Genomic DNA, 57,474 nt, shown 5'->3' on the forward strand with positions numbered 1-57,474 from the left:
CGGCGGGGTCGACGTCCCAGCCGGCGACGGGGCGGCCCGCGGCGACGAGCGCGGCGGCCAGGGACCCGCCCAGCTGGCCGAGCCCGACCACGCCCACCGGCGGCGCGGGCATGGCCGGCACGGGGAAACGGGGGGTCGGCCCGGTACCGGGTCCAGCGGCATCGGCCATGATCAGAGGTTATGGCCTCCGCCTCCGCCGTCCCCGCCGCCGTCCCCCCTCTGCCATGACGCCGCGCTCGTTCCTCCTCACCCCGGAGCTCGCCGACTACGTCCGCGCCTCCTCGGAACCGGCCGACCCCGTCGTCGCCGACCTCCTCGCCGAGACCGCGGCGCTGGCGGCGCGCGGCGAGGCGTCGCCGACCTACCAGATCGCGCCCGAGCAGGGCACGTTCATGCAGCTGCTCACCCGCGCCGTGGGGGCCCGCCGGGCGATCGAGATCGGGACGTTCACCGGCTACTCGGCGCTCTGCATCGCCCGCGGCCTGCCCGCCGACGGCTCGCTGCTCTGCCTGGACCGCGACGCCGGGTGGACGGGCATCGCCCGCCGCTACTGGGACCGCGCCGGTGTCGGGGACCGGATCGAGGTGCGGCTGGGCGAGGCGCTGCCGACGCTGCGGGAGCTGCCGGCCGGCCAGACCTTCGACCTGGCCTTCGTCGACGCCGACAAGAGCGGGTACGCCGACTACGTGGCGGAGCTGCACCCCCGGATGACCGACAACGGTGTGGTGCTGCTGGACAACACGCTGCGGGAGGGGCGCGTGCTCGATCCGCAGGACCGGGACGACGTCGCGCTCGCGGAGCTGAACGCCGCGCTGGCCGCCGATGCCCGGTGGGAGACGGTGCTGCTGCCGCTGGCCGACGGCCTGACCCTGCTGCGCAAGCGATGAGCGCCCCTGGGGTGCGGACCAGCTTCGCCGTCCGGGTCAGCCGGCCGGACGGGCGGTGGCGGGTGCAGCTGCTGGCGGAGGACGCCGGCGACGAGCTGCCGGTGCTCGAACGGGCGCTCGGCGAGCCCGGCGCCGACGGGTGGCCGCCGCCGTTCGTGGTGGTCGTGGACTCCCGGCTGTACTTCGTGGTGCTGCGGCACGGGCCGGGCGGCATGGTGCGGGCGCTGATCTCGGACGCGACCATGCTCGAGTGGGTGCTGGCCGCCGAGGTGGTGGAGCGGTACGGCATCGGGGTGGACAGCGACGGCGCGTTCGACGACGACGAGTCCGGCTGGCCCGGAGGTGACCTGGACGTGTTCGCCGACGACGGGCTGCCGCACGACGAGCTGCGGGCGATCGTGACCGCCGACGACCTGTGGGCGGACGAGATGGTGGAGCGGATCGCGCAGCGGCTGGGGTTCGCCGACGAGCTGGCCGCGGCGGTGGCCCCGTGACCGGCGGGCGGGTCTCGGCGGTGGTGTTCGACCTCGGCGGGGTGCTGACCGAGAGCCCTCTGACCGCGTTCACCGCCTACGAGCGCGAGGTCGGCCTGCCCGAGGGGTTGATCGTGCGGCTGAACTCGACCGATCCCGACACCAATGCGTGGGCGCGGTTCGAGCGCAACGAGCTGGACGTCGCGGGGTTCTCCGCCGCGTTCGAGGCCGAGGCGCTGGCCGCGGGGCACCGCGTCGAGGCGGCCCGGGTGCTGGCGGCGCTGCGCGGGGAGCTGCGGCCGGCCATGGTGGCGGCGGTGCGCCGGCTGCGCGGGGCGGGGCTGCCGCTGGCGCTGCTGTCGAACAACGTGGCGCCGATGGAGCGCACCGGCCCCCTGGGTGACCTGCTGGGGTTGTTCGACGCGATCGTCGAGTCGTCGGTGGAGGGCGTGCGCAAGCCCGAACCCGAGATCTACCGGCGGGCGCTGACCCGGCTCTCCGACTCCGTGGGCCGGACCATCGGGGCGACCGACTGCGCTTACCTGGACGACCTGGGCATCAACCTCAAGCCCGCCCGGGCGCTCGGCTTCTCGACCATCAAGGTCGTCGACCCGGCCGCGGCGCTGACCGAGCTGTCCGAGCTCGTCGGCTTCCCGCTGGACGGGTCGGCATGAGCCCGACGACTGCACGGATGAGGCCACCGGTGACGCAGTCGGCTCCTGCCCACAGGTGTGGGCAGGGGACGACTGCACGGATGAGGCCACCGGTGACGCAGTCGGCTCTTGCCCACAGGTGTGGGCAGGGGACGACTGTGCGCGGGGGGCGCCGGTGACCCCCGACACCGACGCGGCAATGGGCCGGGCGCTGGAGCTGGCCGCCGCCGCGCAGGAGTGGGGCGACACCCCGATCGGCGCCGTCGTCCTGGGGCCGGACGGCGCGGTGCTGGCCGAGGCCGCCAACGAGCGGGAGAAGCGCGGCGACCCCACCGCACACGCCGAGGTGCTGGCGCTCCGTGCGGCGGCCCGGGTGCACGGCGACGGCTGGCGGCTGACCGGCTGCACGCTCGTGGTCACCCTCGAGCCGTGCACGATGTGCGCCGGCGCGAGCGTGCTGGCGCGGGTGGACCGGGTGGTCTACGGCGCCGAGGACCCGAAGGCGGGGGCCGCCGGATCGCTGTGGGACGTCGTCCGGGACCGGCGGCTGAACCACCGGCCGGAGGTCACCGCGGGGATCCGGGCCGAGGAGTCCGCCACGCTGCTACGTGCGTTCTTCCGCGCGCAGCGGGGCCTGTAGTCTCTTCGGCGGTGGCGTGTCCGAGCGGCCGAAGGAGCACGCCTCGAAAGCGTGTGAGGGCAACCCCCTCCGTGGGTTCAAATCCCACCGCCACCGCCATGCAGGACGACGACGGCGGCGCCCGCCCGGGTTCCGGACCCCGGCGGGCGCCGCCGTCGTCGTCCCGGCTCACGGATCCAGTTCGCTGTCGAGGATCAGCCCGCCGTCGCGCACCTCGAGGGTGAACCGGCGCACCGCCGACTCCTCTGTGCCGTTCGGGTACTTCCAGGTGAGCCGGCCCAGGGCGGTGTTCTGCCCGTCGACCACCTGGACGTCGTCGAGGCTCACGTCCTCGAACTGGTTCCAGTAGTCGATGTAGTCCGCCTCGCTGATGTTGGCCCGCAGCGTCGAACCGGTGAGCGCGTAGGCGGCGCGGGGGTCCTCGATCACGAGCTCGTGGTAGCCGTCGAGGAAGTCCTCGATGTTGTCCGCCTCGAGCGGGTCCCCGTCGGGCTGGTCGCCGTTCCCGTTCCCGTCGTCGTTCCCGTTCCCGGGGGCGGGCGCCGGCTCCGGCTCGGTGGAGGGCTGGGCGGACGTCGAGGGCGTGGCCGCGGTGCTCGTCGCCGGGGTCTCGCCGGCCTGCGTGCCGCCGTCGTCGCCGAACGGGTCGACGAGCAGGAACGCGACCACCCCGGCGACCAGGACGGCGACGAGCCCGGCCGCCACCCGGGCACGGCGACGGCGCGCCGGCGCGGTTCGCGCCCCGCGCTCCGGCGCGGGCGAAGGCTCGGCCGAGGGCCGGGAGGAGGACCCGGACGACGCCCCGGCCGGCGGTGCCGGGGGTCGCACCGGAGGGGGCGGCGGCCCGGGAGCCGGGGCGGGGGAGCGCTGGGGAGCGGGCTCGGGAGCCGGGGCGGGAGAGGGCTCGGGAGCCGGCCCGGGAGTCGGGTCGATGCGGGTCGGCGGGGAGGCGGCGGCGGGAAGGACCGGGTCGGCGGCGAACGCGGCCGTCCGCTCCCGTCCCGGAGCGGAGGACCGCAGGTCGGTGCGGGCGAGCAGCACCGTCGTCGTGTCGCCGTCCCGCCCGGCGGCCAGCGCGGCCAGGCCGTCGCGCACCTCCGGCATGGCCGGCCGGGCGACGGGGTCGGTGGCCAGCATCTCCAGCAGCAGCCCGGTCAGCTCCGCGGCCCGGCGCGGTGGCGCGATCGACCCTCCGGCGACGCGGTGCAGCATGGCGAGGGCGTTGTCCTCCACGCCGAAGGGCGGCTGGCCCTCGACGCAGGTGTAGAGCGTGGCGCCGAGGGAGAAGACGTCGCTGGCCTCGGTCATGGGGTGCCCTTGGGCGACCTCGGGCGCCAGGAACGCGGGGGTGCCGGTGATCTGGCCGGTCTGGGTGAGCGTGACGTCGCCGCTGGCGTGCGAGATGCCGAAGTCGGTGATCTTCACCAGGCCCTCGACCCGCCCGCCCTCGCCGATCAGGATGTTGGCCGGCTTGACGTCGCGGTGCACGATGCCGGCCGCGTGGGTCGCGGCCAGCGCATCGGCCACCTGCGCCCCGATCTGGGCCACCTGGTCGGGTCGCAGCACGCCGTCCTGGGTGAGGACCCCCGCCAGGCTCCGCGAGGGCAGGTACTCCATCACCAGCCACGGCTGGCCGGACTCCAGCGCCACGTCGTAGACCGAGATCGCGTGCGGATGGCTCAGCCGCGCGGCGATCCGGCCCTCGCGCAGGGCCCGCTGGCGCTGCTGCTCGGTCTCCTCCGCGGAGATGCCGGGGGCCGTCAGCACCTGCTTGACGGCCACCTGCCGGCCGAGCTTCTCGTCCTGGGCCAGCCACACGGTGCCCATGCCGCCGCCGCCGAGCTGGGACTGCAGCCGGTAGCGCCCGGCGACGAGCCGGCCGGGGAGGGTTCCGGGTCGGGTCATGGGCGCTGCGGTCGGCGGGAGTGGCGCGGTCAGACCGCGGAGGGGACCCCGAACCGGCGCACGTACTCCTCCTGGGCGCCGGCCGGCAGGGCGTCGTAGAGCTCGCCGAGCTCGGCGTGCACCTCGGGGGAGAGGTCGTCGAAGATCTGCTTCCAGGTGGGCGGCTCGTCGTAGCTGCGGGTCAGCAGCAGCTCCCAGGCCTGCGACTGGCGGTCCCGCTTGCCGCGCTCGGCGAGGAACTCCGAGAGGTAGGCGTCCTTCGCGGCCGACTTCTCGGCGGCGGTGGCGCCCGCCGGCAGGTCGGCGGTGTCGTCGCCCTTGAGGACGCCGACGATGGCGTCGACCACTTCCGGCCGAACCTCACCCGGTGCGCTGCCCGTCTCGCTCATGTCGCTGCCTCCTCCCACTCGCCCGTGCGCGGGTCCTCGTCCCGCACCTCGGAGCCTTCCCTCGCGGCTGGACGACCAACCGCTGCGGGTGCAGGATGCCGCACCGCGGTCGCGTCGTCGCGCCGGGCGGTCCCCGGAGACGGCACGACGTCCCGGCCGCCGACCGTGCCGTCACCCTCCGGACGGCGCCCGGTAGCATCGCCGGTGCACTGGAGGATTCGCCTAGTGGCCTATGGCGCTCGCTTGGAAAGCGGGTTGGGGGCAACCCCTCGGGAGTTCGAATCTCCCATCCTCCGCAGGTAGAGCCCCGCGACGGCGGCGAGCACGAGCACGCCCCCGGCCAGCGCGCCGGGGGAGAGCCGTTCGCCCAGGAACGCCGTCGCCAGCGCGGTAGCGGTCAGCGGCTCGAGCAGCGTCACGATCCCGGCCACCGCGCCCGGGACGCTGCGCAGGCCGGTGAAGAACAGCCCGTAGGCCAGCGCGCTCGGCACCGCGCCCAGGTAGAGCAGCACGCCGAGGGCCACCGGCTCCGTGGTGAAGCGCAGCCCCGCCGCCAGGGCGACCGGCGTGAGCAGCAGGGCTCCGCCGGCGAAGCCGACCAGCGTCACCGGGACCCCGCCCGGCACGCCGCCGCCGGCCAGCGTGACGACGGCGTAGCCGAGCGCCGACCCGACGGCGAGCAGCGCCCCCAGCAGCACCGTCGTCCCGCTGTCGGCACCGGCGGAGATGCCCACCAGCAGGACGAGCCCGACCAGGGCGACGACGAGGGCCACGAGCGTCGCCCGCTCCGGCCGGCCGTGGCCGAGGACGGTGCCGCCGACCGCGATGAGCAGCGGGGCCAGCCCGAGGGCGACCAGGGTCGCGATGCTGACCCCCGCCGAGGCGACGGCCGCGAAGTAGGCCAGCTGGTAGGCGGCCAGACCGGCGGCGACGAGGACCAGCCGGACGGCGACCGGTCGGGACACCGCGGGGACGGTGCCGGCCCGCCGGCGGCGGGTGAGCGCGAACCCGGCGGTCAGCACCACGGCGCCGATGGCCATGCGGTGCCAGGCGATGTCGAGCGGCCCGAGGTCGGTGCGCTCGGCGACGACCGCGCCGCTGAGGCCGGCCGTGCCCCAGCACAGCGCGGCCAGGACGACGAGCAGGAAGCCGCGCGGGGAGGCGGCAGGGAGGACGGGGGCGGTGGCGGGGGAGGACATGACGCTCCGAGGAGGTGTGCCGGACGGGGACACGGGACCGGAGCGCGGCACGGCGACGCGGCAGGCCGGTGGCCTGCGGCGGAAGGGGTCAGCCCCCGGCGCTCCGGGTCAGGAGCGGGGAGGGGGCCTGCGCGTCATGGCCGGGAGCGTAGCGGGAGCCGGCGCCGGGGCGCCGCGGCATTCCTCTACAGTGGACGCCAGACCCCTCGTGTGGCGTCATCCTGTGAACCTCCCCAGGGCCGGAAGGCAGCAAGGATAAGCGGGCTCTGGCGGGTGCGCGGGGGGTCCCTTGCATGTCCGGACCGGCTCTCCCAGGCCCCTGCCAGGTGCGTGCGCTTCGATGCATGAACCGTCGAGCAGAGGAGCCGTCATGAGCCGCCGCGCCTGGGTCCTGCTCGCGATCCCCGTCGTCCTCGTGCTCGGCCTGGTGCTCGGACCGCTGGCCTATGCCGCCCTGCAGGACGACGCGCCGCCGGCCGCGACCGTGCAGGCGCAGCCGTCCGGCGCCGAGCTCTCCTCCGGGACCGACGGCAGCTGGACCGTCTCCGACGGCTCGACCGCCGGGTACCGCGTCGACGAGGTGCTCAACGGCGCCGACGTCACCGTGGCCGGGACGACGGGGCAGGTCAGCGGCTCGGTCGTCGTCGAGGGCGGGGCTCTCGAGTCCGCCGAGGTGGTCGTCGACGTGGCCAGCGTCCCCACCGACAGCGCGCGGCGCGACGCCTACTTCCGCGACAGCATCATGGACGTCGGCACGCACCCCACCGCCACCTTCACCGTGACCGGGCCGGTGCAGCTGCCCGAGCTGTCCGGGACGCCCGTGACCGTGCCGGTGACCGGCGAGCTGACGCTGGCCGGCGAGACCCGCGCGGTCCAGGTCGACCTCTCCGTCGTCCGGACCCCCGAAGGCGTGGACGTCTCCGGATCGATCCCGGTCGTCTTCACGGACTTCGCGATCGAGCCTCCGAACCTCGGATTCGTCCGGGTCGACGACCAGGGGACGGTGAGCTCCTGCTGCACCTGACGACGTGACGGCGGCTCACCAGGTCGCGGCGGCGAGGTCGACCAGGGCGAGCAGGCCGGTGACCCCGGCGTCCGGGGGGCTGCCGGGGATCTCCTCCACCGACAGCACCCAGTAGCCGGCACCCGCGCTGTCCGGCACGCGCAGCGTCCAGACGGTCGCGGTGCCGGCGGGGCAGAGGGTCAACGGCGTGACGTCGACCGTGCTCGGCATGGCCTGCACGTGGCAGCCGTCCAGACTCACGGAGCTGTTGACCTCGCGGACCATGTTTTCCTCGGTCTGGCCGGGGAGCAGGGACAGCTCCAGTGCCAGCCCGGGCGGTGACCACCGGCAGCCGTCGACGAGCCCGCTCCCGTCCGCGCCGCGGACGTCGGTGCCGAGCGCGGCGCTCAGGAATCCGTCGGCGGAGGGACAGCTGCGGTCGGCGCCGATGCGCAGCTCGAGCATCGGATCGCGGGCGGCCAGTGCGCCGGCGATCACCTGACTGCGCGCAGCCTGCCGCATCGCCTCGTCGCCGGCCAGGTGGTCGTCGGCCCCCTGGTCCGCGCCCTCGGCGGCGTCGCGGGCGTCCTCGGCCGCCGCGTGCGCGGCCTCGGCCTCGGCGGCCCGTGCGGCGTCCTCGTCCGAGGGCCCGGTCGTCGCCGGCGCCGTCCGGGCGACCTCTCCCGAGGACGGGCCGGCGAGGGCGCCGACCGCTGTGGGGACGCCGACGGCGGCCACGGCCACGGCCACCGCCGCGGAGGTGACCGTGATGCGCACCCGACGGGCGCGCCGGTACCGCCCGCGGGCGCCGTCGACGTGGCCCATGACGTCGACGGAGGGCGCCAGCTCGTCGGCCAGATCCGTCAGGCGCCGGCCGAGGACGGACGTCTCGTGGTCGCTCACGGGTTCCTCCTCGACAGGGGCGTGCGGTCGTCGGTGGCCAGGAGAGCGCGCAGGGCGGCGAGCCCCTTGGTGACGTGGTTGTTGACGGTGCTGCGCGAGCAGCCCATGGCCTCGGCGGTCTGGGCCTCGCTGAGGTCGTCGAAGTACCGGAGGACGACGGCGGCGCGGACCCGCGGTGACAGCGTGAGCAGGGCGGTCCGCATCTCGTCGGTCTCCGCGTGGGCGGCCTGCAGGTCGCCGTCCGCCCGGTCCGGGAGGGTCTCGATGACCTGCTCGCTGTTCATCAGCCGGCGGGCCCAGCTGAGGTGGGTGTTGATCATCAGCCGCCGCACGTAAGCCTGCGGATGATCGGCGCGGCGCACCTTCGACCACGAGCCGTAGGCCTTGGCCAGCGCCGTCTGGAGCAGGTCCTCGCCGCGGTGCCGGTCGCCGGTGACCAGGCAGGCGGTGCGCAGCAGCTGCGCGCCGTGACCGACGACGAAGTCGGTGAACTCGTCGTCCCGAGAATCGCTCACTGGCCCCTCCGCTGGTCGCCGACACCTGGTGGACGCCGTGGGGACGGCCGGCCGCCCCACACCGAGAGGTATCGGTCTCATCACGGGTCGTCGGCACCCGTGGGTAACCTCGCCGCGTGGCTCTGGCGCTCTACCGCAAGTACCGCCCGGCGACCTTCGCCGAGGTGGTCGGGCAGGAGCACGTCACCACCCCGCTGATGAACGCCGTGGACGGCGGGCGGATCAACCACGCCTACCTCTTCAGCGGCCCGCGCGGCTGCGGCAAGACGTCGTCGGCGCGGATCCTGGCCCGCTCGCTGAACTGCGCGCAGGGCCCGACCTCCACCCCGTGCGGCGTCTGCGAGTCCTGCATCGCCCTGGCGCCCGACGGCCCGGGCTCGCTGGACGTCATGGAGATCGACGCGGCCAGCCACGGTGGTGTCGACGACGCCCGTGACCTGCGGGAACGCGCCTTCTTCGCCCCGGTGAGCAGCCGCTACAAGGTCTACATCGTCGACGAGGCGCACATGGTCACCACGCAGGGCTTCAACGCCCTGCTCAAGGTGGTGGAGGAGCCGCCGGACTTCCTGGTCTTCGTCTTCGCGACCACCGAGCCGGAGAAGGTCCTGCCGACCATCCGCTCGCGCACCCACCACTACCCGTTCCGGCTGGTGCCCCCCACCACGCTGCGCGGCCTGCTGGAGAAGACCTGCGAGGCCGAGGGGGTGACCGTCGAGCCGACGGTCTACCCGCTGGTGGTGCGGGCCGGCGGCGGCTCGGTCCGCGACTCGCTGTCGATCCTCGACCAGCTGCTCGCCGGCGCCGGACCGGAGGGGGTCACCTACGCGAGCGCCGTCGGGCTGCTCGGCGTCACCGACGACGCGCTGCTGGACGAGACCATCGACGCACTGGCCGCCCACGACGCCCCGGCGGTGTTCCGCGCCGTCGACCGGGTGGTCGAGGCGGGCCACGACCCGCGCCGGTTCGCCACCGACCTGCTCGACCGGCTCCGCGACCTGATCGTGCTCGACGCCGTCCCGGACGCCGGGGGCAACGGCCTGCTCGACTGCCCGCCCGACCGGGTGGACCTGATGAGCTCCCAGGCCTCGGCGCTCGGCTCGGCGACCCTGTCGCGGATGGCCGACACCGTGCACGAGGGCCTCACCGAGATGCGCGGGACGACGGCGCCGCGGCTGCTGCTGGAGCTGGTCTGCGCCCGCATGCTGCTGCCGGCCACCGACGGCTCGGCCGCCGCGACGCTGCAGCGCCTGGAGCGGCTCGAGCGGCGGATGTCGATCGCCGGTGAGCACGCCGGGCGCCCCGAGGCCGGGCGCGAGGCGCCGGCCGGGCCGGCCCGGGAGGTGCCGCGGGCCGCCGCCCCGGCCCCTGCATCCGCCCCGGCCTCCGCCCCTGCCTCCGCGCCGGTGGCTGCCCCTGCCGCGCCTCCGGCCGCCGCCGCCCCCGCCGCGCCCCCGGCCTCCGCGCCCCCGGCCGCCGCCCCTGCCGCGCCGCCCGCCGCCGCGCCGGCGGGTGCGGGCGGGCGCAAGGAGTACGTCCGGCCCTCGCAGCGCGGCGAGGCCCCGCCGCCCGCGGCTCCCGCACCGGCCGCTCCCGCGGCGGCCGCCGACGACTGGCCCGAGACGGTCCGCCCGGGCTCGGGTCGCGCCACGGCACCCGGCACGCCGCCCGGCGCGGCGCGCGGCACGCCGTCCGCCGCGCAGCCGCCCGCCGGTCCGCCGGCCGGGCGACCCGCGCCGCGCACCGCGGCGGGGGAGCCCGACATCCCGTTGCCGCCGGAGCCCACCGACGACGAGGACTGGCCGCACCCGGCCAGCCCGTCCGCCGGCCGCGCCGCCGCGGCGCGCACCGAGGCCGCCGGCGGCGGGACGCCCCCGGCCGCCGGTCCGCCCCGCGCCGCCGCCGAGTCCTCGCCCGCCCCGCGCGGTGGGGAGCCGACGCCGGTGGTCTCGGCCACTCCCGAGCCGGCGGGGGACGGCGAGCTCACCACGACCGACGTCCGCCGGGTGTGGCCGGAGCTGCTCGCCGTCGTCAAGCGGCACAAGCGCACCACCGAGGCGCTGCTGAAGAACGCCCAGGTGCACCAGCTGGCCAACGGCGTGCTGACCCTCTCCACGTCGTCCCCGGCGCTGGCCCGCCGGATCGGCGACGACCTGAATAAGGACGTCATCCGGGAGGCGCTCAACGAGCTGCTCGGCGTCCGCTGGCGGGTCGACGCCGTCGTCGAGGGCGCGGCGGCCGCCTCGGGGCCGCCGGTGCCGCCCGAGCAGGCCCGCGAGGCGGCCCGGGCCGCCGAGGCCGCGGAGGCCAGCGAGCTCATGGCCGAGCGGGCCGCCGACGCCTCGGCGGCGGCCGACGGGGAGCCGCCGCCGGCCGTCGACCCCGAGCAGGCGGCGCTGTCGTTGCTCAAGGCCCAGCTCGGCGCCCGCCCGCTGGACGGCTGACCCGATGAGCGTCCGCGACCTCCCCGAGGACGAGCAGGCGATCGTCGAGGCCGTGGCCCGCTGGGTCGACCGCGAGGTGCGCCCGCACGCTGGGCGGCTGGAGCGGGCGGGGGAGTACCCCGCAGCGCTGATCGACCAGATGAAGGAGATGGGCGTCTTCGGCCTCGCCGTCCCGGCGCGGTGGAGCGACTCGGCCGTCTCCACCCGCTGCTTCGCGCTGGTCACCGCCGAGCTCGCCCGCGGCTGGATGAGCCTGGCCGGCGCGACGGGCGGGCACAGCGTCGTCGCCCGGCTGCTGGCCGCGTACGGCACGCCCGAGCAGCAGCAGCGCTGGCTGCCGCGGATGGCGACCGGGGAGGTGCGCGCCGCGATGGCGCTCACCGAGCCCAGCGGCGGGTCCGACCTGCAGGACATCCGCACCCGTGCCGTGCGCGACGGGGACGCCTACGTCGTCGACGGCAGCAAGACGTGGATCACCAACGCCCGCCACGCCGGCCTGATCGCCACGCTCGTGAAGACCGACCCGGCGGCGTCCCCGCGGCACCGGGGCATCAGCATCCTGCTCGTCGAGCCGGGCCAGGTGGAGGTCTCCCGCGACCTGCCCAAGCTGGGCTACCGCGGCGTCGAGTCCTGCGAGCTGTCCTTCGCCGGGGCCCGGGTGCCGGTCGGCGCGCTCCTCGGGGGCGAGGAGGGGCGCGGCTTCGCCCAGTTCATGACCGGCCTCGAGCTGGGCCGGGTGCAGGTCGCCGCCCGCGCCGTCGGCGTCGGGCAGGCCGCGCTGGACGACGCGCTGGCCTACGCCCAGCGGCGCGAGACGTTCGGCCGGCCGATCTGGGAGCACCAGTCGGTGGGCAACCTGCTGGCCGACATGGCCACCAAGGTGCACGCCGCCCGGCTGCTGGTCCTCGACGCCGCCGCCGGCATCGACGCGGGACGGCGCAGCGACCTGGAGGCCGGGATGGCCAAGCTGTACGCCTCCGAGGCGTGCATGCAGGTGGCCCTGGACTCGATGCGCATCCACGGCGCCGCCGGCTACTCCGCCGAGCTCGACGTCGAGCGCTACTTCCGCGACGCGCCGCTGATGATCGTCGGCGAGGGCACCAACGAGATCCAGCGCGGCGTGATCACCCGGCGGCTCGTCGAGCGCTCCCGGGAGCCCTGAGCCCGGCGTGCCGGTGCGCGTCGGACCGGCGGCCTACTCTCGACAGCATGTTCCCCGGTGGTCAGCAGCCCGACATGGCACAGCTCCTCCAGCAGGCCCAGCAGATGCAGCAGCAACTGGCCGCCGCCCAGGAGGAGCTGGCGCGCACCGAGGTCACCGGCACGGCCGGCGGCAACCTGGTCACGGCCACGATGACCGGCGGCGGTGACGTCACCGCGATCAGCATCGCCCCCGACGCCGTCGACCCCGACGACCTCGAGACCCTGCAGGACCTCGTCGTCGCCGCCCTGCACGACGCCAAGCGGGCCGTCGACGAGCTGGCGGCGCAGACGATGGGCCCGCTGGCCGGCGGCCTGGGTGGTCCCGGTGGCGGCCTGGGCCTCCCCGGTCTCTGAGCCCGCCGTCGGATCTGCGAGGACCACCCCGTGTACGAAGGCGCCGTCCAGGACCTGATCGACGAGCTGGGCCGGCTGCCCGGCGTCGGCCCCAAGAGCGCGCAGCGCATCGCCTTCCACCTGCTGTCGGCCGAGTCCGCCGACGTGAGCCGGCTGGTCGCCGCGCTGACCCGCGTGCAGGAGGAGGTCCGCTTCTGCGTGACCTGCTACAACGTCGCCGAGGCCGAGCAGTGCCGGATCTGCCGCGACCCGCGCCGCACCGACGACGTCCTCTGCGTCGTCGAGGAGCCCAAGGACGTGGTCGCGATCGAGCGCACCCGTGAGTTCCGGGGCCGCTACCACGTGCTCGGCGGGGCGATCAGCCCGATCGACGGCGTCGGCCCCGACGACCTGCGGGTCAAGGAGCTCATGACCCGGCTGATGAGCGGCGTCGTCACCGAGCTGATCATCGCGACCGACCCGAACCTCGAGGGCGAGGCGACGGCCGCCTACCTGGCCCGGCTGGTCTCGCCGATGGGTCTGGCGGTCTCGCGGCTGGCCAGCGGGCTGCCGGTCGGCGGTGACCTGGAGTACGCCGACGAGGTCACGCTGGGCCGCGCCTTCGAGGGCCGCCGCCGCATCGACGCGTAGGGCGCTTCATCACGAGATGGTGTCGATGACGTCGGCGGCCTCACCAGGGGCGACGGCGGCGTCCTAGGGTCCCGGTACGTCTGTGGAGCGATTCCCGTCCACGGCAGCCAAGCCCGGAGCTCGTCCGGCCCGCGAGGGCCGAGAAGGCAGGTTTTCCGCGATGACCCGTCGCCATACCCGAGCGGTGGCCGCATCCGCGTCCGCGCTCATCGCCGTGACCTTGTCCGCCTGCGCCTCCAGCGACCGCGACGACTCCGGTGGCGGCGACGCCGCCGAGGGGCAGTCCGGCGGCACGCTGGTCTTCGGCGCGGCCGGCGACCCCGCGATGTTCGACCCGGCCTTCGCCAGCGACGGCGAGACCTTCCGGGTCGCCCGCCAGATCCACGAGGGGCTGCTGACCAACGAGCCGGGCACCACCGAGCTCGTGCCGGCCCTGGCCGAGGACTGGGAGGTCAGCGAGGACGGGCTGGAGTACACCTTCAACCTGCGCGAGGACGTCCAGTTCCACGACGGGACGGCGTTCGACGCCGAGGCGGTGTGCTTCAACTTCGACCGCTGGCACAACTTCACCGGCCTGGCGCAGAGCCCCAGCGCCTCGTACTACTACCAGGCGGTCTTCGGCGGCTTCGCCGACAGCGACAACCCCGGCATCTACGAGGGCTGCGAGGCGACCGACGAGAACACGGCGGTCATCACCTTCAACCAGGTGACCAGCAAGATCCCCGCCGCCCTGTCGCTGCCGGCGTTCTCCATCCAGAGCCCGACGGCGCTGCAGGAGTACGACGCGGACAACCTGTCCGGCAGCGAGGACGCGATCACCTACACCGAGTACGCGCTCGAGCACCCGACCGGCACCGGCCCCTTCAAGTTCGACAGCTGGGACCGGGGCAACGGCGAGGTCACCATCGTCCGCAACGAGGACTACTGGGGCGAGCCGGCGCTGCTCGACGAGATCATCTTCCGCACCATCCCCGACGGGAACACCCGCCGGCAGGAGCTGCAGGCCGGCACCATCGACGGCTACGACTTCGTCTCGCCCGCCGACTACGACACCCTGGAGGGCGAGGGCGCGCAGGTCCTCGTCCGTGACCCGTTCAACATCCTGTACCTGGGCATCAACGGCGGGAACGTCCCCGGCACCAGCGCGAACCCGGCCCTGCAGGACATCCGGGTCCGTCAGGCGCTGGCCCACGCGATCGACCGGGAGACCATCGTCAACTCGCTGCTCCCCGAGGGCGCCGAGGTGGCGACGAACTTCATGCCGCCGACGGTCGACGGCTGGGCCGACGACGTGCAGACCTACGAGTACGACCCCGAGCGGGCCCGCCAGCTGCTCGAGGAGGCCGGCGCGCTGGGCACCACCCTGCGGTTCTACTACCCGACCGACGTCAGCCGGCCGTACCTGCCGGACCCGGCCGCGATGTACCAGGTGATCAGCGAGGACCTGCAGGAGGCCGGTTTCACCATCGAGCCGACCGCGCTCCAGTGGAACCCCGACTACCTGCAGGCGGTGCAGTCCGGGCAGGCCGACATCCACCTGCTCGGGTGGACCGGTGACTACAACGACGCCTACAACTTCATCGGCACGTTCTTCGCCGAGGACCAGAACAACCAGGCGTCCGCGGAGTTCGGCGCGTTCAGCGCCCCGGAGATCTTCGAGGCGCTGGCCGAGGCCGACGCCGCGCCGGACCCGGCCGACCGGACGGAGCTCTACCAGGAGGCCAACCGGCTGATCAAGGAGTTCCTGCCGGCCGTGCCGATCTCGCACTCGCCCCCGGCGCTCGTGGTCGCCGAGAACGTGCAGGGTCTCGAGCCCAGCCCGCTGACCGCCGAGGACTTCTCCTCGGTCTACCTGGAGGACTGAGCCGGTACCCCCCCGACCGCGCCGGCGGTGGCATGATGCCGCCGCCGGCGCGGTCGCCGGTCCGGGGTGGACAACCGTCCGGAAAGGCTGACCCGACCACGTGCTCCGCTTCATCGTCCAGCGGCTGCTCCAGCTGATCCCGATCCTGCTGGGCCTGTTCGTGCTGCTCTTCGCCTGGCTGCGGGCGCTGCCCGGCGGGCCGGCGCAGGCCGCGCTCGGCGAGCGGGCCACCCCGGAGGCCATCGCCCAGTACAACGAGCTGTTCGGTCTCGACGAGCCGCTCTACGTGCAGTACCTGCGCTTCCTCGGCCGGGCGGTCACGCTCGACTTCGGCAACTCCACCCAGTACGGCCGCCCGGTCACCGAGGTCTTCCTGGAACGGTTCCCGGGCACGATCGAGCTGACCCTCTTCGCGATGATCTTCGCGATCGGCGTCGGCATCCCGCTGGGCTACTTCGCCGCCCGCCGGCACGGCAGCGTCTTCGACTCCGCGTCCGTCGTCGGCTCGCTGCTCGGCGTCGCCATCCCGGTCTTCTTCCTCGCCTACCTGCTCCGGCTGCTGTTCGCCGTCGAGCTCGGCTGGCTGCCCGGCTCCGGCCGGCAGGACGTGCGCATCGACGCCACCCGGATCACCAACTTCTACGTGCTCGACGGGCTGCTGACCCGGGAGTGGGACGCGGCGTTCGACGCCTTCCTGCACCTGATCCTGCCGGCCATCGCGCTGGGCACCATCCCGCTGGCGATCATCGTGCGGATCACCCGGGCGTCGGTGCTCGACGTCGTCAACGAGGACTACGTGCGGACGGCGAACGCCAAGGGCCTGGCCATGGCGACCGTGCGGCGCCGGCACATCGTCCGCAACGCCCTGCTGCCGGTCTCCACGACGATCGGCCTGCAGACCGGCCTGCTCCTGTCCGGCGCGGTGCTCACCGAGACCGTCTTCGCCTTCGGCGGGGTGGGCCTGGCCCTCCGGGATGCGATCACCTACCGGGACTTCGCCGTCCTGCAGGGCTTCATCCTGCTGCTCGCCGTCGTGTACGTGCTGGTGAACCTGCTGGTCGACATCTCCTACGGCCTCCTCGACCCGAGAGTGAGGGTGCGGTGACCGCGGTGGGGGACGTCCGCCGGCGGCGGATCGACGAGCTGGCCGCGAAGGCGGGGGCGATCCCGGAGGGCGACGGCGGGCTCTCGCTCACCCGCAGCGCGATCCGCCGGCTGCGCCGCGACCCGGTCGCCATCATCGGCGCGGTCATCGTCGTGGTCTTCCTCGTGGTGGCCGCGTTCGCCCCGCTGCTGGCGCCGAAGGACCCGGTCACCCAGTACCTGCTGTCGGAGATACGGCCGGGCCTGATCCCGGGCCCGCAGGAGGGCTTCCCGCTCGGCGTCGACAACCTCGGGCGGGACCTGCTGTCCCGGCTGATCTACGGCTCCCGCCAGTCGCTGATGATCGGCGTGGTGTCCACCGTCCTCGGGCTGGTGGTCGGCATGACGCTGGGCGTGCTCGCCGGCGCCTTCGGCGGGTGGGTCGACACCGTCGTCATGCGGTTCGTCGACATCATCCTGTCGATCCCGGGCCTGCTGATGGCGATCACCGTGTCGGTGCTGCTCGGCCAGAACCAGTACTCGCTGATGATCGCCATCGCCGTCGTCCAGGTGCCGGTCTTCGCGCGGCTGCTGCGCGGGTCGATGCTGGCCCAGCGGGGCAGCGACTACGCCGTCGCCGCGCAGGCGCTGGGCGTGAAGAAGGGCCGCATCGTGTTCGGGCACGTGCTGCCCAACTCGCTGTCGCCGGTGATCGTCCAGGCGACCCTGTCGCTGGCGACGGCGATCATCGAGGCGGCCGCGCTGTCCTTCCTCGGTCTGGGCGACCCGGACATCGCCCGCCCGGAGTGGGGCGCGATGCTGGCCAACGCGCAGGACTTCCTGTCCGTCCGCCCGTGGCTGGCCATCTGGCCGGCGCTGTGCATCATCGTGGTGGCCCTCGGCTTCACGCTGCTCGGTGAGCGGCTGCGCGAGGCCCTCGACCCGAAGTTCCGGCGGTGAGCGCGCATGGGCGCAGTGCAGCGAAGGAGCCCGACGTGAGTGCCGCCGGACCGCTCTCCGGCGCGCCGGTCCTCGAGGTCGAGGAGCTCGCCGTCACCTTCTCCCGCAAGGGCGAGGCCCCCGTCCGCGCCGTCGACGGGGTGAGCTTCGACGTCGCGCCGGGGGAGACGATCGGGCTGGTCGGGGAGTCCGGCTGCGGCAAGTCGGTGACCTCGCTGGCGGTCATGGGCCTGCTGCCGAAGCGGGGCGTGTCGGTCACCGGGTCGGTCCGCTTCAACGGCCAGGAGCTGGTCGGCGCGGGGGACTCGATGCTCCGCCGGCTGCGCGGTGCCGACATGGCCATGGTGTTCCAGGACCCGCTGTCCTCCCTCAACCCGACCGTGCCGATCGGCACCCAGGTCACCGAGGTGCTGCTCGAGCACCGCGAGATGGACCGCAAGGAGGCCTCCCGCGAGGCCGTCGTGCTGCTGGACAAGGTGGGCATCCCCGACCCGGTCCGCCGGCTGAAGGAGTACCCGCACCAGCTGTCGGGCGGGATGCGGCAGCGCGCGCTGATCGCGATGTCGCTGGCCTGCTCCCCCCGGCTGCTGATCGCGGACGAGCCGACCACGGCCCTGGACGTGACGATCCAGGCCCAGATCCTCGAGCTGCTCAAGGAGCTCGTCGTCGACACCGGGACGGCGCTGGTGATGATCACCCACGACCTCGGCGTCGTCGCCGGGCTCTGCGACCGGGTGCACGTCATGTACGCGGGGAAGATCATCGAGTCCGCCGAACGGCACGAGCTCTTCGCCAGGCCGCGCCAGCCCTACACCGGGGGACTGCTGGCCTCGGTGCCCCGGCTGGACGCCAGCCGCGGCACGCCGCTGCGGCCCATCCGCGGCTCGGCCCGCGACGCCATCCCCTGGACGCAGGGCTGCGCCTTCGCCCCGCGCTGCGACAACGCCCAGGACGACTGCCTCACCGAGGTGTCGGGGGAGATCGTGCCGCTGGAGTACGACGGCCCCGGCCGGGAGCTGCGCTGCCGCCACCCGCTGGAGTACCCGCAGGCGCCGCCCGGTGCCACCGCCCTGGGAGCCGCCCGATGACCGCCGGAGCCGGGACGGAGGAGCCGCTGCTGCGGGTCCGGGGCCTGAAGGTGCACTTCCCGATCAAGCGCGGGATCGTCTTCGACCGGACCGTCGGGCACGTGCGGGCCGTCGACGGCGTCGACCTCGACATCGACCGGGGCTCGACCTACGGCCTGGTGGGCGAGTCCGGCTGCGGCAAGTCGACGCTCGGCCGGGCGATCCTGCGCCTGGAGGAGCCCACCGCCGGGGAGGTGGTCTTCGACGGCACCGACGTGGCCTCGCTCAAGGGGGAGCCGCTGCGGCAGATGCGCCAGCGCATGCAGATGGTCTTCCAGGACCCGCTGGGCAGCCTGGACCCGCGGCAGAACGTCGAGTCGCTGCTGTCCGAGCCGCTGCACGCGCACGGTCTGGGGGGCGGCAAGGCCGGGATCGCCGAGAAGGTCCGGACGCTGCTCGACGCGGTGGGCCTGCCGGCGGCCGCGCTGCGCCGGTACCCGCACGAGTTCTCCGGGGGGCAGCGCCAGCGGATCGGCATCGCCCGCGCCGTCGCCCTGGAACCGGACCTGCTGATCGCCGACGAGCCGGTCTCCGCGCTCGACGTCAGCGTCCAGGCCCAGGTGCTCAACCTGCTGGAGGAGCTGCAGGAGCGGCTCGGCCTCACCTACCTGGTCATCGCCCACGACCTGGCGGTGGTCCGCCACATCAGCGACGTCGTGGGGGTCATGTACCTGGGCTCGCTGGTGGAGCAGGCGCCGGCCGACGACCTCTACGAGCAGCCGCTGCACCCCTACACGCGGTCGCTGATGAGCGCCGTCCCCGTGCCGGACCCGGTCGTCGAGGAGACCCGGGAGCGGATCCTGCTGGCCGGTGACCTGCCGTCGCCGGCCGACCCGCCGAGCGGCTGCCGGTTCCACACCCGGTGCCCGTGGCGGCAGCCGACCCGCTGCGACGACGAGGTGCCGCTGCTCCGCGAGCTCGCGCCCGGGCGGCTGGTCAGCTGCCACTGGGCCGAGGAGATCCGCGACGGCGCCCTGCTGCCCAAGAGCGCCGAGGAGGTCGCGGCGTCGATGGGTGCCTCGGTGCGCGCGACCGGCTCCGGGCGGATCGAGACCGACGCGCTGGTGCAGGGCGTCGACCAGCCGATCGAGCGGCGCTGAGCCCACCCCGGGCATAGCCTCCTGTGCCTATGTCCGGGGCCGCGGGCGCACGGGCATAACCTCCTTTGCCCGCGTCCGGGGCCCGCGAGACGTAGGTAGAGCCTCCTGTGCCTGAGGGCTACTCGCGGACGACGACGTCGTCGCCCGCGCGCGCCGCCCGGCGGACGCGGAGCCGGGCGATCCGGCCCACCAGCTGCACGACCTGGGTGTAGAGCGGCGTCGGCCCGTGGTAGCCGAGGAAGCCGCGCGGCCCCTCGACCATCTCGCCGGTGCGCACGTCGTAGCGGCTCTGGTGCCACGGGCAGACCAGGCAGCCGTCGGCGTCGACGCTGCCCTCGGACAGGTCGGCCAGCTGGTGGCGGCACCGGCGGGAGACCGCGAAGTAGTCGTCCTCCCCGGCGTCCCCGCGGTTGCCCACCGCCCAGTCACCGGCGCGGCGGACCGTCCCGGGCGGCAGGTCGGAGGCTGGCAGGCGGTCGGGTCCGGGCACGGGGCTCCTCCTCGGTAGGGCGGGGACCTCCGCCCTACCCCGTGCGGCGGAACCGGACGCCTGGCCCGTCGGTAGGGTCCGGGGTCCGTACCGAGAACGTCCCAGGAGGTGCCGTGCGCCGGCTGTTGGTGGTCCTGGGTGTGTCCGCCCTGCTCGTGCTGAGCGGCGGAACCGCGCTCGCGGACCCGCCGTTCCGGCTCGGCGAGCAGGTCGTCGACCAGGTCGGGGCGCTCAGCGGCAACGAGGCGCAGGTCGACGAGGCGCTGGAGGAGCTGCGCGCGGAGGACGGCACGCAGCTGTTCGTCGTCTTCGTGAACAGCTTCGACGGCGCGTCCGGTGACGAGTGGGCGGAGGCGACCGCCCAGGAGTCGCAGCTGGGTGGGAACGACGCCCTGCTCGCCGTCGCCGTGGTCGACGGCGCCTACGGGTTCCAGCTGCCGTCGAACTCGGACCTGACCGACGCCGAGATCGCCCAGGCCGTGGAGCCGGCCTTCGGGGAGGGCGACTTCGCCGGCGGGGTGGCCGCGTTCGCGGACGTCCTCCGCACCGGCAGCGCGGCCGGCGGGAGCGGATCGGACGGCGGCTCCGGCGGCGGTGGGGCGCTGCTCGTGGTGGGCGGTATCGCCGTGGTCGGGGGCGGGATCTACCTGGTCAGCCGCTCCCGGCGCCGCGCGAAGGAGGGGCAGCCGCCGCCGGTGACCCGGATCGAGCAGGCCGACCCGTTCCCCGGGGAGTCCACCGAGCAGGTGCAGTACCGCGCCAGCCAGGCGCTGCTGGAGCTGGACGAGGCGATGAAGACCTCGCAACTGGACCTCGACTTCGCCCGCTCCCAGTACGGCGAGCAGGCGGTGACCGGCTTCGGGGCGGCGCTGGCGGCCTCCCGCGACGAGCTGTCCCGCGCGTTCACGCTGCGCCAGCAACTGGACGACGACGTCGCGGAGGACGAGCCGACCACCCGGCGGATGCTCGCCGAGATGCTCGCGCTCACCGACTCGGCCGGCGCCCGGCTGGACGAGCAGGCCGACGCGTTCGCGCAGCTGCGCGACCTCGAGCACACCGCGCCGCAGGTGCTCGACGCGCTGGAGCCGCGGATCGCCGAGCTGCATGCCCGCATCCCGCAGGAGGAGCAGCGGCTGGAGCAGCTGCGGCAGCGGTTCGCCGCCTCGGCGGTGGCGCCGGTCGCCGACAACGTCACCGAGGCGCGCGCCCGGCTGGCCGCCGCCGAGCAGGAGGTGCAGGAGGCGCGCACCGCCCTCGCCGGGCCGGAGCCGGGCACCGCGGTGGGCGACATCCGCGCGGCCGAGGACGCCGTCGCGCAGACCGGCACGCTGCTCGACGCGGTCGGCCGGCTGGCCGACGACCTCGATGCGGCCGGGAGCAGGGTGGCGGAGGTCCGGACCGAGACGGAGAAGGACCTGGCCGAGGCGCGGTCGCTGACCGCCTCGGGTGCCGGCAGCGGGCTGGCCCCGCAGATCGCCCGGGCGGAGTCCGCGCTCGCCTCGGCCGACGCGGCGCTGGCCGGGCCGCAGCCCGACCCGCTGGCCGCGCTGCGGCAGCTGGAGGAGGCCGACATCGCGCTGGAGCAGGCCCTCTCGGTGGCCCGCGACGCACAGACCCGGATCCGCCGCGCCGCCGCGGGTCTCGACCAGGCGCTGTCCACCGCCCGCTCGACGATCGCGGCGGCCGCCGACTTCATCGGCACCCGGCGCGGGGCCGTGGGCCCGGAGGCCCGCACCCGGCTGGCCGAGGCCCAGCGGCACCTCGACGTCGCCGTCGACATGGGCCGCGACGACCCGGTGACCGCCCTGCGGGAGGCGCACCAGGCCACCACGCTGGCCCAGGCGGCGCTGGACCGCGCGCAGGACGACGTGTCGAGCTGGTCCGGCGGCTACGGCGGAGGCCCCGGTGGCTTCGGCGGCGGCTACGGCCCAGGGGGCCCCGGGTACCGGCGGGGCGGCGTGGACCTCGGCAGCCTGGTCCTCGGCGGGATCCTGCTCGGCGGTGGCCGGGGCCACGGTCACGGCGGCTTCGGGGGCGGCTTCGGCGGCGGTGGCTTCGGCGGCGGTGGCTTCGGCGGGGGTGGTGGCTTCGGCGGGGGCGGGCGCTCGGGCGGCGGCAGCTTCGGTGGCGGCGGCAGGAGCGGCGGCGGCCGGTTCTGAGACCCCATGGCCTTCGGCCGCCTCGAACGATGAAAGTCGCCGACTTCCTTCACAGCCGCCGCCGCTCCCGGTTCAGCCCGCCCGGCCGAGGGTCTCCGCGGGGGCGTGCGCAGCGGTGACCGCGGTGCTGCGCTACCTGGACACCGTGCCCGGCCGCTGAGGCCGCGAGGTCTGGGAACTGTCGGACCCCGGTGGCACCGTGACCCTCCTCACAACCCTACGAGGAGGAGCGATGCCCACCCGAGACACCCCCTGGCCGAACGGCACGCCCTGCTGGATCGACATCGGCGTCCCCGACGTCGATGCGGCGAAGGCGTTCTACACGGCCCTGTTCGGCTGGGAGTACAGCGGCGGTGACCCCGCGTTCGGGGGCTACCTCAACGCCACGCTGGGCGGCCGGACGGTCGCCGGCCTGGCGCCGCAGCAGGACCCGGACGACCCGCCGCGGTGGACGACGTACTTCGCGACCGACGACGCGGCGGCGAGCAGCGCGCGCATCCGCGACGCTGGCGGAACCGTCCTGGTCGAGCCCATGGAGGTCGGGCCGATGGGATCGTTCGCGGTCGCGCTGGACCCGCAGGGCAACCCGTTCGGGCTCTGGCAGGCCGGTGGGCACACCGGCTACCAGCTGCACAACGAGCCCGGGGCGCTGGCGTGGAACGAGGCGATGGTCGACGATCCCGCTGCCGCCAGGGAGTTCTACACCGCCGTCTTCGGCTTCGTCTTCGACCAGATGGCGCCCGAGGACGGCGCCGGGTCCGACTACGCCACGTTCGGCACCGGGGGCAACCCGCTCGGCGGGCTCGGCGCCTCGGACCCGAGCATGCCGAAGGGCTGGCTGACCTGCTTCGCGGTGGCGTCCACCGACGAGACGGTGGCCGCCGTCGAGGCGCGGGGCGGGAAGGTGGTCACGCCGGCGGAGGACACCCCGTTCGGTCGCTTCGCGATCGTCGAGGACCCGTGGGGCGCGGCCTTCGAGGTGATGGCGGAACCGGCCGGCTGAGCCGGAGGGGCGGCGCGAGCGGGGCGCGCCGCCCGCTACCCGGGGAGCTGGCCGTAGGCGTGGTCGGGGCGGAAGCGGACGACCAGGCGCCGGTCGGCGACCATCGCGGCGCGGTAGTCGTCCCAGTCCTCGTGCTCGCCGTTGATGCCGCGGTAGTAGGTGACGAGCTCCTCGACCGTGGCGTCGTGCGGGTCCGCGGCGACCGGGGTGAGCTCGGCGGTGCCCTCGACGGCGACCCAGGTCCAGAAGTCGCGTGAGGCCACGTGCAGGGTGACCCGCGGGTCACGCTCGAGGTTGCGGGTCTTGGCGCGGTCGGCGGTCACCGACACCCGCACCACCCCCTCGTCGCCGTCGTAGGCGTAGCCCACGTTGGACAGCTGCGGCCGGCCGTCGCGCTTGACGGTGGCCAGCACGCCCCACCGGTTCTCGGCCAGGAACGCCAGCATCTGAGAATGGATGATCACGACGCAACGGTATCCATCGTGGATGCGAAGGCGTGCGCTTCCGCTCACTTCTTCTTGCGAGGTCGCTTCTCGGGGAAGCTTGGGCCGGGCCCGTACTTGACCGCCACGCCGCGCTGCTGCTCGGAGACGCGGACGAGGATCTCGCGGCCCACGAACTCTCGCAGGATGTCGCGAGCTTGGTATACATCCACATCGAAAACGCGCTGGACGGTGCTGTTGTTGATGGTCCCGTACTCGCGTACATGCTCGACAATCTTGCGATTGACGTCTGTTGTGGCTCGGCGGTGGTACTTGACGGCTGGTCCGAGAGCGGCGAGTGCCGCGCTACGCAACCGATAGGTCGGGTGCCTTCGGGCCACTGTGCCCGCCGTTGGTTCCAGCAACTCGGCGTCACCGGAACTAAGTCTGCGCAGCACCCCCTCCGTGCCCTGCAGGTCCCGTTGGATGACGTCGGCTGCTTGCGTGGCGGAGATGGTCTTCTGCTCGCACAGCATCCGCACGATCAGGAGCGTGTCCGTGTCTTCGCGCTCAGCATCTGGGAGCTCGGCAATGAACCGGGTGATGCGAGCGTTGGGAGGGCCACCTCGGAACGTCACTCGGGTTCCGAGGCCCGGGTGGTCTTCCTCGGTGACCTCTGGGACGGAGCGCCCGCTTCGAACCATCTCGCGGAACATCCGGTCGACGCCCTGGCCAAGTTCTTCGGCCAATCCGAGGATGCGAAAAGCTGTCGCTAGCGATGGGAAACGAGCGCGCGAACCGGCGGTCAAGATGTTCTGGGGCGTAATGCCTGAGACCAGCGGCCCAGGTGAAGTGACGGTGAGCACTTCGGGTGAGTGTTCGATCTGGACCGGGCGCTTCTCTCGGTAGTCGCCGTGGATGACGGCATTTGCGAGAGCCTCGCGGACGGCCACGCTCGGGTAATCCTCGACCTGCAACTGTTGTCCGCTGCTCGTGTTCACGGGCGTGATGCCATTCCTGGCGGCGACCGCATCGATCGTTTCGGCAAAACTCAGGATCAGCGGCGTCCCCCATCGCCTTACCGCACTCGCTTCACCGCCAGGCGTGGCGCGGTACTGGTAGACGATCACCTCAGCGTTGGCAGACGTGGCCGCGCGGCAGAGCAAGATCTCCCCAGCCCGTGTCAAGCGATTGCGTGTCCCGGTCACGATCTTGAGTGCCTTGGCGAGATCGAGGGTGTCAGCGTCGGCTAGCTTTCGCCGGGTCTCGTCGGGTGCTCCCCGTAGAAGGCTGCGTGCGCGCAGCAGAGCGTCGGGATCGATCTCGTCGATGCCTCGGTCCGTTGGCTGTACGGTCCAGTCGTTGCCGCGGCGCTCGTCGTCCAGTCGGCTCACGTCTGCCGGCCGCATGGGCAGACACTGATCGTTCCAGCGCCGAGTCACGAGCCCCTTCTTGGTCGAGTAGACGTCCAAGCCCTGCGGGACACGAATGACCAGCAGGCGGTGCCCTTCGAACGGCAGGTCTTCGACGTCCGTGACGAGGGCTGGCTCGGTCAAGGCGTGGATGCGGCTACGCAGATCCTCGATGTCCACCGTGGCGCCGACGAATGCGGCCGGCCCAGTTCCGCTATCCGTGATGCCCACGACGATGGTGCCACCGCCAGCGTTGGCGAAGCACACTGAAGCCTCGGCGAGGTCTTGCGCGGTTTCCTTGGTGTGCGGTTTCTCGGTCTTGAAGTCAAGGCTCTGGCCCTCGAGGCTCGAAGCTGACCTGCTGCCCTTCCAGATCAGGGAGAGCGTCTTGAGGAGGTCCTGCGTTGCCATGCCTTTGAGTCTCCTTTGGGGGAAGTGAAAGTCTGTCACAACTCCCAAAGGCGCGTCAAAGGAGCATCGGCCACCTTCGTCGTCAGCGCTCCCGACCCCGGGCCTTGAGCGGGACCGGCGGGAGCGGCGGTGCCTCCAGGCGCGCGCCGTCGTAGCCGAGCACCGCGCCGAACCGGTCGGACTCGGCGTTCCACTGGCCGGCGTAGTCGGCGATCTCCTCGCCGGACCGGCCGACGAAGTTCCACCACATGACCAGCCGCTCCTCGAACGGCTCGCCCCCGAGCAGCAGCAGCCGGCTCGCCTCGGCAGCCGTGAGCCGCAGCGAGCCGCGCCCGGTGCCGAGGTAGAGCATCGCGCCCCGCTCCAGCGGCGCGCCCTCCACGGTCACCGTCCCCGAGGAGGCCAGGAGCCCGTACTCGAAGTCCGGCTCCAGCGGCACCTCGACGTCGGCGCCGGCCGCCACGTCGAGGTCCACGCCGACGAGCGGGCTGAAGGCGGTTCCGGGCGAGGCGGCGCCGGCGAAGGAGCCCATCAGCACGGTGGCGGTGACGCCGTCCGACGTCCAGCCGGGCAGCGTGCCGTGGTGCTCGAAGGCGGGCGCGGTCTCGCGGTGCGCGTCGGGGAGCGCCACCCACAGCTGCGCGCCGTGCAGGTAGCGGGGATGGCTGACCGGTGACTGCTCGGCGTGCGAGATCCCGTGGCCGGCGGTCATCAGGGCAAGCTGCCCCGGGCCGAACCGGACGTCGCTGCCGAGGGAGTCCAGGTGGTGCACCTCGCCCGCCAGCAGCCACGAGACGGTCTGCAGCCCGGTGTGCGGGTGCGGGGCGACCTGCATGCCGGGGGAGTCGGCCACGTCGTCGGGGCCGTAGTGGTCGACGAACGCCCAGGCGCCGATCATCCGGCGGCCGAGGGTGGGCAGCAGCCGGCGGACCCGCGTGCTCTCGCCCAGCAGCACCTCCTTGCCGGGCAGCAGGTCCAGCGCCGGGCCGGCGGCGGTGGCCTCGAGGCCGCCCAGCTCGCGGGCGGCGGGACGGCGATCGAGGTTGCTCATGACTCCTCCTCCGGGGCCACGGCCTCCAGGGCCGAAAAGGCCACTTCGGCCCTACTGCGGGTGCTGGCCAGTCTCGCCCCGGACGTCCCCGTGCGGAACCGGCGCCCGCCGCCCGTACGCGGCGGGGATCGAGCCGAGGCGGCCGGCCTGGTGGTCGGTGAAGGCGTCGATGACCTCCTGGCGGGTGTTCATCACGAACGGCCCGTACATGGCGATCGGCTCGCGGATCGGGGCGCCGCCGAGGATCACGACGTCCAGCGCGGGCGTGCGCGACTCCTGGTGGACGGCGCCGTTCACCGTCACCGTGTCGCCGGGGCCGAGCACCGCGAGCTGCCCGGTGCGCACCGGGGCGCAGTCGATGCCGACCGAGCCCGCGCCGGAGAGCACGTACACCAGCGCGTTGAAGTCCGGCCGCCACGGCAGGTCCAGGGTGGCGCCGGGGGAGACCGTCGCGTGCACCATCGCCATCGGCGTGTACGTCGAGCCCGGGCCGGTCTGCCCGGCGACGTCCCCGGCGATGACCCGCAGGAAGGCGCCGGCGTCGGGGCTGGCCAGCAGGACCGACTCGTCGGCGCGCAGGTCCTGGTAGCGCGGCTCCACCCACTTCTGCGCGCGCGGCAGGTTCACCCACAGCTGCAGGCCGTGGAACAGACCCCCGCTGACGACCAGGTGCTCCGGCGGGCGCTCGATGTGCAGGACCCCGCCGCCGGCGGTCATCCACTGGGTGTCGCCGTTGCTGATCGTGCCGCCGCCGCCGTGGGAGTCGGCGTGCTCGAAGGTGCCGTCGATGATGTAGGTGACGGTCTCGAAACCGCGGTGCGGGTGCCACGAGGTGCCCTTGGGCTCGCCCGGCGCGTACTCGACCTCGCCCATCTGGTCCATGTGGAGGAACGGGTCGAGGTCGCGCAGGTCGACGCCGGCGAACGCGCGGCGCACCGGGAAGCCCTCGCCCTCGAAGCCGGACGGCGCGGTGGTGACCGAGCGGGTCCGGCGGCGGACCGTGCCCGGTGCCGGGAGCGGTACGCGGGCGAGCGTGGTGGTGTCCTCGACGGTCACGGCGGGCATGCCGGCCTCCTCGGTTGAGTGTTCAACTATTGTCGACCGTAACCCCTCCCGGCCGAGTTGTCTTCCCCCCTCGCGGCGGGGTCGGCGCGCCGGGCCGACGTGGGCACCCGGGTGCCCGAAACGCGCGGGACACACGTCGTCACTAGGTTCGACACCATGGCGGACCTCTTCGACGGCTACTCCCTGGGGGAGCAGTGGGACGAGATGTTCGGCGGGGTGGGGCAGCCACGGGCGGCCTACGCGGGGTTGTTCGCCTCGCTGCAGCCCATGGCCGGCGAAGAACTGGCCGCCCGCGCCGACGTCCTCTCCCAGACCTACCGCGACGCGGGGGTGACCTTCGCCCACGCCGGTGAGGAGCAACCCTTCCCGCTCGACATCGTGCCGCGGGTGATCGGCGCCGAGGAGTGGGCGGTGATCGAGCGCGGGGTCGCCCAGCGGGTGCACGCGCTGGAGGCCTTCCTCGCCGACGTCTACGGGGCCGGGCAGGTCTTCGCCGACCGGGTCGTCCCGCGCAGCGTGGTCACGACCAGCGCGCACTTCCACCGCCAGGCGCACGGGCTGGTGCCGCCGAACGGGGTCCGGGTGCACGTCAGCGGCATCGACCTGGTGCGCGACGAGGCCGGTGACTTCCGGGTGCTGGAGGACAACCTGCGCTCGCCGTCGGGCGTCAGCTACGTCATCACCAACCGCGCCGCGATGAGCCAGGTGCTGCCCGAGCTGTTCGCCGACCACCGCATCCAGCCGGTCGCGGACTACCCGTCGCAGCTGCTGGCCGCGCTGAAGGCGTCCGCGCCGTCCAACATCCCCGACCCGACCGTCGTCGTCCTCACGCCCGGCGTCTACAACTCCGCCTACTTCGAGCACGCCCTGCTGGCCCGCCAGATGGGCGTGGAGCTGGTGGAGGGTCGCGACCTCGTCTGCGCCGGCAACCAGGTCAGCATGCGGACGACGGACGGCCAGCAGCGGGTCGACGTCATCTACCGCCGGATCGACGACGAGTTCCTCGACCCGGTGCACTTCCGGCCCGACTCGGTGATCGGCTGCGCCGGCGTGCTGAACGCCGCGCGCGCCGGCCGGGTCACCATCGCCAACGCCGTCGGCAACGGGGTCGCCGACGACAAGCTGATCTACACCTGGGTGCCCGACCTGATCCGCTACTACCTGGGGGAGGAGCCGGTGCTCGACAACGCCGACACCTACCGGCTCGACGAGCGGGACACCGTGGAGTGGGTGCTGGAGTCCCTCGACCAGCTGGTGCTCAAGCCCGTCGACGGCTCCGGCGGGAAGGGCATCGTCATCGGCCCGCGGGCGGACGAGCAGACGCTCGGGGAGCTCGCGGTCAAGGTGCGGGCGCGGCCCCGCGACTGGATCGCCCAGAAGCCGATCGGGCTGTCCACCTGCCCGACGCTGATCGGCGGCCGCATCGCGCCCCGGCACGTCGACCTCCGGCCGTTCGCCATCAACGACGGCGACAAGGTGTGGGTGCTGCCCGGCGGGCTGACCCGCGTCGCGCTGCCCGAGGGAGAGCTGGTGGTCAACTCCAGCCAGGGCGGCGGGTCCAAGGACACCTGGGTGCTCAGCCCGCCGCGGCAGGCCGCCGAGCCCGAGCCCGAGCTCACCACCATCGAGTTCACCGCCGCCGACCTGCCCGAGGACCCGCCCCTGCAGGACCCGGGCCCGCTGAGCGATCCCGTGGTCGGCCAGGGCCAGCAGCAGCAACAAGGGGCGGTCGCGCCCCCCGGGAGGTCGCCGTGCTGAGCCGGATCGCCGAGTCGCTCTTCTGGATCGGCCGGTACGTCGAACGGGCCGATGACACCGCCCGCATCCTCGACGTGCACACCCAGCGCCTGGTCGAGGACCCGTGGATCGACGAGCGCCGCGCCTGCGCCAACCTGCTGGCGCTCATGGGCTCCCCGACGCCGGAGTCGGAGGCCGACACCGAGCGGGTGCTGGGCAGCCTCGCGTTCGACCGGGGCAGCCCCAGCTCGATCGTCGGCGCGCTCTCGGCGGCGCGGGAGAACGCCCGCGGCGCCCGCGAGGTGCTCAGCGCCGAGATCTGGGAGTCGCTGAACGTCACCCACAACGCCCTGCCCCAGCAGCGGACGATGGCCCGCCGCTACGGCCCGCACTCGCTGTTCCGGTTCGTCCGCGAGCGCTCGGCGATGGTGTTCGGGCTGGCCGACGCGACGATGAGCCGCGACGAGAGCTGGCTGTTCCTCATCCTGGGCCGCTCGCTGGAGCGGGTCGACATGACCTCGCGGATCATCTCCACCCGGGTGCTGGCCGGGGACGCCGCGCCGTCGTGGACCCTCGTGCTGCGCTCGACCGGCGCCTACGAGCCCTACCTGCGCACCTACCGGGGGATGGTGAACAGCAGCCGGGCCGCGGAGTTCCTGCTGCTGGACCGGCTGTTCCCGCGCTCGGTGTTCGCCGCTCTGGAGCAGGCCGAGGCGTGCCTGGCGGAGCTGGAGCGCTCGACGGTGCGCGACGCCGCCCGGATCGGCGTCGCCGGCGAGGCCCACCGGATCGTCGGCCGGGCCCGCACGATGCTGGAGTTCATGAGCCCACCGGAGCTGCTGGCCCAGCTGCCGGCGCGGCTGGAGGAGCTGCAGCGCACCTGCTCCGCGGCCAGCGCAGCGGTCACCCACCGCTTCTTCACCGAGCAGGCACCCCAGGTGTGGGTGCCGGAGGAGGCGGTATGAGCCCGGCCACCACCGTGCCGGCCCCGGCGGGCGCGAGCGACGGAGGTCACCGATGACCCAGGTCCAGGCGCAGACGTTCGAGGCGACGGCGGCGGCGCGACCGGCCGCGCACCGGTGGCGGCTGCAGGTCGTGCACCGCACCCGGTTCCACTACACCGGCCCGGTGCGCGCCAGCTACAACGAGGCGCGGCTGACCCCGGAGAGCAGCAACCGGCAGACGACGCTGCGTTCCAAGGTGGAGATCGAGCCGGCCGCCACCGCCTACGCCTACCGCGACTACTGGGGCTCCACGGTCACGGCGTTCGACCTGCACAGCCCGCACGGGGAGCTGGTGGTCACCGGGACCTCGATCGTGGAGGCCGGGCCCGACCTCGGCGGCCACGACCGGGTGGGCTGGAGCGGGCTGCGGGCCCGCGAGGTGCGGGAGCAGTTCGGGGAACTGCTCACCCCCACCGCGCTCACCGCCATGGACGACGACGTGGTGGCGCAGGCGCGGGCGGCCGTCGGGGACGCCCATCCGCACGAGGCCGGCCCGCTGATCTGCCGGTTCGTCCGCGCGCACATCGACTACCTGTCCGGTGCGACGAACGTGAAGACCAACGCCATGCAGGCCTGGAGCAAGGGCCAGGGCGTCTGCCAGGACATCTCGCACGTCACCGTCGGGCTGCTGCGCGCGCTCGGCCTGCCCGCCCGCTACGTCTCCGGCTACCTGCACCCCACGCCCGGCGCGGAGATCGGCGAGCCGGTGACCGGGGAGAGCCACGCCTGGGTGGAGTGGTGGGACGGTGGGTGGAACGCCTTCGACCCGACCAACTCCGTCGAGATCGGCACCCGGCACGTCACCCTCGGGCGGGGCCGGGACTACGGCGACGTCCCGCCGTTCAAGGGCCTGTTCTCCGGGTCGAGGAGCGAGGGGCACACCGTGACGGTGGAGGTCACCCGGCTGGCGTGACGAGCACCCCCGCCCGCGGCGGGACCCGGCAGGGGTCCCGGCGCGCCGCGGGACGGACCGTCGGGTCTCTGTGACACTGCGTCACGGTTCGCCGGTCGGCGGGCCGCGACGAGCGGAGCGTCATGCGACGGCAGTGGTCGGTCCTGGGGATGTCGGCGGCGCTGCTCGCGGCGGGATGCACGGCCGACGGGGAGACGGCCGCACCCTCGGGCGAGGGCTGGACGGTGCTGGTCTACTCCATCGCCGACACCGACCTCGAGCCCTTCCTGCTCGACGACCTGGCCGAGTTCGCCGAGGTCGGCTCCACCGAGAACCTGCAGATCGCGGCCATGGTGGACCGCGCCGCCGACTACAGCGCCGACCCCTTCCTGGGCCTGGACGACTGGGTGGGGGCGAAGTACCTGTCCATCGGCCAGGGCGAGGCCACCGAGCTGGCCGACCTCGGCGACGTCGACACCGGCGACCCGGCCGCGCTCGCCGACTTCATCGCGCAGGGCGTCGCCGACCACCCGGCGGAGAACTACGCGCTGGTCGTCTCCGACCACGGCGCCTCCTGGCCCGGCGTCGGCGGCGACGAGGGCTCCGGCCACAGCATCCTCACCCTCGACGAGCTGCGCGGCGGCATCGCGGACGGCCTGGCGGAGGCCGGCGTCGACCGGCTGGACCTGCTCGGCTTCGACGCCTGCCTCATGGCGACCTACGAGACGGCCAGCACCATGGCCCCGCTGGCCGACCGGCTGATCGCCTCCCAGGAGCTCGAGCCCGGGCACGGCTGGGACTACCGCGCGTTCTCCGTGCTCGCCGACGACCCGGCCACCGACGTCGACACCCTCGGGACCGCCATCGTCGACGGGTTCGCCGCCCAGGCCGCGGAGGAGGGCACCGGCGCGGACATCACGCTGTCGATGATCGACCTGCACGCCATGGCCGACGTCGACGCCGCGGTCGCGGACTTCAGCGCCGCGCTGAGCGGCCGCGCGGCCGCGGTCGCCCCGGTCGTGGGCCGGGAGCGCGCCCAGGTGCTCTCCTTCGGCCGCGACCCCGACCCGGAGGTCGACACCCACATGGCCGACCTCGGCCTGCTCGCCGCGGAGATCGGGGTCGGGGCCCTCGACGTCTCCGACCAGGCCGACGCGCTCATCCGGGCGATCGACGACGCGGTCGTCCACGACGTCGCCGGCCCGGCAGCCCGCGGGGCGAGCGGGCTGTCGATCTACTTCCCGCCGACGGCGGACCTGCTCAGCCCCGACTACGCCTCGGTGGCCAGCAGTCGCGCCTGGGGGGAGTTCCTCACCAGCTACTACGCGGCCGGTTCGGAGATCCCCGCCGAGCAGCAGCCGGCGTTCGTGACCGCCGACGGCGAGGCGGAGTACTTCTTCGACGACTACGGCCTGAACGTGCAGGCGGCCTTCGACGCAGCCGCCGCGGACAACGTCACCTGGGCGGGCATCAGCTACGGGGAGGTCGGCGAGGACGGCTCGGTGACCTTCTTCGGCGAGGAGCAGGCCGAGGTGTCCGCCGACGGCTCGGGGACGGTCCTGGGCAGCTTCGACCTCACCGTCATGAGCATCAGCGACGGCGTCGACTCCTCCTACGCCTACCTCACGCTGGCCTACGACGACGACGCCGAAGTGGCCACGATCGACGTCCCGCTGGCCTACTACGCGCCGGGGGAGAGCGAGGAGTACCGCGACGTCACGCTGACGATCACCTTCGACCCGGAGACCGGCGACGTCGTCAACGAGACCTACTACTCCGCCACGGAGGCCGGGACGTACGGGGAGCTCACCGCGGACCCGGACGGCATCATCGTGCCGAAGCTGCTGGTGGTCTCCGCCGACGGCACGCAGTCGTGGGAACCGGCCACCGACGTCGGCCTCTTCGCCGATCTGCCGAACCTGCAGTACGACTTCGAGCAGCTGGGCTCCGGCACCGAGCTGTACACCCAGCTGACCGTGGAGGACTTCGGCGGCAACACCGACTCGGTCTCGGTGGTCGTGGCGGTGCCGTAGCAGACGACCTGGGACACTGGGGGTGATGAGCGCACCCCTGAACCTGGTCAACTTCGAACGGGTGCACAAGGCCTTCGGCACGACGGTCGTCCTCGACGACGTCTCCCTGGGCGTCGCCGCCGGCGAGCGGATCGGCGTCGTCGGCCGCAACGGCGGCGGCAAGAGCACCCTGCTGTCGCTGCTCACCGGGACCGACGACCCCGACTCGGGGCGGGTCACCCGGCGCGGCGACCTGGCCATGGGCGTGCTGGACCAGTCCGGCACGCTGCCCCCCGGGACGACGGTGCGCGACGTCGTGCTGCCGCCGTCGATGTTCGCCGCCGAGCACGAGTGGGCCGGTGACCCCGCCGTCCGCTCGGTGCTGACCGGCCTCGAGCTCGACCGGCTGGGCCTGGACGCCCCGGTGGGCCCGATGTCCGGTGGCGAACGTCGCCGGGTCGCGCTGGCCGCCCAGCTGATCCGGCCGCTGGACCTGCTGGTCCTCGACGAGCCGACCAACCACCTCGACGTCGAGGGCGTGGCCTGGCTGGCCGAGTACGTGAAGGCCCGGCAGGGCGGGATGGTGGTCGTCACCCACGACCGGTGGTTCCTCGACGAGGTGTGCACCACGACGTGGGAGGTCGCCGACGGCAGCGTGCACGCCTACGAGGGCGGCTACTCGGCGTACACCCTGGCCCGGGCCGAGCGGGCGCGGATCTCGGCGGTCACCGAGGAGCGCCGGATGAACCTGGTGCGCAAGGAGCTGGCCTGGCTGCGCCGCGGCCCGCCGGCCCGCACCAGCAAGCCGAAGTTCCGCATCGAGGCCGCGCAGGCGCTGATCGCCGACGAGCCACCGGCCCGCGACTCGATGGCGCTGAAGGGCTTCGCGGCCCGGCGGCTGGGCAAGAGCGTCTACGACGTCGAGGACGTGGACTACGCGGTCCCGACCGACGAAGGCCCGCGCACGCTGTTCCGCGACCTCACCTGGCAGGTCGGCCCGGGCGACCGGATCGGCATCGTCGGGGTGAACGGCGCCGGCAAGACGTCGCTGCTGAAGCTCCTGGTCGGTGAGACGCAGCCGGACGCCGGCCGGGTCGTCGTCGGCCAGACGGTGGCGCCGGCCTACCTGTCGCAGCACGTCACCGAGCTGCCGCCGCGCGCCCGCGTGCTGGAGGCGGTGCAGGACGTCGCCCGCATCGCCCGGATCGGCAACCAGGAGATCTCGGCGTCGTCCCTGGCCGAGCGGTTCGGCTTCGCGGCCAACCGGCAGTGGACGCCGGTCGGTGACCTCTCCGGTGGCGAGCGGCGCCGGCTGCAGCTGCTGCGGCTGCTCATGGCCGAGCCGAACGTGCTCGTGCTCGACGAGCCGACCAACGACCTCGACATCGACACCCTGACCGCGCTGGAGGACCTGCTCGACAGCTTCCCCGGCACGGTGCTGGTGGTCAGCCACGATCGCTACTTCGTGGACCGGGTGTGCGACAAGGTGGTCGCGCTGCTCGGCGACGGCAGCCTGGCCGAGCTGCCCGGCGGGGTGGACGAGTACCTCCGCCGCCGGGCCGCCGGTGGCGCGCCGCTGACCACGGCGGCCGGGGACGGCGGTCCGCGCCCGGTGGGCGCCCCGTCGACGGCGGCCCCCGCCGTGTCGGCGGCCGAGGCGCGGGCGGCGAAGAAGGAGGCCAGCCGGCTGGAGCGGCGGATGCTCAAGCTGGACGCGGACGAGAAGAAGCTGCACGAGCAGCTGGCCGCGGCCGCCGCCGACTACGGGAAGGCCGCTGAGCTCGACGCCCAGCTCAAGGCCGTGCACGCGGAGAAGGAGGAGGTCGAGGAGGCCTGGCTGATCGCCTCCGAGACCGCCGAGGGCTGAGCCGCCGGACCGCAGGCACCTGCTCGACGCAGTCGGCCGCTGCCCACCGTGGTGGGCAAGGCGCCGCCGGGCCGCAGGGACCTGCTCGATGCAGTCGGCCGCTGCCCACCGTGGTGGGCAAGGCGCCGCCGGGCCGCAGGACCTGCTCGACGCAGTCGGCCGCTGCCCACCGTGGTGGGCAGGCGCCGCCGGGCCGCAGGGACCTGCTCGACGCAGTCGGCCGCTGCCCACCGTGGTGGGCAAGGGCCGACTGCGCACGGAGCGGGTCGAGGCAGGCGGGTCCGGGCGGCGGACGCGACCCGGCTCGCGGGTGGCCGACCGCGGCCGGCATCTTCCCTGGCACACGCCTGTGCTCTGCCCACGGGCGGTAGGCAGGGCACGCGTCTCCGCCGGGGTGCGGTCGGGTCGCCGCCTCGGCACGGTCGCGCCGGTCCCCTGGTCACGCCGGGCGGCCGCTGAGCTTCCCCCCGTATCCTGGGATCACCGCCGCCGGTGTCCTCCGACGTCTGTGGTCGTCCCCGAGCCCCATGAGACTCCCGGAGACCCGTGCTCGCCGTTCTGCTCCTCCACCTGGTGGCCGCCGTGCTGGCCCCGGTCCTCGTGCGGTGGTGGGGGCGTACCGCGTTCCTGGCGCTGGCCGTGGTGCCCGCCGCGGGCTTCGGCTGGGTCCTGAGCCGGCTGCGGACGGTCACCGCGGGCGGTGAGGTCACCGAGCGGATCCCCTGGGTGCCGGCGCTGGACCTGGAGGTGGCGCTGCGGCTGGACGCCCTGTCGCTCACCTTCGCGCTGCTGGTCACCGGTGTGGGTGCGCTGGTGCTGCTGTACTGCGCGCGGTACTTCGAGCCCGACGACGAGGGCAGCGCCCGGTTCGCCGGGAACCTCACCGCGTTCGCCGGCTCCATGCTCGGCCTGGTCCTCGCCGACGACCTGCTGCTGCTCTACGTCTTCTGGGAGCTGACGACCGTCTTCTCCTTCCTGCTCATCGGCGGGGCGGGGACCAAGCTCGCCGCCCGGCGCGCGGCCAGCCAGGCGCTGATCCTCACCACCGCCGGCGGGCTGGCCATGCTGGTCGGGCTGATCATGCTCGGGGAGACCAGCGGCAGCTACCTGCTGTCGGAGGTCATCGCGGACCCCGGCAGCGGTCCCCTCCTCGTCGCCGGGACGATGCTCGTCCTCGCGGGCGCGGTGACGAAGTCGGCGATGATCCCGTTCCACTTCTGGCTGCCCGCGGCCATGGAGGCGCCGACCCCGGTCAGCGCCTACCTGCACGCCGCGGCCATGGTGAAGGCCGGCATCTACCTGGTGGCCCGCCTCGCGCCCGGGTTCGCCGAGGTCCCCGGCTGGCGGCCGGTCGTCCTCGGGCTCGGGCTGGCCACGATGCTGGTCGGCGGCTACCGCGCGCTGCGGCAGAACGACCTCAAGCTGCTGCTGGCCTTCGGCACCGTCAGCCAGCTGGGCTTCCTCATGGTCCTGGTCGGCAGCGGCAGCCGGGAGCTGGCGGCCGCCGGGCTGGCGATGACGCTGGCGCACGCGCTGTTCAAGTCGACCCTCTTCCTCACCGTGGGGGTGGTCGACCACGCGACCGGGATGCGCGACCTGCGGAAGCTCTCCGGCCTCGGACGGCGGCTGCCCTCGCTCGCCGTGATCGGCACCCTGGCCGCCGCCTCGATGGCCGGGCTGCCGCCGCTGCTGGGCTTCGTCGGCAAGGAGGCGGCCTTCACCGCGCTCTGGGACGGCGGGCTGCCCGACCGCACCGCCGCCGCCGTCGTCCTGACCGGTCTGGTGCTCGGCTCGGTGCTCACCGCCGGCTACACCGCCCGGTTCCTGTGGGGAGCCTTCGCCCGCAAGCCCGGCTGCGCCGACAGCGACCTGGTCCACCCGCCGGGCGCGCTGTTCCTGGCCGCTCCCGCGACGCTCGCCCTGATCGGCCTGCTCGCCGGACCGTTCAGCCCGCTGCTGGAGCCCCTGGTCGCCGGCTACGCCGACACGATGCCGCTGCTGGCCCCCGAGGCGGAGAAGCTGGCGCTGTGGCACGGGCTGCAGCCGGCGCTGCTGCTGTCCGCGCTCACCCTCGCCGGCGGTGCCCTGCTCTTCGTCGTCCGGCGGGGGGTGTTCCGGACCCAGCGGCGGATGGCCGTCGGCGCCTCGGCGGACGAGGGGTACTGGAACACGTTGCAGGCCCTCGACCGCCTCGCCGTGCTGGTCACCGGCACCACCCAGCGGGGCTCGCTGCCGGCCTACCTCGGCACCATCCTCGTCGTCGTCCTGGCCCTGCCGGGGTCGGTGCTGCTGTTCCGGGCGCCGTGGCCCGGGGAGTGGCGGGCGTGGGACAGCCCGATCCAGGCGCTCGTCGGCGCGGTGGCGCTGATCGCGGCGGTCCTGGCGCTGCGGATCCGCCAGCGGCTGTCGGCGGTGCTGGTCGTCGGGGTCACCGGCTACGCCCTCGCGGTGCTCTTCGCCCTGCAGGGCGCGCCCGACCTGGCCCTCACCCAGTTCCTGGTCGAGACGCTGACGCTGGTGGTGTTCGTGCTGGTGCTGCGCAAGCTGCCCAAGGACATCACCGAGCGGCACCGGCCGCGGGAGCGCGCCGGACGGGGGGTCGTCGCCGTCGCCGTCGGGGCGCTGATGGCCGCGGCGGGCGCGGTGGCCATGAGCGCCCGCACCGCCACGCCGGTGTCGGTGGACTACCCCGACGCCGCCTACGACCTCGGCGGCGGCCAGAACGTGGTCAACGTGACGCTGGTCGACATCCGCGCCTGGGACACCCTCGGCGAGATCTCGCTGCTGGTCGTGGCCGCCACCGGCGTGGCCAGCCTGGTGTTCCTGCGCCGGCGCACCGGCAGCGTCGACCGGATCGACCCCGTCCAGCTGGCCCGGCAGCAGCGCACCTCGCGGCGGGCGCCCCGCGGGCAGTGGCTGGCCGCGTCCGCGGTGCTGGCGCCGGAGCGGCGGTCGGTGATCCTCGAGGTGGTCACCAGGATCCTGTTCCACACGATCCTGGTGTTCTCGATCTTCCTGCTGTTCAGCGGCCACAACGAGCCGGGCGGCGGCTTCGCCGGGGGGCTGGTCGCCGGTCTCGCCCTGGTGCTCCGCTACCTGGCCGGTGGCCGCTACGAGCTGGGCGAGGCCGCCCCGGTCGACCCGGGTTTGCTGCTGGGCGTGGGGCTGCTGTTCTCCGGCGGCACCGGGGTCGTCGGGCTGGTGCTCGGCGTCGAGGTGCTCCAGACGGCGATCCTGGAGACGACGCTGCCGGTGCTCGGCGACGTCAAGCTGGTCACCTCGCTGTTCTTCGACATCGGCGTCTACCTGATCGTGGTGGGGCTGGTCCTCGACATCCTCCGCAGCCTCGGCGCCGAGCTGGACCGCGAGGTCGACGAGGACGACCCGATCGACGCCGCACCGGGAGAGGTGATCGCCCGATGACCCCCACCGTCGTCCTGCCGGTGATCATCGGGGGCCTCTACGCCGCCGGTGTCTACCTGCTGCTCGACCGCAGCCTCACCCGCGTCCTGCTGGGCTTCCTGCTGCTCGGCAACGCGACCAACCTGCTGCTGCTGTCCGCCGGCGGCCCCGCCGGCCTGGCCCCGATCCTGGGGTACGCCGAGCCCGAGGAGATGAGCGACCCCCTGCCCCAGGCCCTGATCCTCACCGCGATCGTCATCACCTTCGGCATCGCGGCGTTCGTGCTGGCGATCATCTACCGGTCCTGGCGGCTGGTGCGCCAGGAGGTGATCGAGGTGGACGAGGAGGACCGCCGCGTCGCCGCCCGGTCGCAGACCGACGCCGACGACATCGACCCCGACGACCTCGCCCCCGAGGACCGGGCCGCCATGCACGCCGACACCTTCGCGGCGGACAACGGCGACGGCGACGGGGTGGACCCGGACCTGGACGTCGAGCGCCGGCTGGCGCGGCGGTACTCCGGTATCCCCTCCGACGACGTCGACCTGCCCCCGACCCGGCGGAGGAACCGGTGATCCGGGTCCTCACGCCGTTGCCGGTGCTGCTGCCGCTGCTCGGTGCGGCCGCGGCGCTGCTGGTCGGCGGCCGGCACCCACGGGTGCAGCGCGCGCTGAGCATCGTCGTGCTGGCCTCGGTGCTCGCCGTGGCCGTCGGACTGCTGCTGCTCGCCGACCGGGACGGCGCGGACGCCGTCCCGGTCGGCGGGTGGCCGGTGCCGCTGGGCATCGTGCTCGTCGTCGACCGGCTCTCGGCGCTGATGCTGGTCGTCGCCGCCACCGTGGCGCTCGGGGTGCTCGTGTTCGCGGTGGGCCAGGGCGCGGCCGACGGCGACGAGGAGACGCCGATCTCGATCTTCCACCCGACGTTCTTGGTGCTCATCGCCGGCGTGGCCAACGCCTTCCTGGCCGGCGACCTGTTCAACCTCTACGTGGGCTTCGAGATCCTGCTGACGGCCAGCTACGTGCTGCTGACGCTCGGCGGATCGGCGGCGCGCATCCGGGCCGGCATCACCTACATCATCGTGAGCCTGCTGAGCTCGTTGCTGTTCCTGGCCGCGATCGGCCTGGTGTACGGGGCCACCGGCACGGTGAACATGGCGCAGCTGGCCGTGCGGCTCGGCGAGCTGCCCGAGGGCACCCAGGTGCTGCTCCAGTCGATGCTGCTGATCGCGTTCTGCATCAAGGCGGCGGTCTTCCCGCTCTCGGCGTGGCTGCCCGACAGCTACCCGACCGCACCCGCCCCGGTCACCGCGGTGTTCGCCGGCCTGCTCACCAAGGTCGGGGTCTACGCGATCATCCGCACGCAGACGCTGCTGTTCCCCGGGGGTGCGCTGGACGAAGTGCTGATGTGGGCGGCGCTGGCCACCATGCTGATCGGCATCCTGGGCGCGGTCGCGCAGACCGACATCCGCCGGATCCTGTCCTTCACCCTGGTCAGCCACATCGGCTACATGGTGTTCGGCATCTCGCTCGCCTCCCAGGCGGGCCTGGCCGGGGCGCTCTTCTACGTGGTCCACCACATCGCCATCCAGACCACGCTGTTCCTCGTGGCCGGCCTCGTCGAGCGGCAGGGCGGGTCGACCGGCGTGGACCGCCTCGGCGGGCTGGCGACGGCGTCCCCGCTCCTGGCAGTCCTGTTCTTCGTGCCGGCGATGAACCTCGCCGGGATCCCGCCCTTCTCCGGGTTCATCGGGAAGCTGGGCCTGCTCGAGGCGGGCATCGCCGACGGCGGGTGGCTGCCGATCGTCCTGGTCGCCGGCGGCGCGGTGACCAGCCTGCTCACCCTGCTGGCGATCTCGCGGGTCTGGAGCCGCGCCTTCTGGCGGCCCCCGGCCCAGGCGCCGGCCGACGAGTCCTCCGACGCCGCGGCGGCCGATGCGGGGCCCGAGCTCGCCCCGGCCCCGGCGCCGGGTCCCGCGCACGAGCAGGAGCCGGTGGAGGAGAAGGAGCCGGTGCCCGCCGGGTCGCCGGCCGACGCCGCCGGGGTCCGCGCCGAGGCCCGGCGGGCTGCCTGGGAGCGGCACACCGCCGTCGCGACGGCCACCTCGCCGGTGACCGACGGGCTGGGCGGCGAGGCCGCGCGGGAAAGGCCGCTGCGGCCGCTGCCCCGGGTGATGGTGGGCTCCACCGCCGCGATGGTGGTGGTGACCGTCGGGCTGACCGCGCTGGCGGGGCCGCTCTACGGCGTGGCGGAGCGGGCGGCGGGGGACCTCCGGGACCGCACCCCCTACATCTCCTCGGTCTTCCTCGGGGAGGAAGTGCCGTGAGCGTCGACGCCGGCACCCCGGGGCCAGCGCACCGGCTCCGGCACCAGCTGCCGCTGCTGGTGTGGCTGGTGCTGGTCTGGAACCTGCTGTGGGGCACCTGGTCGTGGGCCAACCTGATCAGCGGCGTGCTCGTGGCACTGGCCGTGACGCTGCTGCTGCCGCTGCCGCCCGTGGTGGGCGGCGCCCGGGTGCGCCCGGTGGCGCTGGTCCGCTTCCTGGGCCACTTCGTGTACGACCTGATCAAGTCGGGTGCGCTGGTGGCGTGGCAGACCGTCCGGCCCCGGGGCATCGACCGGAGCGCGATCATCACGGTGCAGCTGCGCACCGACTCCGACCTGCTGCTGACCATCCTGGCCGAGTCGCTGACCCTCGTGCCCGGCTCGATGGTGATCGACCTGGACCGCGAGCGGCGCACCCTGGGCCTGCACATCCTGCACGTGGTCGACGAGGGCGACGTCGAGGCGCAGCGCGCCTCGGTCCTGGCGGAGGAGGAACGCGTGGTGCGGGCCTTCGGCTCACCGGACGAGATCGCCGCGCTCGACCTCGCGCCGGGCGAGCGCAGCCACGGCGCCGGGCGGAGGACGCCGTGACCGTCGTCTTCTGGCTCGCCTACGGGATGCTCGGCGTGGGGGCCCTGCTGACCCTCGTGCGCCTCGGGATGGGCCCGTCGCTGCTCGACCGGGTGGTGGCCACCGACACCCTGCTGGTCATCATCGCCGCCGGGCTCGCCGTCCACGCCGGCCTGCAGCGGGACCCGACGGTGGTCCCGGTGCTCGTGGTCGTCTCGCTGCTGGCCTTCGTCGGCTCGGTCTCGGTCGCCCGGTACATCGGCGGCATGCTGCTGCGGTCCGCCGGTGACGGCCAGGACGTCGGGCTGCCGGAGGCGGCCGAGGAGCGGGCCGCGCGGAGCCTGGAGGCCGACCGGTGAGCGTCATGGAGGCCCTGCCCGACGTGCTCGCGGTCGCGCTGCTGCTGCTCGGCACGCTGCTGTGCCTGACCGCAGGGCTGGGCCTGCTGCGCTTCCCCGACGTCCTGACCCGGATGCACGCCGGCACGAAGCCGCAGGTGCTCGGCGTCCTGCTGATCATGGTGGGGGCCGCGATCCGGCTCCAGGGCTGGTCGGCCACCTGGATGCTGCTGCTGGTCGCGGCCTTCCAGATGCTCACGGCCCCGGTCAGCGCGCACATGATCAGCCGGGTGGCCTACCGGCGCCGGCACGTGCGCCGGGACCGGCTGCTGGTCGACGAGCTGCACACCGGTGGCGAGATGCGGGACAGCGTCTACCGGGGCGACGAGCCGGCCGACGCCCCGCCGGAGGAACCGGGACGGGCGCTGGTCGAGAGCCGCCGCGAGGACCTCGACGGGCCGCCCGACGCCGGTGGCCGTCAGCCGAGCTGACCCAGCCAGAACGGCAGGCCCTGGTCGTCCCGGCAGAGGGCGCCGAGCCCGTAGGACTGGCGCTCGATCGCACCGGCCTCCCCGCCCGCGGTCCGGACGGCGGCGACGGCCACCTCGATGTCGTCGACGGCGTACATCGGCACGGTGCCCGGCTCGCTGCTGCCGCCGCCGATGCCGACCATGGGCGTCGGGCCCTCGACCTGCCAGCCGTCGGGCACCCGCCCCGGCACCGCGGTCCAGCCGAGGACGGCGCCGTAGAAGTCCAGCGCCCGCCGGCCGTCGGGCACGTTCAGCGTCAGGTAGACCGGGTCGCCCGGCTTCGGCGCGGGAGTGGCGGCCGCCGGGGCCGACTGCACCATCCAGCGGTGGCCGTAGGGGTCGATGAGCCGGCCGCCGCGGCCGTAGGGCTCGTCCGTGGCCGGGCGCTCGATCGTCGCCCCGGCGCTCTCGGCCCGGTCCATCACGGCGTCGACGTCGGGCACGGAGAGGTGCAGGGAGACCGGCGGCTTGCCGTCCCCCGGGCCCTGCAGCCCGTACTCGGGGTACTCGTCGGCGAGGTAGAGCGTCGCGCCGGCGATCTCCAGCTCGGCGTGGCCGACGCGGTCGCCGTCGAGGTAGGGGTCGCCGACGGGGTGCGCGCCGAACGCCTCGGCGTACCAGCTGATCGCGGCGCGGGCGTCGCGGACGACGAGGTAGGGGGTGATCGCGGACATGGCTGCTCTCCTCGGTTCGCGGGTGGGAGGCGGCTGCTGCCGGAGGAGTTCCCGGCGCAGCCGGTCGCGCAGGGCGGCGGCGAAGGCGGGGTCGGGGTCCACCGGGGTGGCCGGGCGGGCCAGGGACCGGAACGGCCGCTCGGGACCGCTCGTCGGGTCGGTCACGGGGCACCTCCCGGCTGCTCGGTGGACTCGTACTGACGGCGGAACGCGGTGCGGGCGCGGACGAGCAGCGCCTCGGTGGCGTGCAGGGTGCGGCCGAGGAGCGCGGCGACCCGGGGGACCGGGAGGTCGTCGAGGTAGCGGAGGGTCAGCGCGGCCCGGTGGGCGGGGGAGAGCTGGTCGAGGACCTGCTGCGCGCGCAGCGCGTCGAGCTGCTCGTCCCACGGGTCCTCGGCCGGCTCGGCTCCGCCCTCGAGCAGCCGCAGGCCGCGCTCCTCGCGTTCGAGCCGGCGCCAGTGGTCGACGAGCTTGTGCCGCGCGGTGCCGATCAGCCACGCGACCGTCGTCGGGCCGCCGCCGTCCGCCTCGGCCCGGACGGCGGCCAGGAAGGTCTCGGCGGTGAGATCCTCGGCCAGGGCGCGCCGGCCGCAGCGGGCGAGCAGGTAGCCGTAGACCTCGGGCAGCGCCCGGTCGTAGAGCGACAGCAGCCCGGGATCGGGCGGTGGTCCCACCGCGCGCGATCCCGGGCTGCTCATGTCCCTCCGTCGTCCGGGCGTCCGGTTCTCCGACGCCCCGACGACGCCTTTCTTACCGGTGCGCCCGGTTGACCGCCGACACCACGGCGCGCAGGGAGGCGCTGACGATGTTCGGGTCGACGCCGACGCCCCAGAGGACGCGGTCCCCGACGGCGCACTCGACGTAGGCGGCGGCCTTGGCGTCGCCTCCGGCGGACAGGGCGTGCTCCGCGTAGTCCAGGACGCGGACGTCGACGTCGAGGCTCTTCAGGGCGTCGACGAACGCGGCGATGGGGCCGTTGCCCCGGCCCTCGACGGTCACCGGGACGCCGTGGTCGACCAGCTCCACGGTCATCTCGTCGACGGTGTCGCCGTGCGCGGTGTGCCGGTGCCCGGAGAGGGAGAACCGGCCCCACGGGGCGTCGGCGTCGGGGAGGTACTCGTTGGAGAAGGCGGTCCACATCTGCTGGGCGGTCACCTCGCCGCCCTCGTCGTCGGTGTGCTGCTGGATGACCGCGCTGAACTCGATCTGCAGCCGGCGGGGCAGGTCGAGGTGGTTCTCGGTCTTCATGATGTAGGCGACGCCGCCCTTGCCGGACTGGCTGTTCACCCGGATGACGGCCTCGTAGCTGCGGCCGACGTCCTTGGGGTCGATCGGCAGGTACGGCACGGCCCACGTCTGCTGCTCGACCGGGATCCCGGCCGCCGCGGCGTCGGCCTCCAGCGCCTTGAAGCCCTTGTTGATGGCGTCCTGGTGCGAGCCGGAGAAGGCGGTGTAGACCAGGTCCCCGCCGTAGGGGTGCCGCTCGTGCACGCCCAGCTGGTTGCAGTACTCGACGGTGCGGCGGATCTCGTCGATGTCGGAGAAGTCGATCTGCGGGTCGATGCCCTGGCTGAACAGGTTCAGGCCGAGCGTCACCAGGTCGACGTTGCCGGTGCGCTCGCCGTTGCCGAACAGGCAGCCCTCGATGCGGTCGGCGCCGGCGCGGTAGCCCAGCTCGGCGGCGGCCACGGCGGTGCCGCGGTCGTTGTGCGGGTGCAGGGACAGGACGACGGAGTCGCGCCGGCCCAGGTTGCGGTGCATCCACTCGATCTGGTCGGCGTAGACGGTCGGCTCGGCCATCTCGACGGTGGCGGGCAGGTTGATGATCGTCGGCCGGTCCGGGGTGGGCTCCCAGACGTCGGTGACCGCGTTGCAGATCTCGACGGCGAAGTCGAGCTCGGTGCCGGTGAAGGACTCGGGGGAGTACTCGAAGAGGATCTCCGTGTCGTCCATCTGCTCGGCCAGCTTGCGCACCATCTCGGCGCCGTGGACGGCGATGTCGACGATGCCGGCGCGGTCGGAGCCGAAGACCACCCGCCGCTGCAGGGTGCTGGTGGAGTTGTAGAGGTGCACGATCGCCTGCCTGGCGCCGCGCAGCGACTCGAAGGTGCGCTCGATCAGCTCGTCGCGGGCCTGGGTCAGCACCTGGATGGTGACGTCGTCCGGTACCAGGTCGTCCTCGATCAGCTGGCGCACGAAGTCGAAGTCGGTCTGGCTGGCGGCCGGGAAGCCGACCTCGATCTCCTTGTACCCCATCCGGACCAGCAGCTCGAACATCCGCCGCTTGCGGTCGGGGGTCATGGGGTCGATCAGGGCCTGGTTGCCGTCCCGCAGGTCCACGGCGCACCAGCGCGGGGCGACGGTGGTGACCTTCTCCGGCCACGTGCGGTCGGCCAGCACCACGGGGGTGAAGGGGGTGTAGCGGTGGATCGGCATGCGCGACGGCTGCTGCGGATTGCGTGCATGGGGGTGCTGGGGGTTCGTGCTCACGGTCTCGGGCTCCTCTGGCGCGGGCTGGACTCAGCTCCGGTGGGGCGGTCAGCAGGCGCCGGGAACGCACTCGACCACGGCAGATCACCGCGGCGAGGGGGCCGACCTAGGAGAGGGCCTCGCCGCGGCTCATAAGCAGGAGGCTGCCGCGCACGCCGCCCACGGTAGCAGCGGATCAGGCCAGGTCGCAGGAGCACGGGCATTCGTCGGCGTGCACGGGCCGGCCGGACCGGTCGTCCAGCTCGTCGCACCGGGGTGGGCAGGTGCACGTCCACTCCGGCGAGGGTGCGATTTCCCCGGCTGCGAGCCGCCGACGGAGGTCCTCCTCGCGCCGCAGCCGGGCAGCGCGCTGCCGTGCTGCTCGGCGTTCCGCGGGTGAGTCTCCGGGCCGAGGCGCGTGGTGGTCGTCCGGGACGCCGTGCCGTGCGCGCCTGGTGTCGCGGAGGGAACGGTCGAGTTCGAAGGTGAACCACGGTTGCCGACGGCGAGGGCGGTGCTCCCAGCGGTCGGGCACCTCGTCGCTGTGCAGCGTGTCGAGGTGAGCGGGCAACTGCCGGTGTGCGGCATCCCGGGCGGCGTCCGAGGTCATCGGCGGGATCTCCCGGGCGTCCGCGTCGACGAGGGCGATCCGGAGGCCGGCCAGGGCCGCGGCCTCCGCCAGTCGACCCGCCGGAAGATCACGGGAACCGGCCTCGGCCGCGGCGAGCGTGGATTTGGGAATGCCCAGCCCCTCCGCGAGCTGGCGCTGCGAGAGGTCCGCGGTCCGCCGGATGCGGCGGAGATACCCGGACAGGTCGAAGGACACGGGGCCAGCGTGCGATCCGGTCGGCGGTCGGCGGAAGCGCTCATGTCCCTCTGTGGAGAGTCGGCTCTTGCCCACAGGGGTGGGCAGGAGCCGACCGTGCGGGGAGGTAGGCGCCGGGTCGCCGGCCGGCGGTGCTGATGTCCTGCTGTGGAGGGTCGGCTCTTGCCCACAGGGGTGGGCAGGAGCCGACCGTGCGGGGAGGTAGGCGCTGGAGACCGGTCGGCGGACGAACCGAGTCAGAACTCCTTGCGCAGCCTCAGGCGCAGCGGGCGGCCGTCGGGGTCGACCAGCAGCCGGTACACCGGGGTGGCCCACAGCCGGGTCAGCCGGCCGAGCTTCTCCGGCCGGTGCGGCCGCAGCCGCCCCGGGGGCCGGGCTCCCCGCCGTCCGCCGTCGTGCCACTCCTGCAGGGCGGCCGCCCGCGCCTCGACGGTGGCGACGAAGCGCTCCGGGTCGAGCAGCAGGTCGTCCTCGCTGCCGTCCTGCGGCAGGTCCAGGTGCTCGCGGGCGAGCTCCAGCCGCACGTCCCGCGCGAAGGTGCGCGCGCCGTCCCCCGACCCGGCCGGATCGCGGGGCTCCCGGGGGTCGCGGGTGGTGTCGAGGATAGCGGTGGACAGCTCGCTGTCGTGGGTCCAGGAGCGGCGGTTGAAGTTGTCGCTGCCGATGCTCGCCCACACGTCATCCACCACGCAGATCTTCGCGTGCACGTAGACCGGCGTCCCGGCGTGGTTCTCGACGTCGAACACGTGGACCCGGTCCTCGCCCCCCGCCCGGACGCAGAGGTCGATCGCCTGGCGGCGGCCCACGTACTGCGGCGTCGCGTTGAACGCGCCCTCCTGGTCCGGGATGCGAGGCACGACGACGACCAGGTGCAGCTCCGGGTTGTCCGTCAGCGCGTCGGCGAACAGCTGGGCGACCTCCGAGGACCAGAGGTACTGGTCCTCGAGGTAGATCAGCCGCCGGGCCTTCTTGACCGCCTTGCTGTACCCGCGGGCGATCGACCGCTCGCCCTCCGGCGCGAAGTCGTAGCGCGGCTGGATCTTGGGATAGGTCCGCAGTGTCTGCACCAGGTGCGGACCGCATTCCGGCGGTGCCGGCAGCTCGGGCGGCAGCGGCGAGGGGTCGAGCCGGGCCTGGCGGAACCGGTCGATGACGTAGGCGATCGGATTGCCCTGCACGGGACTGGTCGGGTCGTCCCAGCGCTCCCGGAACGCGGTGTCCAGCACGGCGACGGCCGGCCCGCGGATCTCGGCCTGGACGTCGTGCCACGGGGGCGTCGGCCCGTACGAGGACGCCATGTTCACCGCCTGGGGGTCACCGCCGTGCTCGGCGTCGTCCCGGCGGCTGTGGCACAGGTCGATCCCACCGGCGAACGCGACGTCCATGGACGGGTCGGCGGGGCAGCGGATCACCACGATCTTCTGGTGGTGGCTGCCCACCCGGCGCACGCGCTGGTCGAGCACCACGCGCCCGCCGTCCTCCTCGAGCTCGCGGTCCAGCGACCGGTTCTCCTCCTTGCTGTAGGAGAGCGCGTCGGTGTGCGAGCGCCACACCAGGCCGCGGACGTCCACCCCCCGGTGTGCCGCGGCGCTGAAGAGCTCGTTCACGGTCGGGCCGTCCGGACGCAGCCGCTGGTCGGGATCTCCGCGCCAGTCGGTGAACCACACGCGGTCCCCCGAGCCCAGCTGCTCGACCACCTCGACCAGCCGGTCGAAGTAGGCCGCCCCGTGCACCAGCGGCCGGATGAGGTTGCCGGCCGTCCACGCCGGGAGGGGGGTGCCCGGGTTGCCGCGCTCCTCGGAGGTGAGCAGCCACTGCTCCGGGTCGTCCATCCCATGATCACAACGTGCGCGTTCCGGGGACGCAAGCGTCGGTGCGCCCGGGCACGTCGGTAGCCTGTGGACCCGTGGCCCTCGTCGTCCAGAAGTACGGCGGTTCCTCCGTCGCCTCCGCAGCGCACATGAAGCGTGTCGCCGAGCGGATCGTCGCCGCGAAGAAGAACGGCGACGACGTCGTCGTGGTCGTCTCCGCGATGGGCGACACGACCGACGAGCTGCTCGACCAGGCCGGCCAGATCACCGACGACCCGCCCGGCCGCGAGCTCGACATGCTGCTGACCGCGGGCGAGCGGATCTCGATGGCGCTGCTGGCCATCGCCATCTCCACGCACGGGTACGAGGCCCGGTCCTTCACCGGGTCGCAGGCCGGGGTGATCACCACCTCCAGCCACGGCAAGGCGCGGATCATCGACGTCACCCCGGGCCGGCTGCGGTCGGCGCTCGACGAGGGATCCATCGCGATCGTGGCCGGCTTCCAGGGCGTCAGCCAGGACACCAAGGACATCACCACGCTCGGCCGCGGTGGCTCGGACACGACCGCTGTCGCCGTCGCCGCGGCCCTGCGCGCCGACGTCTGCGAGATCTACACCGACGTCGACGGCGTGTTCACCGCAGACCCGCGGATCGTCCCCAACGCCCAGCGGCTGGACACCATCACCTACGAGGAGATGCTGGAGCTCGCCGCCTCGGGCGCCAAGGTGCTCATGCTCCGCTGCGTGGAGTACGCCCGCCGCTACGGCATCCCGGTGCACGTCCGCAGCTCCTACTCACACCTTCCCGGCACGATCGTGACCGGCTCGATGGAGGACCTCCCGGTGGAACAGGCGATCATCACGGGCGTCGCGCACGACCGCTCCGAAGGCAAGATCACCGTCTACGGCGTGCCCGACCGGCCGGGCGAGGCCGCGCAGCTCTTCCGCGTGCTGGCCGACGCCGAGATCAACATCGACATGATCGTGCAGAACGTGTCGGCCGGTGCCAGCAAGCTCGCCGACATCTCCTTCACGCTGCCCAAGAGCGACGGGCCCGCCGCGATCGCGGCGCTGGAGAAGGTCAAGCACACCGTCGGCTACACCGGCGTGGAGTTCGACCAGCACATCGGCAAGGTGTCGCTGGTCGGGGCGGGCATGCGCTCGCACCCCGGCGTCTCCGCCAAGTTCTTCGGGGCCCTGGCCGACGCCGGGGTCAACCTCGAGCTGATCAGCACCTCGGAGATCCGCATCTCCGTGGTCTGCCGCGACACCGACGTCGACATCGCCGTCCGCGCGGTGCACGACGCCTTCGACCTCGGCTCCGACGTCGAGGCCGTCGTCTACGGAGGGACCGGACGATGAGCGCAGCCATGCGCCCCCTGCACATCGGCATCGTGGGAGCCACCGGCCAGGTCGGCGCGGCGATGCGCTCGATCCTGGCGGAGCGGGAGCTGCCCATCGCGTCGATCCGCTTCTTCGCCTCCGCCCGCTCGGCCGGCAGCACGCTGCCCTGGGGCGACGGCGAGATCACCGTCGAGGACGCCGCCACCGCCGACCCCACCGGCCTCGACGTGGCGCTGTTCTCCGCCGGCGCCACCACCTCCCGCGCGCAGGCCCCCCGCTACGCCGCGGCCGGCGTCACCGTCATCGACAACAGCTCCGCGTTCCGCCGCGACCCGGAGATCCCGCTGGTCTGCAGCGAGGTGAACCCCGCCGACATCGCGAAGGCCCGGGGCGGGATCATCGCCAACCCGAACTGCACCACCATGGCCGCGATGCCGGTGCTCAAGCCGCTGCACGACGAGGCCGGCCTCGTCCGCATCGTCGCCAGCACCTACCAGGCCGTCTCGGGGTCGGGGATCGCCGGCGTGCAGGAGCTGCACTCCCAGGTCAGGGCGGTCGTCGACAAGGCCGACGAGCTGGCCTACGACGGCTCCGCGGTGGACTTCCCCGACCCGGTCAAGTACGTCGCGCCGATCGCGTTCAACGTGCTGCCGATGGCCGGCTCGGTGGTCGACGACGGCTCGTGGGAGACCGACGAGGAGCAGAAGCTCCGCAACGAGAGCCGCAAGATCCTCGGCATCCCCGACCTGCGGGTCTCGGGCACCTGCGTCCGCGTGCCCGTGTTCACCGGCCACTCGCTGTCGCTGAACGTCGAGTTCGAGCGCCCGCTGAGCGTCGAGCGCGCCACCCGGCTGCTGTCGGCCGCGCCCGGCGTGGAACTGGCCGACGTCCCCACCCCGCTGCACGCGGCCGGCCGGGACCCCAGCTACGTCGGCCGGATCCGCCAGGACCCGGGTGTGGACGGCGGCCGCGGCCTCGCGCTGTTCGTCAGCAACGACAACCTGCGCAAGGGCGCCGCCCTCAACACCATCCAGATCGCCGAGCTCATCGCCGCTACGACACGGTGACCCTCCGGGTCACACCGCGGCCAGGAGCCGTCCCCGACCTGCGCTGATTCCCTATGGGGGCTGCGGCGTCAAGTGCCTGCCTTGACCGGCGTTCTGGGGGCGAGCACGCTGGTGGTGCGGGGAAGGTCGCCTCGTTTGTCGACCCTTCGGGTGTCTGACCTGTCATGTCCTGAGTGGACTTGCTGAGGGGCCTTCCCCGCCTTGCTCATCGGCTTGCGGCTGCGCCGGCGGGCGCGCACCTCGGCAGGGACGGTCCACCGGTCGGCGATGATCTGCTTGGCGGTGGCTGGGTCGACGGGGGTGCCGTCGGTGTCGCAGACGACGTAGGGCATGCCACGGACCAGGACGCTGTGCAGCCGTTCGGCCAAGTGGGCGGCCACGACGCAGCAGGCCTTGAGGTGCTCGGCGCCGCGCTCGACCATCTGCACGTAGTAGATCCGGGCCAGCTGCGGATCCTGGCGGCGGGCGTTGTCGGCGGCCCGGATCAGCGTGGTGCGAAGCAGCCGGTTGCCGGCCTTGCTCATCGGCTGGCCCTTGCGGTCGGTGTCACCGGTCTCGCTGGCCTTGGGGGCCAGCCCGGTGAACGAGCGGAACTGCTTGCCGGTCCGGAACCGGCCGGGGCGGCCGATGATCGCGGTCACCGTCGGGGCACCGACCTCAGCCAGGCCGGGCAGACTCGCGGCCAGCGCGCCGGGATCGGTGAACCGGTAGGCCTCCGCGCGGGCGGCGGCGTGACCGGCCAGCTCCGTGCGTACGGCCTCCAGCAACCGCACCTCGGTGGCCACCTCGTCGGCCAGATCGGCGAACGCGACGGCCGAGTGGTCACCGTAGAGCTCGAGGGCGGCGGTCGCCGCGGCGCGCCAACGATCGGCGCGGGCATCGCCCTGCTGGCCCTGGGATGTCTTGTGAATCACGGCCAGCAGCCGCGGCCGGCCGGCGGCCAGCAGCGCCCGCGGATCGGCCCACCGCTTCAGCACCGCCAGGTCGGTCTTGCCCAGATCTCCGGTCAACGGCGAGTCCGGCAGCAGTTGGCGGACCAGGTCCTTGATCCGCCGCTGATGCAGCGCTCCTTGCTGGGTCAGCCGATCACAGGCCCGCACCCGGCGGTCCAGCGCGGCGGCCTCGGCGCCGGGCAGCTCCAGCGGCTGCAGACCCTCGGGAGCGATCAGCGGAAGCCGGGCCAGGGTGTCGGCGTCGATGCCGTTGCTCTTGGCGTGCCGGGACAGAAACCGGCGCAGATCGGCGGCCTTGGCGCTGGCCACCCGAAAGACGCGATGCCCGCGGGCGGTGAAGAACACCGCGACCGGCAGCCACGCCGGCCCCGTCGGCTCCATCACCACTTCCAGCCGGGTGCCCGCAGGTGACCCGGCCAGGGCCGCCGCCTCCACGGCCGCCAGGCTCTCCACCGTGGGACGTGCCCGCCGGCGGGCGACCTCGCTGCCATCGCCGCGCAGGATCCGCACGGTGTGCTCGCTGGCGATCCCTAGATCCACTCCGACCAGGCGTCGATCATCTGACATGAGCTGCGCTCCTCGCTGTCGACCGGACCGTTGTCTCCGGTCGGCCGCGACGAGCGACGCGAAGATCACGGTCACGGCCCCACGCGCGGCGAGCGCCGGCCGATGTTCCCGATCGCGGCACCCACTCATGTGCTGCAAGCGGGCCCGACCTCGACGGGCCGACCCACTTCCCTCATCCGGGACTCCGTGACCGGGCCAGCGGTGGCAATCAGTGCAACGAGACCCCGCGCCCATCCACGACGCGACTCCCAGAGCCGAACTCGACGCCACCCACCGGACCAGCCGGATCGCTGATGCAACCCGAGACCACCAGCGCGATCAACACCGGAGGCCCCTTACATGAGCCCATCCGGCCCGCGCGTCGGGGAGCCTCCGGCCCCCGCTCCGCGCGGACCTGGCGACCCGTCCCTCGGGGGGCCTCCGGCCCCAGCTCGGGACGGGTCAAGGCTTGACGTGCTTCAGGGCGAAGGCCAGGGCGACCTCGACCTGGCGGATGGTCTCCTCGATGACCAGCGACCCGTGCCCGGCGTCGAACCGGTACACCTCGTGCTCCTTGCCGAGCTCCTCGAGACGGCCCAGGTAGTTGTCGATCTGCCGGATCGGGCAGCGCGGGTCGTTGGCCCCGGCGACCACCAGCACCGGCGCGGCGACGGCGTCGACGTAGGTGATCGGCGAGGAACGCACGTACACGTCGTGCACCTCCTCCGGTGACCCGCCGAACAGCGCCCGGTCGTAGGCCCGCAGGCCCTCCATCTCGTCCTCGTAGGCGGCCAGGTAGTCCGCCACCGGCACCTCGGCGATGCCCGCCGTCCAGCGCTCCGGCTGGGTGCCGAGCCCCAGCAGGGTGAGGAACCCGCCCCACGAACCCCCGGTGAGCAGCGTGCGCTCCCGGTCGAGGAAGCCCTCGCCCAGCAGCGCGTCGTAGACGGCGCCGATGTCCTCCAGCTCGGTGAGCCCGGGCCGCCCGGTCAGCGCGTCCCGCCAGACCGACCCGTAGCCGGTGGACCCGCGGTAGTTCACGTGCACGACGGCGTACCCGGCGTCCACGTAGGCCGCGCGGCGGGCGCGGTAGGAGTCGTCGTCCGCCGCCTCCGGGCCACCGTGCACCAGGAACGCGGTCGCGTACGGGGGCGGGCCCTGCGGCCGGACGACGAGCGCGTGGATGTCCCCTCCGGGACCGGGCACCCAGCGGTCCTCCACCGGGTACGCCGCCGGGGGCTCCTCGTCGGCGACCGAGAGGACGACGGGGCCGTCGGCCCGGCGGATCACCGGCGGCAGCGCGGCCGAGGACCAGGCCAGCTCCACCGTGCCGTCAGGGCGGGCCGTCGCACCGCGGACCACGCCCGGCGGGGTCTCCAGCTTCTCCAGCGCCCCGGTGACCAGGTCGTAGCGGTAGATCTCGCTGCGGGCCGCGTGGTCGTGCCCGACCAGCAGCGCGGAGCCGTCGGGGTAGAAGCCCGCGGTCACGTCGCCGGGCAGGTCCAGTGCGATCTCGGTCTCGGTGTCGGCCGCGACGTCCCAGATCAGCAGCTCCTCGCGGCCGCGGCGCTCGTGCCCCACGAGCAGGCGCCGGTCGTCGGGCAGCGGACCGAACTCCAGGGCGTGCAGCCCGCGGCCCTCGCCGTCCCACTTCTCGGCGACCACGGCGGGCGCGTCCTCCGTGGTGGTCCCGGTGCGCAGCACCCGGAGCGCGGGGTAGCGCGGGTCGCCGTGCTCGGAGTGCGAGATGACCAGCAGCTGGTCGTCCTGGCTGAGCGCGTCGACCGACGCGGGATCGGCGTGCCGGTAGATCACCCGGGGCGCCCCGCCCGAGGGCGCCAGCCACAGCTCGCTGCCGTCGTCGGTCGACCGGCCGATCGCGACCAGCGTGCGGCCGACCTCGAGCCCGGCCGGGTAGGCGGCCTCGACCTCGGGCACGGCCACGCGATCGGGCCCGCCGGCGAAGGGCTGGGTTATCCAGACACCGAACTCGTCGCCGTCGGTGTCGGCGAACCACCAGATCGTGCCGCCGTCCGGGCTGACCGTGGCGATCAGCGTGCCGTTGGGCCGGTCGGTCACCTGGCGGTGCTCGCCGGTCTCCCGGTCCCAGGCGTACTGCTCCACGACGCCGCTGAGGTCGGAGGAGTAGACGTTCCGGTGCGGGGCGTCCTGCGCCCAGTCGGGGAGGGACACGCGGGGCGCGCGGAAGCGGGCCTGCCAGCGGGCGGTGACCTCGGGGGAGAGCGCGGGCACGGTGGGTTCGGCGGTCACGGAGCCATCCTCGCAGGACCCCGGGAACGACTCAGGGGCCGCCGTGTGGCGGCCCCTGAGCTGGTGGTCGGGGTGACAGGATTTGAACCTGCGGCCTCGTCGTCCCGAACGACGCGCGCTACCAAGCTGCGCCACACCCCGAGGTCCTGAAGGAGTCTAGCGCCCGCTCGCGCGGCTCCCGGCGGCGGGGGAGACGGTGCTCAGGAGCCCCGAGAAGTCAGGGTGAGCAGCGTCGCCTCCGGCGGGCAGGCGAACCGTGCGGGGGCGTACGGGCTGGTGCCGAGACCGGCCGAGACGTGCAACCAGGTGCCGGAGGGATGCGCGGCCGTCGGCTCCGTCCAGCGGTGCAGCCAGCGCACCCGGTCCCGGTCGATGCCGCAGTTGGTCACCAGCGCGCCGTAGAAGGGCACCCGGAGCTGGCCGCCGTGGGTGTGCCCGCACAGCAGCAGGTCGTGGCCGTCGGCGGCGAACCGGTCGAGGACCCGCGGCTCGGGGGAGTGGGCCAGGCCGATGCGCACGTCGGCGGCCGGGTCGGCGGGACCGGCCACCAGGTCGTACCGGTCCCGCTTCAGGTGCGAGTCGTCGACCCCGGCGAAGGCGATCCGCCGTCCGCCGACGGTCAGCTCCCCGGCGGCGTTGGTCAGGTCCAGCCAGCCGCGGGCCAGCATCCCGTCCCGCAGGTCCCGCCACGGCAGCTCGTCGCCGTGCACCCGCTTGTGGCCGGGGAAGAAGTACTTCAGCGGGTTCTTCGGCCGCGGTGCGTAGTAGTCGTTGCTGGCCAGGACGAACGCCCCCGGCCGGTCCATCAGCGGCTCCAGCGCGCGCAGCGTCCCCGGGACGGCGTCGTGGCCGGCCAGGTTGTCGCCGGTGTTGACCACCAGGTCCGGCTCGAGTGCCGCGAGCCCGGCGACCCACTCCTGCTTGGACCGCTGACCGGCGGTCATGTGCAGGTCGGAGACGTGCAGGACGGTCAGCGGCTCCGACCCCGGGGCGAGCACCGGGACGTCGAACCGGCGCAGCGTCCAGCGGGTGCGTTCGTAGAGACTCGCGTAGGCCGTGACCGCCGCACCGGTGCCGACGACGGCCGAGGGGAGGGCGGTGTACCAGCGCACGGTCGCAGAGCCTACGTGCGCAGCCCGGTGGGGCGCCGTGCCAGGCTGGGCGGGTGGCTGACCTGAAGAACCGCCTGCGCGAGGACCTGACCACCGCCATGAAGGCCCGGGACGAGCTGCGGACGGCGACCCTCCGCATGGTGCTCACCGCGGTCACCGCCGAGGAGGTGTCGGGCAAGGAGTCCCGCGAGCTCTCCGACGACGAGGTGCTCGGCGTGCTGCGCCGGGAGGCGAAGAAGCGCCGGGAGGCCGCGGAGGCGTTCGCCGGTGCCAACCGGACCGAGCAGGCCGCCCGCGAGGAGGCGGAGGGCGCCGTGCTGGCCGACTACCTGCCCGCCCAGCTCGGGGACGCCGACCTCGCCGCGATCGTCGCCGACGTCGTCACGCGCACCGGGGCCTCGGGCATGAAGGACATGGGCAAGGTCATGGGGGCGGTCCAGGGCGCCGTGGCCGGCCGGGCCGAGGGCGGCCGGGTCGCGGCCGAGGTCCGCCGCCAGCTCGGCTGAGGCCGCGCCCCGGGCCGTCAGCCCCCCGACCTGGTCGTCAGCCCCCCGGCGGCGCCGGTGCGGGCGCGGGCGCGGGTGCCGGCGCCGGCTCGGGCGCGGGCACCGGCTCGGGTGCGGGCGCCGGGGCCTCCTCCGTGGGCTCCGGCTCCGGCTCCGAGGAGCGGGACGGGGCCGACGGCCGCGGCGCAGGCCGGCCGCCGTTCAGCAGGCCCTGGTCGGCCGGCGGGAAGGGGGACGTCGGCTTGTCCGCCAGGAACGGCGCCATGGCGTCGCGCCAGATGGTCGCCGGCATGTTGCCGCCGAAGCCGCCGACGTTCTGCTGCTCCTTGGGGTTGAACACCATCACGCTGGCCGCGTACTCGGGCATGAACCCGACGAAGGCGACGGAGTCCTGGCCCTGCGCGGTCCCGGTCTTGCCGGCGATCTCGTGGCCGGCGATCGCGGCGCGGGTGCCGGTGCCGGCCGAGGTGGCGACGTCGCCGACCAGGATCTGGGCCAGCGTGTTGGCGACCGCCGCCGGGATGGCCTCCGGGGTGCAGTTGTCACCGGTCACCAGCGGCTGGCCGTCGTCGCCGGTGAGCGGCTGGCCGTTGCGGTCCAGCACGGCGGTCACCGGGGTGGGCTCGCAGCGGGTGCCCTGGGCGCCGAGGGTGGCGTAGGCGTTGGCCAGGTCCAGGGGGCTGGTGGCGTCGGCGCCGAGGGTGAACGACCCGCGGTTCTCCTCGATGATCGTGTCCGCCGGCCACTGGTTGGGGCCGTCGAAGGACATGCCCATCCGCTGGGCGATGCGCACCGGGCCCTCCACGCTGCCCAGCCGGTCCTCCAGGGCCAGGAAGTAGGTGTTCGACGAGCGGACCAGCGCGCCCACCATGTCCAGGGTGTCGGGGTAGTTGCCGACGTTCTCGACGCAGTACATGCTCCGGCTGCCGCTGCTGGTCTCGCGGTCGGCGCCGCAGGAGGGGCCCCGGTACACCCGTGAGGTGTAGCGGTCGCCGGGGGTGCTGATGGTCGTGCCGGCGCCGATACCGGCTTCGAGCGCGGCGGCGGCGGTGAACACCTTGTAGGTGGAGCCGGCGCCCTTGCTGGCTGCCGTGTTGAGGACGACGGACTCGCACTCGGGGCCGTCGCAGCCGTACCGGCGGTTCACGCTCATCGCCAGCACGTGCCCGGTGCCCGGCTCGATCGCGGTGAACATCGCGGCGAGGCGGTCGCCCAGCGGCAGCGTCTCCAGCACCGCCTGGTCGCCGTAGGCCTGGAGGTCCGGCCGCAGCGTGGTCTGGATCGTCAGCCCGCCCCGCGCGATCTCGGACTGCCGCAGCCCGAGCGTGTCGGTCAGGTAGTTGAGGGCGTAGGCGCAGAAGAAGCCGCCGGTCGTGGCGTCGATGCAGCCGTTCGGCGGGGCGACGCCCGGGGCCACGGCCACCGGCTGGGCCGAGATCTCGGCGAGCTCCTGCTCGGTGATGTGGCCCAGGTCGAACATCCGCTGCAGCACCTGGTTGCGGCGGACCTGCGCGTTCTCCGGGTTGGTGATCGGGTCGTCGTTGGCCGGGCTCTGCACGAGGCCGGCGAGCATCGCGGCCTGCGGCAGCGTCAGGTCGATGGCGTTCACGGAGAAGTACTTCTGCGCGGCGGCCTGGATGCCGTAGGCGCCCTGGCCGAAGTACACGAGGTTCAGGTAGCGGGTGAGGATCTCGTCCTTGGAGTAGGTCTCCTCCAGGGCCATGGCCAGCCGCGCCTCGCGGATCTTGCGGCCGACGTTCTGCTCGGTCGCCGAGTTCCGGTCCTCCTGCGTCGTCGCCGTCTGCAGCAGCGTCTGCTTCACCAGCTGCTGGGTGAGCGTCGAGCCGCCCTCCTGCACCGAGCCCGCCGCGACGTTG

Annotated in this window: 49 protein-coding genes, 3 tRNA genes, 1 other RNA gene and 1 pseudogene (2 of these 54 running past the window's edge); 33 read left to right on the plus strand and 21 right to left on the minus strand. The window is 73.7% G+C overall.

The features are described from left to right. On the minus strand, positions 1-169 hold the beginning of the coding sequence (locus tag BM142_RS02710; protein ID WP_092195259.1) for a prephenate dehydrogenase/arogenate dehydrogenase family protein. 827 nt of this gene lie to the left of the window's left edge; 169 of the gene's 996 nt are visible here — the first part of the coding sequence; it begins with the start codon at positions 167-169; the stop codon falls past the left edge of the window. A gap of 55 nt (positions 170-224) precedes the next feature. Here BM142_RS02710 and BM142_RS02715 point away from each other — a divergent pair, with 55 nt between their 5' ends. The 5 genes from BM142_RS02715 (at position 225) to BM142_RS02735 (ending at position 2,752) form a co-directional block, all read left to right on the plus strand. Further along, positions 225-887 carry an O-methyltransferase gene (locus BM142_RS02715; protein WP_092195260.1) on the plus strand — a complete coding sequence of 221 codons (663 nt, stop codon included), beginning with the start codon at positions 225-227 and terminating at the stop codon, positions 885-887. After that, a complete protein-coding gene (locus BM142_RS02720) occupies positions 884-1,381 on the plus strand; it encodes a tRNA adenosine deaminase-associated protein (RefSeq protein WP_092195261.1) in 498 nt (165 codons plus the stop codon). Before BM142_RS02715 ends, BM142_RS02720 begins: the two co-directional genes overlap by 4 nt. Next, positions 1,378-2,034, plus strand: a complete 657-nt coding sequence (locus BM142_RS02725) for an HAD family hydrolase (RefSeq protein ID WP_092195262.1) — start codon at positions 1,378-1,380, stop codon at positions 2,032-2,034. Before BM142_RS02720 ends, BM142_RS02725 begins: the two co-directional genes overlap by 4 nt. Before the next feature lie 154 nt (positions 2,035-2,188). Continuing rightward, entirely contained in the window at positions 2,189-2,653 is a 465-nt protein-coding gene (locus BM142_RS02730) for a nucleoside deaminase (protein ID WP_092195263.1), read from the plus strand. 10 nt (positions 2,654-2,663) lie between these two features. Beyond that, positions 2,664-2,752 (plus strand) — tRNA-Ser (locus BM142_RS02735). Positions 2,753-2,821: 69 nt separating this feature from the next. Here BM142_RS02735 and BM142_RS24800 read toward each other — a convergent pair. Beyond that, entirely contained in the window at positions 2,822-4,558 is a 1,737-nt protein-coding gene (locus tag BM142_RS24800) for a serine/threonine-protein kinase (protein WP_217640539.1), read from the minus strand. A gap of 29 nt (positions 4,559-4,587) precedes the next feature. Continuing rightward, entirely contained in the window at positions 4,588-4,947 is a 360-nt protein-coding gene (locus BM142_RS02745; protein WP_092195264.1) for a hypothetical protein, read from the minus strand. A 211-nt stretch (positions 4,948-5,158) separates the two neighbouring features. Between BM142_RS02745 and BM142_RS02750 the strand changes: the two genes are divergently transcribed. Next, positions 5,159-5,243: transfer RNA gene (locus BM142_RS02750), tRNA-Ser, on the plus strand. 15 nt (positions 5,244-5,258) lie between these two features. Here BM142_RS02750 and BM142_RS02755 read toward each other — a convergent pair. Next, a pseudogene (locus BM142_RS02755) lies at positions 5,259-6,146 on the minus strand (DMT family transporter); the annotation flags it as partial. A gap of 197 nt (positions 6,147-6,343) precedes the next feature. On the opposite strand from BM142_RS02755, the gene ffs reads away from it, so the two are divergent. Beyond that, positions 6,344-6,439: signal recognition particle sRNA small type (gene ffs, locus BM142_RS02760), an RNA gene on the plus strand. A gap of 77 nt (positions 6,440-6,516) precedes the next feature. Further along, positions 6,517-7,170, plus strand: a complete 654-nt coding sequence (locus BM142_RS02765; RefSeq protein ID WP_092195265.1) for a YceI family protein — start codon at positions 6,517-6,519, stop codon at positions 7,168-7,170. A 15-nt stretch (positions 7,171-7,185) separates the two neighbouring features. Here the strand turns inward: BM142_RS02765 and BM142_RS24345 are convergent, their stop codons facing one another. Both BM142_RS24345 and BM142_RS02775 read right to left on the minus strand, forming a co-directional pair. Continuing rightward, positions 7,186-8,052 carry a hypothetical protein gene (locus tag BM142_RS24345; protein WP_092195266.1) on the minus strand — a complete coding sequence of 289 codons (867 nt, stop codon included), beginning with the start codon at positions 8,050-8,052 and terminating at the stop codon, positions 7,186-7,188. Beyond that, positions 8,049-8,567 carry a SigE family RNA polymerase sigma factor gene (locus BM142_RS02775; protein WP_254790487.1) on the minus strand — a complete coding sequence of 173 codons (519 nt, stop codon included), beginning with the start codon at positions 8,565-8,567 and terminating at the stop codon, positions 8,049-8,051. The genes BM142_RS24345 and BM142_RS02775 overlap by 4 nt, the downstream gene beginning before the upstream one ends. A gap of 116 nt (positions 8,568-8,683) precedes the next feature. Here BM142_RS02775 and BM142_RS02780 point away from each other — a divergent pair, with 116 nt between their 5' ends. The 9 genes from BM142_RS02780 (at position 8,684) to BM142_RS02820 (ending at position 19,329) form a co-directional block, all read left to right on the plus strand. Continuing rightward, positions 8,684-11,008, plus strand: a complete 2,325-nt coding sequence (locus BM142_RS02780) for a DNA polymerase III subunit gamma and tau (protein WP_092195268.1) — start codon at positions 8,684-8,686, stop codon at positions 11,006-11,008. A 4-nt stretch (positions 11,009-11,012) separates the two neighbouring features. After that, a complete protein-coding gene (locus BM142_RS02785) occupies positions 11,013-12,170 on the plus strand; it encodes an acyl-CoA dehydrogenase family protein (protein WP_092195269.1) in 1,158 nt (385 codons plus the stop codon). A gap of 74 nt (positions 12,171-12,244) precedes the next feature. After that, entirely contained in the window at positions 12,245-12,565 is a 321-nt protein-coding gene (locus BM142_RS02790; RefSeq protein ID WP_254790488.1) for a YbaB/EbfC family nucleoid-associated protein, read from the plus strand. 30 nt (positions 12,566-12,595) lie between these two features. Then, complete coding sequence (recR, locus tag BM142_RS02795) at positions 12,596-13,195, plus strand: recombination mediator RecR (RefSeq protein WP_092195271.1); 600 nt, start codon at positions 12,596-12,598, stop codon at positions 13,193-13,195. A gap of 184 nt (positions 13,196-13,379) precedes the next feature. After that, on the plus strand, positions 13,380-15,059 hold the full coding sequence (locus tag BM142_RS02800; protein ID WP_254790489.1) for an ABC transporter substrate-binding protein: 1,680 nt from the start codon (positions 13,380-13,382) through the stop codon (positions 15,057-15,059). Between the two features lie 100 nt (positions 15,060-15,159). Beyond that, positions 15,160-16,164, plus strand: coding sequence for an ABC transporter permease (locus BM142_RS02805; protein ID WP_092195273.1), 1,005 nt, complete (start codon positions 15,160-15,162; stop codon positions 16,162-16,164). Then, positions 16,161-17,102 (plus strand): ABC transporter permease, encoded by a 942-nt coding sequence (locus BM142_RS02810; protein WP_092195274.1) that lies wholly within the window; start codon positions 16,161-16,163, stop codon positions 17,100-17,102. Before BM142_RS02805 ends, BM142_RS02810 begins: the two co-directional genes overlap by 4 nt. 35 nt (positions 17,103-17,137) lie before the next feature. Then, positions 17,138-18,190 (plus strand): ABC transporter ATP-binding protein, encoded by a 1,053-nt coding sequence (locus tag BM142_RS02815; RefSeq protein WP_092195275.1) that lies wholly within the window; start codon positions 17,138-17,140, stop codon positions 18,188-18,190. Continuing rightward, positions 18,187-19,329 (plus strand): ABC transporter ATP-binding protein, encoded by a 1,143-nt coding sequence (locus BM142_RS02820; protein WP_092195276.1) that lies wholly within the window; start codon positions 18,187-18,189, stop codon positions 19,327-19,329. The genes BM142_RS02815 and BM142_RS02820 overlap by 4 nt, the downstream gene beginning before the upstream one ends. A 118-nt stretch (positions 19,330-19,447) precedes the next feature. Here BM142_RS02820 and BM142_RS02825 read toward each other — a convergent pair whose 3' ends face one another. Next, on the minus strand, positions 19,448-19,819 hold the full coding sequence (locus BM142_RS02825; RefSeq protein WP_092195277.1) for a Rieske (2Fe-2S) protein: 372 nt from the start codon (positions 19,817-19,819) through the stop codon (positions 19,448-19,450). Between the two features lie 113 nt (positions 19,820-19,932). Here BM142_RS02825 and BM142_RS25465 point away from each other — a divergent pair, with 113 nt between their 5' ends. Both BM142_RS25465 and BM142_RS02835 read left to right on the plus strand, forming a co-directional pair. Continuing rightward, positions 19,933-21,978 carry a TPM domain-containing protein gene (locus BM142_RS25465; RefSeq protein ID WP_092195278.1) on the plus strand — a complete coding sequence of 682 codons (2,046 nt, stop codon included), beginning with the start codon at positions 19,933-19,935 and terminating at the stop codon, positions 21,976-21,978. A 232-nt stretch (positions 21,979-22,210) separates the two neighbouring features. Beyond that, positions 22,211-22,981, plus strand: a complete 771-nt coding sequence (locus tag BM142_RS02835) for a VOC family protein (protein WP_092195279.1) — start codon at positions 22,211-22,213, stop codon at positions 22,979-22,981. Positions 22,982-23,016: 35 nt separating this feature from the next. Here the strand turns inward: BM142_RS02835 and BM142_RS02840 are convergent, their stop codons facing one another. The 4 genes from BM142_RS02840 to BM142_RS02855 form a co-directional block, all read right to left on the minus strand. Next, positions 23,017-23,445, minus strand: coding sequence for a PPOX class F420-dependent oxidoreductase (locus tag BM142_RS02840; protein ID WP_254790490.1), 429 nt, complete (start codon positions 23,443-23,445; stop codon positions 23,017-23,019). A gap of 44 nt (positions 23,446-23,489) precedes the next feature. Further along, positions 23,490-25,226: an RNA-binding domain-containing protein gene (locus BM142_RS02845; RefSeq protein ID WP_092195281.1), complete on the minus strand. Its 1,737-nt coding sequence runs from the start codon at positions 25,224-25,226 to the stop codon at positions 23,490-23,492. Between the two features lie 82 nt (positions 25,227-25,308). Continuing rightward, positions 25,309-26,277: a pirin family protein gene (locus tag BM142_RS02850; RefSeq protein WP_092195282.1), complete on the minus strand. Its 969-nt coding sequence runs from the start codon at positions 26,275-26,277 to the stop codon at positions 25,309-25,311. Between the two features lie 51 nt (positions 26,278-26,328). Beyond that, positions 26,329-27,342, minus strand: coding sequence for a pirin family protein (locus BM142_RS02855; protein ID WP_092195283.1), 1,014 nt, complete (start codon positions 27,340-27,342; stop codon positions 26,329-26,331). A gap of 156 nt (positions 27,343-27,498) precedes the next feature. On the opposite strand from BM142_RS02855, the gene BM142_RS02860 reads away from it, so the two are divergent. The 11 genes from BM142_RS02860 (at position 27,499) to mnhG (ending at position 41,980) form a co-directional block, all read left to right on the plus strand. Next, positions 27,499-29,100 carry a circularly permuted type 2 ATP-grasp protein gene (locus BM142_RS02860; RefSeq protein ID WP_092195284.1) on the plus strand — a complete coding sequence of 534 codons (1,602 nt, stop codon included), beginning with the start codon at positions 27,499-27,501 and terminating at the stop codon, positions 29,098-29,100. After that, entirely contained in the window at positions 29,094-30,044 is a 951-nt protein-coding gene (locus tag BM142_RS02865) for an alpha-E domain-containing protein (protein WP_092195285.1), read from the plus strand. Before BM142_RS02860 ends, BM142_RS02865 begins: the two co-directional genes overlap by 7 nt. Positions 30,045-30,096: 52 nt before the next feature. Beyond that, a complete protein-coding gene (locus BM142_RS02870; protein WP_092195286.1) occupies positions 30,097-30,996 on the plus strand; it encodes a transglutaminase family protein in 900 nt (299 codons plus the stop codon). A gap of 122 nt (positions 30,997-31,118) precedes the next feature. After that, on the plus strand, positions 31,119-33,008 hold the full coding sequence (locus BM142_RS02875) for a clostripain-related cysteine peptidase (protein WP_092195287.1): 1,890 nt from the start codon (positions 31,119-31,121) through the stop codon (positions 33,006-33,008). Positions 33,009-33,033: 25 nt separating this feature from the next. After that, a complete protein-coding gene (locus tag BM142_RS02880; RefSeq protein WP_092195288.1) occupies positions 33,034-34,854 on the plus strand; it encodes an ABC-F family ATP-binding cassette domain-containing protein in 1,821 nt (606 codons plus the stop codon). 546 nt (positions 34,855-35,400) lie between these two features. Beyond that, positions 35,401-38,277, plus strand: a complete 2,877-nt coding sequence (locus BM142_RS02885) for a Na+/H+ antiporter subunit A (protein ID WP_092195289.1) — start codon at positions 35,401-35,403, stop codon at positions 38,275-38,277. Continuing rightward, on the plus strand, positions 38,274-38,831 hold the full coding sequence (locus BM142_RS02890; protein ID WP_092195290.1) for a Na(+)/H(+) antiporter subunit C: 558 nt from the start codon (positions 38,274-38,276) through the stop codon (positions 38,829-38,831). The genes BM142_RS02885 and BM142_RS02890 overlap by 4 nt, the downstream gene beginning before the upstream one ends. Then, positions 38,828-40,582, plus strand: coding sequence for a Na+/H+ antiporter subunit D (locus tag BM142_RS02895; RefSeq protein WP_217640540.1), 1,755 nt, complete (start codon positions 38,828-38,830; stop codon positions 40,580-40,582). The genes BM142_RS02890 and BM142_RS02895 overlap by 4 nt, the downstream gene beginning before the upstream one ends. Continuing rightward, a complete protein-coding gene (locus tag BM142_RS02900; protein ID WP_092195291.1) occupies positions 40,579-41,172 on the plus strand; it encodes a Na+/H+ antiporter subunit E in 594 nt (197 codons plus the stop codon). Before BM142_RS02895 ends, BM142_RS02900 begins: the two co-directional genes overlap by 4 nt. Then, positions 41,169-41,510, plus strand: coding sequence for an MrpF/PhaF family protein (locus tag BM142_RS02905; protein ID WP_092195292.1), 342 nt, complete (start codon positions 41,169-41,171; stop codon positions 41,508-41,510). The genes BM142_RS02900 and BM142_RS02905 overlap by 4 nt, the downstream gene beginning before the upstream one ends. A gap of 5 nt (positions 41,511-41,515) precedes the next feature. Further along, positions 41,516-41,980, plus strand: a complete 465-nt coding sequence (gene mnhG / locus BM142_RS02910) for a monovalent cation/H(+) antiporter subunit G (protein ID WP_175527086.1) — start codon at positions 41,516-41,518, stop codon at positions 41,978-41,980. Here the strand turns inward: mnhG and BM142_RS02915 are convergent. The 5 genes from BM142_RS02915 to BM142_RS02935 form a co-directional block, all read right to left on the minus strand. Next, the gene (locus tag BM142_RS02915) at positions 41,968-42,858 is read right to left on the minus strand and encodes a VOC family protein (protein WP_092195294.1); all 891 of its coding nucleotides are present in this window, start codon (positions 42,856-42,858) and stop codon (positions 41,968-41,970) included. The two genes, mnhG and BM142_RS02915, sit on opposite strands and share 13 nt — an antisense overlap. Continuing rightward, entirely contained in the window at positions 42,855-43,391 is a 537-nt protein-coding gene (locus BM142_RS02920) for an RNA polymerase sigma factor (protein ID WP_092195295.1), read from the minus strand. The genes BM142_RS02915 and BM142_RS02920 overlap by 4 nt, the downstream gene beginning before the upstream one ends. A 52-nt stretch (positions 43,392-43,443) precedes the next feature. Beyond that, complete coding sequence (gene leuA, locus BM142_RS02925; RefSeq protein WP_254790491.1) at positions 43,444-45,183, minus strand: 2-isopropylmalate synthase; 1,740 nt, start codon at positions 45,181-45,183, stop codon at positions 43,444-43,446. 175 nt (positions 45,184-45,358) lie between these two features. Beyond that, positions 45,359-45,988 carry a helix-turn-helix domain-containing protein gene (locus BM142_RS02930; RefSeq protein ID WP_175527070.1) on the minus strand — a complete coding sequence of 210 codons (630 nt, stop codon included), beginning with the start codon at positions 45,986-45,988 and terminating at the stop codon, positions 45,359-45,361. A 236-nt stretch (positions 45,989-46,224) separates the two neighbouring features. Next, entirely contained in the window at positions 46,225-47,820 is a 1,596-nt protein-coding gene (locus BM142_RS02935; RefSeq protein WP_092195298.1) for a phospholipase D family protein, read from the minus strand. A 74-nt stretch (positions 47,821-47,894) separates the two neighbouring features. Between BM142_RS02935 and BM142_RS02940 the strand changes: the two genes are divergently transcribed. Further along, positions 47,895-49,160 carry an aspartate kinase gene (locus BM142_RS02940; protein WP_092195299.1) on the plus strand — a complete coding sequence of 422 codons (1,266 nt, stop codon included), beginning with the start codon at positions 47,895-47,897 and terminating at the stop codon, positions 49,158-49,160. Continuing rightward, positions 49,157-50,209: an aspartate-semialdehyde dehydrogenase gene (locus tag BM142_RS02945; RefSeq protein WP_217640541.1), complete on the plus strand. Its 1,053-nt coding sequence runs from the start codon at positions 49,157-49,159 to the stop codon at positions 50,207-50,209. The genes BM142_RS02940 and BM142_RS02945 overlap by 4 nt, the downstream gene beginning before the upstream one ends. Before the next feature lie 68 nt (positions 50,210-50,277). On the opposite strand, the gene BM142_RS02950 is transcribed toward BM142_RS02945, so the two are convergent. From BM142_RS02950 to BM142_RS02965, 4 genes are all read right to left on the minus strand, one after another. Continuing rightward, positions 50,278-51,729, minus strand: coding sequence for a transposase (locus BM142_RS02950; RefSeq protein WP_175527071.1), 1,452 nt, complete (start codon positions 51,727-51,729; stop codon positions 50,278-50,280). Between the two features lie 441 nt (positions 51,730-52,170). Continuing rightward, a complete protein-coding gene (locus BM142_RS02955; RefSeq protein WP_092195302.1) occupies positions 52,171-53,979 on the minus strand; it encodes a prolyl oligopeptidase family serine peptidase in 1,809 nt (602 codons plus the stop codon). A gap of 64 nt (positions 53,980-54,043) precedes the next feature. Continuing rightward, positions 54,044-54,120 (minus strand) — tRNA-Pro (locus BM142_RS02960). A 59-nt stretch (positions 54,121-54,179) separates the two neighbouring features. Next, positions 54,180-55,091: a metallophosphoesterase gene (locus BM142_RS02965; protein WP_092195303.1), complete on the minus strand. Its 912-nt coding sequence runs from the start codon at positions 55,089-55,091 to the stop codon at positions 54,180-54,182. Between the two features lie 53 nt (positions 55,092-55,144). Here BM142_RS02965 and BM142_RS02970 point away from each other — a divergent pair, with 53 nt between their 5' ends. After that, on the plus strand, positions 55,145-55,597 hold the full coding sequence (locus BM142_RS02970; protein WP_092195304.1) for a GatB/YqeY domain-containing protein: 453 nt from the start codon (positions 55,145-55,147) through the stop codon (positions 55,595-55,597). A gap of 37 nt (positions 55,598-55,634) precedes the next feature. Here the strand turns inward: BM142_RS02970 and BM142_RS02975 are convergent, their stop codons facing one another. Beyond that, positions 55,635-57,474: the 3' portion of a transglycosylase domain-containing protein gene (locus BM142_RS02975; RefSeq protein WP_092195305.1), read on the minus strand. The gene runs 368 nt beyond the window's last position; the window shows 1,840 of its 2,208 coding nt (coding positions 369-2,208); the start codon falls outside the window, past its right edge — the gene reads right to left on this strand; it ends in the stop codon at positions 55,635-55,637.

The sequence above is a fragment of the Blastococcus tunisiensis genome, assembly GCF_900112815.1.
GTDB classification, from domain to species: domain Bacteria; phylum Actinomycetota; class Actinomycetes; order Mycobacteriales; family Geodermatophilaceae; genus Blastococcus_B; species Blastococcus_B tunisiensis.

Excerpts from the sequence above, each read along its gene's own strand:
- BM142_RS02715 (WP_092195260.1), top strand. The coding sequence starts at position 225 with ATGACGCCGCGCTCGTTCCTCCTCACCCCGGAGCTCGCCGACTACGTC.
- BM142_RS02720 (WP_092195261.1), top strand. The coding sequence starts at position 884 with ATGAGCGCCCCTGGGGTGCGGACCAGCTTCGCCGTCCGGGTCAGCCGG.
- BM142_RS24800 (WP_217640539.1), bottom strand. The coding sequence starts at position 4,558 with ATGACCCGACCCGGAACCCTCCCCGGCCGGCTCGTCGCCGGGCGCTAC.
- BM142_RS02745 (WP_092195264.1), bottom strand. The coding sequence starts at position 4,947 with ATGAGCGAGACGGGCAGCGCACCGGGTGAGGTTCGGCCGGAAGTGGTC.
- BM142_RS02765 (WP_092195265.1), top strand. The coding sequence starts at position 6,517 with ATGAGCCGCCGCGCCTGGGTCCTGCTCGCGATCCCCGTCGTCCTCGTG.
- BM142_RS02785 (WP_092195269.1), top strand. The coding sequence starts at position 11,013 with ATGAGCGTCCGCGACCTCCCCGAGGACGAGCAGGCGATCGTCGAGGCC.
- BM142_RS02790 (WP_254790488.1), top strand. The coding sequence starts at position 12,245 with ATGGCACAGCTCCTCCAGCAGGCCCAGCAGATGCAGCAGCAACTGGCC.
- BM142_RS02820 (WP_092195276.1), top strand. The coding sequence starts at position 18,187 with ATGACCGCCGGAGCCGGGACGGAGGAGCCGCTGCTGCGGGTCCGGGGC.
- BM142_RS02835 (WP_092195279.1), top strand. The coding sequence starts at position 22,211 with ATGCCCACCCGAGACACCCCCTGGCCGAACGGCACGCCCTGCTGGATC.
- BM142_RS02845 (WP_092195281.1), bottom strand. The coding sequence starts at position 25,226 with ATGGCAACGCAGGACCTCCTCAAGACGCTCTCCCTGATCTGGAAGGGC.
- BM142_RS02850 (WP_092195282.1), bottom strand. The coding sequence starts at position 26,277 with ATGAGCAACCTCGATCGCCGTCCCGCCGCCCGCGAGCTGGGCGGCCTC.
- BM142_RS02855 (WP_092195283.1), bottom strand. The coding sequence starts at position 27,342 with ATGCCCGCCGTGACCGTCGAGGACACCACCACGCTCGCCCGCGTACCG.
- BM142_RS02860 (WP_092195284.1), top strand. The coding sequence starts at position 27,499 with ATGGCGGACCTCTTCGACGGCTACTCCCTGGGGGAGCAGTGGGACGAG.
- BM142_RS02870 (WP_092195286.1), top strand. The coding sequence starts at position 30,097 with ATGACCCAGGTCCAGGCGCAGACGTTCGAGGCGACGGCGGCGGCGCGA.
- BM142_RS02875 (WP_092195287.1), top strand. The coding sequence starts at position 31,119 with ATGCGACGGCAGTGGTCGGTCCTGGGGATGTCGGCGGCGCTGCTCGCG.
- BM142_RS02880 (WP_092195288.1), top strand. The coding sequence starts at position 33,034 with ATGAGCGCACCCCTGAACCTGGTCAACTTCGAACGGGTGCACAAGGCC.
- BM142_RS02890 (WP_092195290.1), top strand. The coding sequence starts at position 38,274 with ATGACCCCCACCGTCGTCCTGCCGGTGATCATCGGGGGCCTCTACGCC.
- mnhG (WP_175527086.1), top strand. The coding sequence starts at position 41,516 with ATGGAGGCCCTGCCCGACGTGCTCGCGGTCGCGCTGCTGCTGCTCGGC.
- BM142_RS02920 (WP_092195295.1), bottom strand. The coding sequence starts at position 43,391 with ATGAGCAGCCCGGGATCGCGCGCGGTGGGACCACCGCCCGATCCCGGG.
- BM142_RS02935 (WP_092195298.1), bottom strand. The coding sequence starts at position 47,820 with ATGGACGACCCGGAGCAGTGGCTGCTCACCTCCGAGGAGCGCGGCAAC.
- BM142_RS02945 (WP_217640541.1), top strand. The coding sequence starts at position 49,157 with ATGAGCGCAGCCATGCGCCCCCTGCACATCGGCATCGTGGGAGCCACC.
- BM142_RS02950 (WP_175527071.1), bottom strand. The coding sequence starts at position 51,729 with ATGTCAGATGATCGACGCCTGGTCGGAGTGGATCTAGGGATCGCCAGC.